This is a genomic window from Variovorax sucrosi (assembly GCF_051216635.1).
Taxonomy (GTDB): domain Bacteria; phylum Pseudomonadota; class Gammaproteobacteria; order Burkholderiales; family Burkholderiaceae_C; genus Variovorax.
Window position 1 is genome coordinate 110,999 of the sequence record NZ_JBPJZU010000003.1, and the last position, 54,411, is coordinate 165,409.

A 54,411-nucleotide genomic window follows, 5' to 3' on the forward strand; every position below is an offset into this window, starting at 1 on the left:
CACACGCGGGTGGCGTGCGCGCCACGTCACCGAAGCGTCACGCCGTCGCCACGGTGCCGACACGCGCGTCGACGACGCTGCCTTCCCATGCAACGCGACGACGCCTTTCTTCGCGCATGGCGCGACACCACGGCCCTGTCACACGACACGGGCGACGATGAAGTGACGCGTCCGCCGCTGCGCTACCGCACGCTGTGGATCTCGGACCTGCACCTGGGCACGCCCGGCTGCCAGGCCGCCGCGCTGCTCGACTTCTTGAAGCACACCGAGTGCGAGACGCTCTACCTGGTCGGCGACATCATCGACGGCTGGCAGTTGCGGCGGCAGTGGTACTGGCCGCAGGCGCACAACGACGTGATCCAGAAGCTGCTGCGCAAGGCGCGCAAGGGCACCCGCGTGATCTTCGTGCCGGGCAACCACGACGAGTTCGCGCGAAAGTACGTCAACCACGACTTCGGCGGCATCGAGGTGGTGGAAGACTGGGTGCACGAGACCGCCGACGGCCGCAAGCTGTGGGTGATGCATGGCGACCTGTTCGACGGCGTCATCCAGTGCGCCAAGTGGCTGGCCCACGTGGGCGATTCGCTCTACGAATTCACACTGCGGCTCAATCGCCACCTCAACTCGATGCGCGCCCGCATGGGCTTGCCGTATTGGTCGCTGTCGAAGTACCTCAAGCTCAAGGTGAAGCGCGCCGTCAGCTACGTCGGCGACTTCGAGACCGCCGTGGCGCGCGAGGCGCGCAAGCGCGGCGTGCAGGGCGTCGTGTGCGGCCATATCCACCACGCCGAGATGCGCGACATCGACGGCATCCTGTACTGCAACGACGGCGACTGGGTCGAAAGCCTCACCGCGCTCGGCGAGAGCGCCGACGGCACGCTCGAGATCGTCCGCTGGGCCGAGCACATGCCCGTGGCCACGCGCGTGCGACGCGGCGACCGCAAGCGTGCGGTGCCCGCATGAGCGGCGCACGTACGGTCGACCTCGTCTACTTCGACGCTGGCGGCGGCCACCGCGCATCGGCCATCGCACTGAAAGCCGCCATCGCGCGCGCAGGCCTGCCGTGGACCGTGCGGCTCGTCAACCTGCGCGAAGTGCTCGACCCCGCGCAGCGCTTTCGCCGCATGACGGGCATGGAGCCCGAGGACTACTACAACAAGCGCATCGCCCGCGGCTGGACGGTCGGCCTCGCGCAGGAACTGAAGCTGCTGCAGGCCATGATCCGCTGGTGGCACGGGCCCACCGTGCGCCTCCTGCAGCAGCATTGGCTGGCCACCGAGCCCGACCTCGTCGTCTCGATGATCCCCAACTTCAACCGCGGCCTGCGCGAGTCGCTGGCCAGCGCGCTGCCCGGCGTGCCCTTTGTCACCGTGCTGACCGACCTGGCCGACCACCCGCCGCGCTTCTGGATCGAGAAGGGCATCGACCAGCACGTCGTCTGCGGCTCGGCCCACGCGGTGCAGCAAGCGCACGACGCCGGCCTGCCTGCGACGCACATCCATGCCAGCTCCGGCATGCTGCTGCGCGACGACTTCTACGCGCCGCCCCCGGCCGACCGCGCCGCCGACCGCCGCCGCCTGGGCCTCGACCCCGACCGCCCGACCGGCATCGTGCTGTTCGGCGGGCAGGGCTCCAAGGCCATGCTCGGTATCGCCAAGCGCCTGCCCGATACGCAACTCATCCTGGCCTGCGGCCACAACACCGCGCTGGCCGACGCGCTGCGCACCTTGCCCGCACGCGCGCCGCGGCTGGTGCTGGGCTTCACACCCGACGTCGCGCGCACCATGCACCTGGCCGACTTCTTCATCGGCAAGCCGGGCCCCGGCAGCCTGAGCGAAGCGGTGCAGATGCACCTGCCCGTGATCGTCGTGCGCAACCGCTGGACGCTGCCGCAGGAGCGCTACAACGCGCAGTGGGTGCAGGAAAACGGCGTGGGCGTGGTGCTGCCGAGCTTCGCGAAGGTGGATCGCGCGGTGGCGGAGCTGGTGCGGGACTTGCCGCGCTATCGGGCGGCGACGGAGCGGATGCACAACCGGGCGGTGTTTGAGTTGCCGGGGATTCTGCGGGGCATCGTTGAGCAAGCGGATGCTTTGTCGTCAGACAATGCAGGTTTGCTGACGCGCGAGTGCGGCCTGGCTTAAAGCAAAACGCCCTGCAAGTCATGGACTTGCAGGGCGTTCCTGTCTGGTGGCTCTTCACGGATTCGAACCGCGGACCTGTGGATTATGATTCCAGCACATAGCACCTCACTAGACCTCATCGCTTTGCAAATCAAGCACTTGCGCGCGTTTGCGCCTCACTGACCCCCGTTAGACCGCTATGCCGTTGACGCTATGTTGACGCGCCTTCACTCGAAAATCGGCGCCAATTTGGCGAGTACCTCATCCATGAGCGAAGGCGGCACGCTTTCCAGTTTTCGACCATGGCGTGCGCCGATGTCCAAGGCACGCGGCTGATCACACCGGACCACGCCGGTTGTGTTCGTGCCTGCGCCCATGAGAGAGACTGCAAAGCCTGCGGTGCGAGCGAAATTGCCGCCGCCCGTGATGGGCAGAACCACCGGGGTTCGCGTGATCCGGTTGAAGGCGGACGGGGAGACGATCAGGACCGGTCGCGTGCCTTGTTGTTCACTCCCGGAAGTGGGGTCGAGTGACACTAGGTAGATATCGCCGCGGTCCATTTACAGCAACTCGCCACCAACGGGCTTTACATTGAGCCACTGCTGATCTTCGGTGGTCAGTTCGGCTGCAGCATCGCATTGGGCCAGCAGTTCGTCCAGGCTGTAGCGTGGACGTGGCTTTGCCTCAACCATGAGCCGACCACCGTCAATGGCGATGCCAACCGTGGCACCGGCTTGCAAATGGAGCAGATCGAGGAAGGCTGGGGGCACGGCCAACATGACCGATCCGCCCACTTTCCGGAGGTTTGTTGTGTACATGACGCACTCCATGAGAGTTATACAAAAAGATAACTTGCATTATGGCATGAAGTAGACATTTCGTGCTGCGAACAGAGCGTGAAGCTCACAGGGCGCGCACCGTTCCGGGCGTACTGGCCGCGGCTGTTGCACCTTCAGTTCAATACGAACTTGATGCTGGGGCGTTGGTCGACGCCGCCAATTTTCCAAGAGTAGGCCTTGCTCAGGAGACCAGGTGTGCCCGTAGCGTTCGTCTCAAGTACCTTCGCGTTCGCAGGCAAACGTACCTGAAGAGAGCCGTCAATCTTCACGCCGAGCGCCGCAAGATCACTCTTTTCCTTCGGCTTCAGCACCTGGCCCGCGATGACGACAGCGCCGTCTTTTTCCTTGGTCACCGAGAGAATTTTCAGAGACCCGATCTGCTGGCCGAGCTTGCGCTCTTCTTCGATTTGGACGTCGTATTTTCCGCGACCAAGATAGTCAAGCTTTTTGAAACCGTTCCCCGATCGAGTTGCTTTGTCCGCATCAGTCTTCAATTTCGCTTCGTCCTTGTCTGTCAGTTCCCCTGTTTTCGCAAGCTGCGCCATCACCAGCGCGTGAACAGCGGTACCGGTGTACTTGTAAACAAACGAGCCATCAGGTCGAACGTCGACGGCCGCTTCGAATTTCTCCGGCACCAAGCAACCGACCAGGCCGACAATCAGTATGGCTGCTGAAAAAGTCCGTGCGATGCACCAAACGTTGCGTTCAGGCGGCACCATGGTCATGCCGGATTCTGCGTATCTCATTTTTTCGCTCCCCTCATTTCGTGCGCCCAGGCGACGCACAACGTATGTTAGCGTAAGCCTATGTGAGGCTTCTGCTGCAGGATCGGGGGCGATTGAGAGTCAGGCGAGCCGTCATAGCCAGAACGAGTGCGCAGCGCAATAATGCCAGCTTCAAACAGCGGCCAACCCCAAAGAAAAGGGCCCCGGAGGGCCCGTCCTTGGCAACATAGCTGCATCCGCTGCGAGGCTCTGTTGCCCTTGCTGGCATGCAAGACCCAGAAAAGCACTGGGCAGTTGGCTCTCATCTCACCCGCTCTCGAACCGTCTTCACTCCATCCTATCAGCAAGAGCCTTCAGAGCAGTGTATTCAGCACGCACAAGTGCTTGCAATCCTTCCGTGTCAAGTGGATCGAAGTCCTCGTCAAAAAGGTAGTGACTGCGAAGGCGCGAGAAGGTCTCGGAGAGCACCGTGTAATCAAGCCAGGATGTGAACCCGTCCGGTGGTGGTGGAAGTTTTTTTGCCATCAAGCCTCAAAAAACGGGCTCTTCCTCTTCATGAGGATTTGCCATTGATAAAGTCATAGCCTCGTCTGCTGGATCATAGGGGGCCGCGGACGTCATTTGACTTGATATTTTTTATCTGAGCGAGTTTCAACCCAATCGCAAAGCCGCATCGACACACCGGTGAGGTTCGTGGACTCCACGTTTGGCATCAGCAGGCTGATCTGAACGTCCACACAGACAAATCGTCAGATGGTCGTTAACACGAATTTTCGTTCGTGTGCCACACCAACGTGGCGAAGCACATGCCGTGTCCAATGACCACCGATTCGGAAAGGTCGCGAGGATCCGCTTTCGCGGAGATCAGCAGCCCATTGACGGGCCACCTCGCTGAGCTGAATCTTTCACGTCGCTTTCGCGACGCTGCCAGTTCCGCGTTCCACAACCGTAGTTGTCGTGGACGAGATGGCAACTGACCTTAGTCTAACCAACATCGATCACCCCCGACGTGAGCAATAGTAGGCGCTCGCATACCTCTGACAAGCCACCATATTGCCGGCGCTCAAGCGCCGCGCCGTAGAAAAACGGATGCACGAAGCTCGCGAACTTGCGCGCTGTACAGCTTGTTGATTCTGGCCACGGCGGCGTCATCACGCACATGGAGCGCCTGTTGTTCCCGAACCAGTCTTGTCCTGGTCGAGCGGAGCGCATCGATACGTTCCTGGTCCGGGCGAACCGAGGTGCGCTCTTGTTCGATAAAGCCGGTGTAGATCGCGGCCAGCTCGTTGATGCACTCACGGGCGCATTCATAGGCGATGGCTTGGTCCTGGCTCCAGAGCGGACCTGTGCTCGTTTCGGTCATGTGTGTTCCCCAATTTCGCGCCCGCGAAACTTTCGTTCTAGTTCCCGCCAGCGAGTAGATAGCCATCATCGTCTCGTTGCTGAGTGACCGCGCTGCGTCCAGGCCACAGCGCAGACGGCCGCTCCCCAAGAGCCCGCGCAATCGCGAGTCTCGTGCTGCGCGCTCCAAGGCCCGCTACAGCACCGGAAAACGACATCGGCGGAACATCCTCTACGTCAAGACGGACTGCCATCTGAGGATACGTCAGGTTGCCCAACACCACATGCAGTCGCCGAAGGACGTTAGCGCCCCGACCACTTCCGGTAGCCTTCGCAGAAGGCACCAGCACAAAATGTCTCGCCGGCGCAGGGAGCTGGCGGCCAAGATTCACCGATTCAATGGCCACTCTGTGCATCGCACGCTCGCAGTTTTTTAACGCAGCAGCGTATGAAGGCCCGGACCCTCGGCAGCCGTCGAGCTCGGGCACCGATGCAACGTAGCGATCGCCGTCGAAGTAGAGGTAAATTTGGTACTGAAGCGGCATAGCAACTAAAGGGAAAATTTCGCGGGCGCGAAACTTAGGCCGGCCATACGTTGGTTACAAAGAGCACGCCAACCGTCACGACGCCTCCGATCGCGCATGCGATCCAAAACCCATGGACGATGAATTCGCGAATCATTGCTTCTCCCCGTGGTTAGAGGCGCTGCACCTGCAGCACCAGCAGAATTTCCGAGCGCTCGACGGTCGTGCCCTTGGTATGCAGAAACTTCGGCAGAAACGACAGCCCGTCGTGTGTCTCGGAGTCTTTGGTCTCCGACAGCCCGCCGAGCACAATTATTTCCTTGTCTTGCAGGCTCACTGAAGTCTTCAACTCGCGCTTTGTCAGCGTTGGCGAGTTGTTCACGCCGGTCGTCGTCGACACGAAGTTCGATAGCTGCTGCGAGACGTTGAGATCGATGACCGCATCCCGCACTGTCGGTCGGATATCGAAGATCACACCCGATGATTTGTACTCGACCGACTGCACAGCCTGGCCAGCCCCCTGCGGGAACGACAGGGCACCAAGAATCGGTACGTCCTGCCCGACCGAGAAAGTGCCGCGCGACCCCGACCGGATGCGCAACGACGGCGACGACAGCACCTTGAAGCGGCTATCGCTGGCTAGCGCGGAATAGATCGCATCGAGTGACGTCGACTTGAACTGGATGAAGCTGCCGAGGTTCGCCGTGCTGCCCACGCCGATCGAGAGCTTGCCGCCGAGGATGGAGGCGAGCAGCCCGAAGCCCGACCCGGTCTTGTCGCTGCTGGAGACTTCGTACACTACACCATCCACCCTGACATCGCCGGCCTGTTTGTCGACCTGCGGCAAGACACGTTCGAGCTGGTCGATCTCGGCCTGAATCCCGGTGAAAACCAACACGTCGGCATCCTGATCAATCAGTGCCGCGGCCGACCCGTCCGGCACCGGGCCTTCTGGCCGAGCCCCCTCGCTGGCCCGCACGCTGCGATTGACCGCGAACGAGCCCTTGAACAGCGGCGCCAACAATCGCGACAGGTACGCGACATCGCGGAACATCGGCTTGTAGACAAAGACCTCACGCTTCGCCTCTTCCTCGCGTTTCTTGGCAATGAAATCGACGCCGGCACGGCGATCGACGACGTAACCGAGGGAACTCAAGAACGCCCGCATAAAGCCATCGAGGTCGCCTTGTCGTGCGCCGTAGCGAAACGAGATGATCCGGTTGTCGGCAAGCACTTCCGGCTCCAGCATGTAGGGCGTCTTGATAACCTCGCCGTAGACGAGTTGAACCACTTGCGCGACCCGAATTTCACGCAGGTCAAAGCTGGCCGGTTCATTGTTCGGCGCCGCGTGGGCGATGCTGGCCGCGAGCGAAAGGGCAAGGCGCCATCGCTTCATTTGTGACTCCCGATCGGGGCAGCGGGCGGCGGCGCTGCGCCGGTCCAGGTCGTGACACGCTGGCCATCAACTTCACCCACCAGCAAAGCGCCCGAATTCTGGAAAGCCGAGGGGTGCTCGAATCGCAGCCGGCCCGAACTACCCATAAGAACGACCAGGTGCTGCGTGCCGGCCTGGACGGTGCCGACCGCGCGCCATGCATCCGACAAAGCGGGCGTGCTGGGCTGGCGCGCGAGCGCTGGACCCGTTGCGGTTGCCGTACCAGGTGAACCAGGTTGCGAGCGATGGTCGGCCTGCGCGGCGCTTTGAGGATCTGCCTTCAGGCGCTTGCCGCTGAAGAAGCCGAGTATCGAATACAGGCTGAAGCCACCCATCAGCAGTACACCGGCCGCGAGTATCCAAAGCTTCTTGCTGTGAAGCACGTTCTGCCGGCTGTCGACCTGCAGCTCTTTGCCGGTGCCACCCGTGTACGACGAGTACAGCGGGAAGATTTCGTCGTCGTAGCGCTTGTTCTCGACGCTCACGCGACCCTTGACGGTGAGCTTGTAGCCTTCCCACATTTCGACGCGATAGGTCTTGTTCCACCCGAGCGTCTTGATCTTCGTGGTGCGAAAGCTAACTTCGACGACAACCTTCAGGATGCGGTGGAGGTCCGAGATGTCCTGCACCATCAGCACCAAGTCGCAGGAGACCTTGGTGTCTGGGTGCACGAAGTGGCGGTGCTCCCGGAAGAACACCTTGTGCTCATTAAGCAGCTTGTTGTCAGTGCCCCAGAAGCGCCATGCCTCATCGATGCAGACAATGTCGCCGGGCTGGCAGAACGTTTGAACATCGGTGCCGTGCGGCAGGAAGCTGGCCTTACTCACATCGTCATTGCTGCAATGAACGACTTCACCGAGGAGGTCGAATGCGATGCCATGCTTCTCGTGGCAGTAGGCGCGGATCGCCTCGCTGTCGATGCCGTCGACGTTGGTAACGACACGGCGACCTGACTTAACGGCCGGCACTATGACCGAGGAGACGCACTCGTAACTCTTGCCCGAGCCCATCAGGCCGGTGTAAACGTTGATCGGCATCCGCTATCCGATCACCGGGATGCGCCGGATGATGAAACGTGTCGCGTAGGCCGCCACGAGCGCGGCGAGCCCTTGCGGCACCATGAAAACATCGAGGAAGTACCAGGTACTGGCCGCGATGCCCGACAGTGCGCTGTTGACCGCACTGCCATCCGGCAATAACGCGGAAACGAACGAGACCAACTCGCTGGTGATGAAGTACAGCGCGAAGAAGAGCACGAACTTGACCAGCAGCGAGCGCACGACCCACGCGAGGACCACATTGAGGGCGGAGAGGACGATTCCGAACATGGGTGCCTCAAGCAGAAAGAATGACAAACAGCGCCAGCGCGGCCCATGCGAAGGCCATGGCAGCTTGCATGATCGGCTTGTTCGCGTCGATCAAGGTGCAGTGCGCTTCGAGAGTGAGTGTGCGACCTACGAGATCGAACGTCGGGCGCGGGCAAGTGCCGGTATGGCTTGTCGGCTGGAAGTGGCGCAGGCCCGGTGCGAGGTCGAGGATGGGCTGCATGATTTGCTGCGCGGTCGGCGTAGGCTCCAGTGTTGGCGCGCCGATGCCAGGATCAGGGCCGAGGTTCTCTTGCGGGTTTTGGGATGCCGGATTTGTGGTGTTGGCGTTCGGCGTGGTGGCCGGACTGGTGACCGTTGCCGTCGGGTTCTGCGGCAGCGCCCAAGGCTGCGGCCGTGCGGTGGTGGTTGGGTTCGGAGATACGAAGTCGCCCACCGTCGGCGCATAGGTCGGGTTTGCATTCGCCCATGTGGCCGCTTCGGGCGCTGTGATTGGATTCGACTGGGGATAAGGCAACCCGTCATAGCCAGGCTGGGATGCTGCTTGCTGCCACGCTTGATTCGCCATTGCCGCGACGATGGCTGGATTGAGCGGCTTGTTCAGATCGGCGGCCGGAATGTCGTTGACGGCTTGCTGCAAGGGCAGGCTGGTCTTTGAGGGGATTGCCGCGGGGGATGCGAATGTATAGGGGCCGCAGACCCCATTCTTGAACATCGAACCAGCTGGACAAGATGCCGGCGCCCCTGATGACTGCTTGTTTGCGTAAATGATCCCGCATACAGCTTGTGTAGCCGATGCAGAGCAGTTGGGCGCGGTCTGGGTGTTTTGGCCTGTCTGGCTCAGGTATTCGTAGTGGCCTTGACGCGCGAGAGCTTCCCCATCGCCTCCGGCAAGGTCGATATTGACGCCCACAGAGTGGAAGGACACCTTCCAATATGCGTCGCCTGCGGTCATCGCGGTTGATGTCGGTACGGTCAGCGGCGCTCCCGACTCATCAATTTTTCCGTCAGATCGAAAGAGCCAGTTGACCAAGCCGTTCAGAGCCAAGTTGACGGCGTACGTGATGACGGCTCCGACGACCAACCCAATGGCAACGGTCGCCCACGCCGGGGCAGTGACTGCACCCACAGTGATGGCACCAGCGGTTCCGCCCGCAACGGCTGCCAGTTGAGGCGTGGCTCGTACGAGGGTATTGCCAAAACGCGGATCGTTGGCCGCGAAGCCGCGTGATCGCATGCCGTCCTGCAGCGTGCCGGAGATTGCTCGACCAACACGGTCGGGCTGTGTAGCTGGCAACGCCTGCGGCCAAGCCTGGAGCGGCAGCACCATGAGCAGGCAGAGCTTGATGACGAGCCAGCGTTTAAAGAGAGTCATTCCAAGCCCTTGATGAGTGCCCACGCGCAGGCGATGCCCCACGCGAAGATGAAGAGGTACCAAAGTTGTGTGGCGTTCATGGCGAGCGGAAAAGAGAAACGGCGAGGTGATCAGGCTCGCCGTGTTCAGGTTGCGATCAAGCGATCAACCGCCGCGAATCCAGCGCAGCGCCATCTTTGCGGCGGTCATGGTTGCGTAGATCGCGGCCAGCACACCGGCCACAGCCATCACGGCGGTGATCACGTCCGCGGAAGTGAAAGCGCCGGTGATTGCGGTCAGATCAATCGCCGCATGCGCCGAGTTGGCACCTGCGATGAGCAGCGCCGCTGGCGAGCCGTACTTGATCATTTGCTTGAAGAGCTTCATAAACTTCCCTTTTGAAAACGACGGGGTCCGCCCGTCACGGTTTGGCTTATCCACGGCGGATAAGACTCAACACGGAGCCGACCCCCCTCCCAATGAGGAAGAAGAGCACGACGATGGAGAAAGCGAGCCCGAAGACGGTTGCCACGTCAGCGGGGTCGAGGTTGGGGAGCGCTGCGCCCGGCGCTTGCTGCAAGGCCGCCAACGCAGGAAGCTCGACGGCTATCAAGCTCAGGTTGTAAGGATTCGCGCAGTACTGCTCCGCCCCGCCCCAGTCGGCGACGTTGGCGGGCGGATTGCAGTAGGGGAGCTGAACGGTGGCCATGAATTTCGCGGGCGAGAAATTAATGGCGATCAGGGTGCACAACACCCTCCACCGCGCCCGACGTGTCTCGAGAAGTGCCGAGACTGTCCAAGTCAACGATGACCGGCTGATCATCAAGATCGGCCCAGTCATGCACCAACTGCACAGCACGTTCCGCGTCATCGACGATTCCGCCGCCAGCCTCAGCAAGGTTGCGCACCCATTCCGGCTGGCCATCGGTCAGGTTCGGGCAGAGGAAGCGCCCCGTTGCGAGGCTTTGGACAATGAGCCGCATGGCCGTTACGCCGTGGCCTTTTGGGCGCGTTCGACAGGGCGAATTTCGACCAGGGTCAGGCGTGCGCCGTCTTCCTTGGTGGCTTCCATTTCGAACACGGCGTTGGCCTTGATCGGAAGCGACTGGCCCAGGTGCGCCCACTTGTCGAATTCCTTGGCGTCGCCGAGCTTGAAGGGGCGCGTAACGCGGCCGATGGAGCGGCCAGCACCGTTTTCCTTCAGGTCGACTTCGCAATGGAAGGTGCACGAACTGAATGCGCGGCCTTGATACTCGCCCGCCGATTCCTTGACGGCGTGGACGATGACTTCACTGTTGAACTTCATGACGGTTTCCTTCGAGCCCTACGGGTTAATGCCAGGCCGCAGCTGGGCCAGCCTGCGAGGCAATGAATTCGGCTTGTTGTGATGCGAAGAGCGCAGCGAAGCCGCTGGCTATCTCTGCATCGGAGAACTTGTCGAGGCGACCGGGCTTTTTTTTCGTGTCGACGACGCAAATAAATGCGTCATCTGGGGCATGCTTGAACAAGGTGGCGTAATGCGCCCCTGCGGTGCTGTTGATCCACTTCCAGGCACGGCGGCACTCGGCCTCGACGGTCATCAATGGAAGACGGGGCGTGCAGGTGACGGCCTCGGGAACAGCAACGGCACCGGCTTCGCGCAAGATGGCTGCATGCCACTCGCTGGCACCTGCGAAGAAGTCATCGGGACGACGCAGGAGGTCGCTGGACAGGACGCGAAGCTTGTTGCCGTAGCGCAGTTCGAAGCGGAGCCAGTCGCTACCAGCGTCATCGCCGAAGAGCTGATCGCCCTTCTCGTAGATGTTGGTTTCTTTGCCAGCCTCTTTGCTGCCCAGGTAGAGCGACCGTGAGGAGCCTTTGAGCCAATTGATGTCGCGGAGCTTCAAGCGCTTGCCGCCTACGTCGCAGAGGCCGGCTTGGTAGTCCTGCCAGACGCGTTCGATGCCGCCTGAGAAGCCGTCGAAGAAGTCGAGGGCGAGGTCACAGCGGGTGATGTCCGCATCAAGGTCATCGATGATGTTGGCGACACGGTCCCGCCAGCCTTCGAGCCCGAAGGTGCAGGCCGAGCCGGTAAGGTTGACGTGGATGGTTTCGCGTTGCGCCTTCTGGCGGGGACTATCGCTGCTGGCGAGGAAGCCGACCCAGCCGCATTCGACGCCGTTGCGCAGGATGGGCCAACGGTGCTTGTAGAAGTCATGGCCCTTAGCGAGCATGGGGGCACGTTCGTATTCCATGCCGAGGGCCGTTGCGACCCTGTCCGCGAGCTGCGATGCTTGGCCGCAAGGGTCGCGTTCGCAGTCGGGCAGATCGTTGATCATCTTGAACAGTTCGGGGAGGCGAAAGCCCTCGTCCCAAATACTCGTAGTGGTCGGGCTCTTGGCCGTGATGAACGGGGGAGCGTTACGCAGGCGTGCGGTGAAGCGCAGCCAGTCAACGTGAACCATGTTCCCGCTACGAAGGCGTTCCGCTTCGAGCCGAACCTTGATTGTGTTGCCGTCGAGGACAAGAGAGGACTTAGCGGCTCGGGTCATTTGGTGTCGTACCGATGGGTAGATTCGTTATCCCCGTGATTACCATGGGGGCGGCTTCGGCGCTCGCCCTGCCGCGTTGCCGCCGTCCTCGCTTCGCTGCGGGCGGCGCCGGCGCGCCGGCCGGTCGCCTCTTCAAGCCGTGTCGTCACGGTGCAGCCCGCGCAGGGGCGGTCACAGCGAGCTTCAAGGTAGAGGCAGACGCGGTCGCAGAAGGTTTCGCATTCATGCGCGGCTACGGGTGCGCCTATGGCGCTAACCGCAGCGGAAGTGCGGCCACGGCTGCACGCCGTGGGACTGCCGTTGTCCAAGGTGTCAGGACGGCCGACTGACGGGATGAAGCCGGCGCCGCTTTGGAGAATGCGCCGAGTCATTGGGAGGAAGCCTGCATCGCTTCAAGGCGGGCGACGGCAAAGCGAGCGCGGGCCAGTCCTGCGCCGGTGCGCGCAAACGCCGCGCAGTAAGCGGAGTCGGCCTTGTATTGCGTAATCGCTGACAGGTTGCCTTGGAGGACTTGCGCAGGGACGGGAGCGCCGATGACTTTTTTGCAGCGGGCGCGGAGGTCGAGACGGTCCGTGCTGGGCATCAGCTGAACTCCTTCGCCGCACACTGCGACCGGAGCACCTCAAGATTCACAAAGACGCGGCGTCCAAAATGGACGGTTGGAAGATAGCCGCGGTCGCACATGCTGAAGACAGTCGACGCGGTGAGGCCTGTCAGTTCTGCAAACCGCTCTCGGCTCAGTACAGGAACAGCGACAGAAGCCGTCGAACTAAAGGGGCCGGAGGTGGTATCTGAAGTCATCCCTGTCGATCGGCTAAAGTTAACAAGAAAAAGCGTTAGCTTTCGTTTTTCGAATCATGGGTTTAACTTCGTATGAAATCAAGTGAAGTGTCGTATGTCGGCGACGAGGGGGCGCGCGCCCTAACTTCGGCAGAGGTAGCCGAGTTAAGAGTCAACACGCTCTCAACCCGCATGAAGCTAGTCATCTACTCGGAGATCGGCGAAAAAAGGCGGTTTCCCCAACTCGAAAACCTGACTGGTGTTCCTCTCAACACTTGGCGTTCGTGGTGGCGCAATGGCACGAACCCAAGTGGCGCGTTGGCGGAGGCTGTTGCAAAGCAGTGGCCGCAGTACGCCTTCTGGTTGGCGACCGGGTTGACGGACATCGCTTGCGGCCATCGGCGGCCGCCCCTCCATCCAGCTGCTCAGGGCTATATCCGCAGCTGGCCTGAAGAAGGCTCTGTCGCGGAGAAGACAATAACGACGACCTATTCGCGAGAGTACTTTGCCGTTGCGACGCGTCTTCATAACGACGATCGGAGTGACGGTGCAGGGACGGCAGACGTGCTGGCGCACTCACTCAAATACGTGAGGCAAAAAAGGCTGGAAGAAATAAACAGGAACTGGAAGTTCGAGCCCATAGCCACTCAAACTGACTTGATATGACTATCAAGAGCGTAGAGAGCGGATGGCAGGTTGACATTCAACCTGGCGGGCGTGGCGCCAAGAGGTTGAGAAAAACTTTTAAGACCAAGGCTGAGGCACTCGCATGGGAGCGGCACGTTCAGGCGAAGGTTCAGGTCACACCCGAATGGACGCCGCCCAAGAAAGACGCCAGGCTGCTCGCCGATCTAGTAGAAATCTGGTTTCGCCAGCATGGGTCTGGACTTCGCGACGGCGCGAACACGCAAAAGCGTCTTCTCAGGATCTGCGAGGCAGTAGGCAACCCGCGCGCCGACCAATTCACGGCGGACATGTTCGCCGAGTACCGGTCAAGGCGCATCGCAGATGGAATCACGGCGAACAACATGAACCGCGAGCAGGCCTACGTGCGCGCCATGTTCAACGAGCTGATTCGGCTTGGCCACTGGAAGAAGGAGAACCCTCTCAAGCAGCTGAGAGCCTTCAAGATTCAAGAGCGCGAACTGTCCTATCTGACGCTTGACCAGGTTCGCCAGCTCTTGGAAGGCTTCACAGGCGCCCGAAACAAGCACGCGATGCTGATCGCCAAGGTCTGCCTGGCAACCGGGTCGCGTTGGGGCGAAGCGGAGGCACTGCGCCACACGCAAGTTCGCGATGGTCAGATCCAGTTCGTGCAGACCAAGTCGAGCAAAGCCAGATCGGTGCCGATCGCGGATGAGCTTTATGCGGAGTTGGTTCAACATGGCCAGGCGCATGGGGAGGGCGACCGGCTTTTCTCCCCAGCATGGGCCGCTTTCAGGGAGGCCGTCGAACGCGCGAGCCTGGTGCTTCCTGAGGGTCAGATGACCCACGTGCTAAGGCACACGTTTGCCAGCCATTTCATGATGAACGGCGGAAACATCATCGCGCTGCAGAAGGCGCTCGGGCATCACAGCCTCGCGATGACGATGCGCTATGCCCACCTGTCGCCCGAGCATTTGCAGGAAACCCGGCACCTCAACCCGCTGTCTCGCCTCAATCTTGGTTGACGCACCGTTGACACCGGGCAAAACAAAAGGGGTTACGTTTGCACGTAACCCCTTGATTTTCTTGGTGGCTCTTCACGGATTCGAACCGCGGACCTGTGGATTATGATTCCATCGCTCTAACCGACTGAGCTAAAGAGCCGAGCCCGAGATTATAGCCCGGCCTATGGCGGGGCCGTCAACCGCCTTTCGGCAACTGGGCCAACTCCTCGGTCACCAGCCGCACGATGAGCCGGTCCAGCGTCTGCACCGAGTAGTTGCTCACGTCGTGCACCGTCTCGCGGCCGGGGCCGCTCGAAGGGCGTTCGGCGTCCTTGTAGGTGAGGAAGACGAAGCGCCCGCCGGTGTACTGCGCCATCTGCCGCTGTACCACCTCGCCCTGCTTGTCGAGCCCGCTCGCCCCCACACTGAAGATCTTGATGCCCTTGCCGAGCGCGGCGAGCATGTCGTCGTCGTACTGCGGGCCGCCGTAGTCCAGGTGCGGCGGCGCGTCGGCCAGCAGCACGACCATGCGGGTGGCGCCGTTGCCGCGCCAGCTCAGGCGGTGCACGGTGTCGTGCAGGGCCTCGTTCATCGCTTCGGGGTAGTCGCCGCCACCGTTGGCCTGCAGTGCGTTCAGCACGCCCTGGAAGGCGCCGAGGTCGTTGGTGAAGTCGTGGCTGCGCAGCAGAAACTCGTCGCCCTTGTCGCGGTAGGCCACCAGCCCGAAGCAGGTGTCGGGGCGGCTGGGCAGTTGCGCCACCTCGTTGGCGATGCTGCGCAGCGTGGTCTTCAGGCGGCCGATCTCGTCGGCCATGGAACCGGTGGCGTCCACGAGGAAGACGAGGTCCAGCCGCGCCCGCGCCGGCGTGGCGCTGTCGGCCAGCACCACGTCGACGGCGCTCTTCTGGCCGCGGCGCAGGAAGGCGCTGGACTGGCGGCCGTCCTTGCGCACCGCGACTTCGTAGACCGCGCTGCGCGTGGTGTCGACGGCGTCGGGGTGCAGCCAGGCGCGGCCGCCGGCGTCGGTGCGGGCCCACAGCGTGGCGCCGCTGGGGGCGGTCACGGCGACTTCGGCGTCGGGCACGACGGTGCCGCGCGCATTGCGCACCTGCAGAAGGTAGCGCTCGCGCACGTCGCGGGCTCGGTGGGCGACCTGGGTGCGTTCGCGAAAGCGCAGGTACTCGCCGAAGTCGGCGTTGTCGTCGACCATGCCGGCGGTCACGGGCAACGCCTGGGCGGGCGCGGGGCGCTGGCGTGGCGGCATAGGCAGGATCGACGCGGGCTCGGCGTGGCGCGCGATGGGCGATGCGGCCACGGGGGCGGGGGGCGGCATGGGCATGGCGTCCGCAGCGGCGCCGGTGTCGGCACGCTTGCTGTGTGCTTCGCGCAGCCGTTCCATGCGGCTCTCGGCGAGATGGCCGCGCATCGGATTCGACGCCGGCTGCTGTGGATCCATGCCGGGCACTTCACGCGTCTGGATCGGCCGCGCGCAATGCGTGGCCGACGGCGCCTGGAAGTTCGGCGCGGTGCGCACCACGGCATTCGTGGGCCACTGCGGCACTGTGCGCACGGGCTCGGGCGGCTGCGCCATCGGCTCGGGCCAGATGGCGCCGGCGGGCGCGACACCCGTGGCGTGGCAGGCGCTGAGCAGCAACTGCGCACACAGCACGGCGATCAGCGCGCGCGGGCGGCGCACGGTGCGTGCGCGTGGTGAAGAGGCGGGGGCAGGGGCGAGGGTCATCGACGACTCCGTGGTGAGGGATGCCGGTTGATACGGCCGGCATCGGGCCACGGGGTTCGTCGATGAAAAAGAAAAGCGAGGGTCGCTAACCCCGATCCCGATCGGTGGCCGTACAAGCTGAGGTGAGAATCTGCCCATGCTTTCCCCCGTGCCTGTCGACGCCGTCGAGCCCGCCGAAGTCCCCGACGCCATGCCCGACGACCAACTGATGCTGGCCTATGCCGGCGGCGACACCGGTGCCTTCGATGTGCTCTATGCGCGCCACGAGGGCGCGCTGTTCCGCTTCGTGCGGCGGCTGCTGGGCCTGCGCCTGGCGGCCGAGGTCGACGAGGTGTTCCAGGAAACCTGGGTGCGCATCATCACGGCGCGCGATTCGTTTTCGCCGCAGGGCGCCGCCTGGCGCACCTGGGCCTTCACCATCGCCCACAACCTGGCCATGGACCGGCTGCGCGCCAGCGGCCGGCAGTTCGTCGTGCATGTGCACGACGATGACGACGAGGGGCTCGACACCATGCAGCGCCTCGGTGGCCGGCTGCTCGATGGCCAGGGCCATGCGGTCGACGCTGCGCACCCGTCGGCCGAGGACGTGGCCTTCTGGCGCTCGGCCGGCCGGCGGCTGCTGGCCTGTCTGAACGAGCTGCCCGACGAGCAGCGCGCCGCCTTCCTGCTGCACCACGAAGACGGCTTCACCGTCGAGGCGATGGCCGCGGCGCTCGACGTCGGCTTCGAAACCGTCCGCAGCCGCCTGCGCTACGGGCTCAAGAAGTTGCGTGGCTGCATGGAGCGCTATCTGTCGGTGCTGGGGGAGGGCGCATGAGCGCCGCGCCGGGCCGCCCCAAGCAAGCTCGCACCGCAGCCCGTAGGGCGGAGGTCATCCAATGAGCGATCGGAACCTACCCGGAGACGACTGGGACGACAACCTGGGCGACGCCGACGACGGCGCGCTGCACGACCCGTTGCTTCGGCGCGCACTCGCGCATGCGCCGGATCACGCGGCAACGCCCGATGTCGCGCTGCGCCAGTCCATCCGTGTGCTCGCGCACGAGGCGGTGGCGCCCTCGCTGCCGGCCGGCCCGGTCGGTGCGGAACGGCCCTGGTGGCAGCGGCTGCTCGGCATCGGTGGCGGTGCCGGCTCGCGCATGCCGTGGAACGCTGCCTTCGCGACGGTGCTGGTCGGTGTGCTGGTCACGGTGATGTGGCAGCGCCAGCCGGTGCCCGGTGCCGAGCCGGATGCACCGCTTCAGGAGCGCCACGCCGCACCCGTCCCGGCGCAGCGGCCCACGCCCGTCGCGCCGGAGACTGCACCGGCACCGGCATCCCCCCCGCCTGCGGGCACAGCGCCGTCCGCGCAAGCGCCGGCACCGTCCAGCGTGCTCGACGCCGCCTTGGCCGAAGCGCGCGCCAACACCGAGGCCGCCAAACGGGCGCTCGACGCGCGCGACCGCGAACGCGAGCGCCATGCCCGCGAAGCCGCGGTGGATCGGGCCGCCTCCCTGGCGGCGGAGAAAGCCGTCGAACGCGCCCAGCAGGCGCTGGCCCGCGAACAGGCCAAGCGACAGGCCGAGCAGCAGTTGCCGCCGCCCACGCAGTGGCCGCCGGCCATGCCGGCCGCACCATCGGCACCGGCTCCCAACGCCGGTGGAGCGGCCGGGGCATTGCGCGCCGCACCGCCAGCCGCGGCGGCTGCACCCGTGCCGCCGGCGCCGGCCGCCGCGGCAACGGGCCCCGCGGCCGATGCGACGCCGACCTTCAATGCGCTGTCGCAGTGGACGCAGTTGCGCGTCACCCGCGGTGGCGACAGCCGCGTCGTGCCGCGTGCAGAGGCGCCGGAACTGGGGGCGTTGGTGGGTTCGGCCGCCCTGGCGGGCGTCGGGCCACAGCCGCTGACGGGCGCGGTCGACTGGCGCATCGCGCTGGAGCGCAACGGCGAGGTGCTGGGGGTGCTCGAACTGGCCGGCGGCCAGGTGCGCTGGCGCGAGAAAGGCTTGCCCGCCGGCACCGGCGCGCCGGGTGCCGGTGCGCTGTCGTCCTTGCGCCAGGCGCTCGAAGCCACGCGCTGACCCGGCCGGCGCGTGCACCGGGTCAGCGCGCGCGGCGTCAGCTGTGGGTGAAGGCCGGCTTGCGCTTGGCGATGAAGGCGTCCATGCCTTCCTTCTGGTCGTTGCTCGCGAACAGCGCGTGGAACAGGCGGCGCTCGAACATGACGCCATCGGAGAGGCCGCTCTCGAAGGCGCGGTTGACCGATTCCTTGGCCGCCATCACGGCGACCTGCGAGAAGTCGGCGATGACCAGTGCAGCGCCCAGTGCTTCGTCGGCCAGCTTCTCGAAGGGCACCACGCGGCTCACCAGTCCGGCGCGCTCGGCCTCGGTCGCGTCCATCATGCGGCCGGTGAGGGCCATGTCCATCGCCTTGCTCTTGCCCACCGCGCGCGGCAGCCGCTGCGTGCCGCCAGCGCCGGGGATCACGCCCAGCTTGATCTCGGGCTGGCCGAACTTGGCGTTGTCGGCAGCGATGATGAAGTCGCACATCATCGCCAGCTCGCAGCCGCCGCCCAGCGCGAAGCCGCTCACCGCGGCGATCACCGGCTTGCGGATGCTGCGGACGGTTTCCCAGTTGCGGGTGATGTAGTCGCCCTTGTAGACGTCGACGAAGCTGTACTTGGCCATGGCACCGATGTCGGCGCCGGCGGCAAAGGCGCGCTCGCTGCCGGTGACGATCATGCAGCCGATGGCGGGGTCGGCGTCGAAGGCCTTGAGCGCTTCGCCCAACTCGGTCATCAGCGCGTCGTTCAGCGCGTTCAGGGCCTTCGGCCGGTTGAGGGTGACGATGCCGACCTTGCCGGCCTCGGTGCGCACTTCGATGTTCTCGTAGCTCATGCTGTCTCCGTGAGGGGTGGATGGAAGCGGGGTATGCAGGGGATGCGGGCCACTATACCCAGCACGGCAGAAGGTGGATGGCTTGGTTGTTGAGAATAATTCGCATCTAGAATGGCCGCTCGATATGGAGTCGCCCATGGAAGAAACCACCGTCCTGCTGCGTGCCTATGCAGGGGCACAGGCGCGCTGTTCGCGCCTGCTGGCCGAGCAGGCGGCGCAGATCGTTCGTCTGCGCGCGGCGCTGATCGTGCGCGATTCGGCGCTGGCGATGGTGCGCGAGGAACTGGTGGCGCGTGCGACCACCGGCGCGGCCCTGCCGCAGCGGGTGCACGCGCTGCTTGCGCCATCGCGCCGTCGGTCGCGAGGCGCCGCGCCGGCCGCCGACCTGCGCGAGAAATCGGTGCTGTGCGTCGGCCGGGCGGAAGAGGCATCAGCGGTGGCAAAGCAACTGGTGGAGATCGCCGGCGGCCGCTACCTGCACCACGATGGCCAGGACGACGCCGATGCCGCCGCGCTCGAAGCCAGCCTGCGCGCCGCCGATCTGGTGATCTGCCAGACCGGCTGCATGAGCCACGACGCCTACTGGCGCGTGCAGGACCACTGCCGGCGTACCGGCAAGCCCTGCGTGATGGTGGGGCAGGAAGAGGCGCGGCCGATCCGCATCGTGCGGCGCGGCGAGGCGATCGATTCCTAGGCCAGCCAGGCGGAGAGCTTGGCGGCGTCCTGCGCGAACAGGCGCCAGGTGGTCACGCCGGTCGGCAGCGTGAGCGGCAGGCGCTGCAGACGCTTGTCGCGTGCGATCAGCGCGGTGATCTTCTTGTGCTCGCCGAGGTACAGCGCCAGATCGTCCAGCTTCGACAGCCGCCAGCCCTGCACCGGATGGCCCCTGCCGGCGGGCAGCTCGATGCCGATCCATTCGTCGTTGGCCGAGAAGCCGGCCTTCTCGGCGGCACCACCGCGCAGCACCATCTTGACCTGCACGCTGCCATTGGCTTCGGCCACGCGCAGGCCGAGTTCCTGCGCGCGCTGGGCCGGATCGTCCAGCGCGGCGACGCCGTGCGCACGCAGCAGGTCCGACAGCGGCAACTCTTCGGCGGCATGCACCCAGTGCGCGAACTCGGTGGCGTAAGACCGGCCGCCCACCGTTTCGAGCGCGGCGGCGATGTCGTCTTCGTCGATCGGCCCGCCGTCGCTCTGCGTCCACAGCAGGCGCATCACGTCGTCGAGCGAGCCCTTGCCCTCGCGCCGCAGCGTGAGGTCCAGGCACATCGCGACCAGCGCGCCCTTGGTGTAGTAGCTGATGGTCTGGTTGGGCGTCTGCTCGTCCTGGCGGTAGTACTTGACCCAGGCGTCGAAGCTGGCCTCGGCCACCGACTGCACCAGCCGGCCCGGCGCCTGCTGCACCTGGTTGATGGTCTTGTTGACCAGCCGCAGGTAGGTGGCGTCGTCGATGCGACCGGCGCGGCGCAGCAGCAGGTCGTCGTAGTAGCTGGTGAAGCCCTCGAAGAACCACAGCAGGCGCGTGTAGTTCTCCTGGGTGTAGTCGTAGCGCGCGAACTCCGCCGGCCGCAGCCGCTTCACGTTCCAGGTGTGGAAGTACTCGTGGCTGATCAGGCCCATCAGCGTGGTGTAGCCCTCGGGCTGCTTCTTCGCGTGGCGCTGCGGCAGGTCGCTGCGGGTGCAGATCAGCGCGGTCGAATGGCGATGTTCGAGCCCACCGTAGCCGTCGTCGACCGCGTTGAGCATGAAGACATAGCGGTCGTGCGGCGGCTTGGCACCACCGCGCTTGCCTACCTTGTCGCCATGCCAGAAGCGCATCTGCGTCTCGCAGATCGCCTGCGTGTCGGCAATCAACCGCTCGCCGTCGAAGGAGGGCGGCGCGCCCGCCACCACGAAGCGGTGCGGCACGCCGCCGGCCTCGAAACTGGCGCTCCAGAAGGCGCCCAGCTCGACCGGGCTGTCGGCGAGCTCGTCGTAGCCGGAAGCGAGGTAGTGGCCGAAGCCGTGGGCGTCGACCTTCACCGGCGGCAGCGCCGTGGCGCAGTGCCAGCGTGCCTGCCCGGCCACCGGCTTGGGTGCGACGATCTCCATGGCGTGCGGCGCGTCGGCATGGCCGTCGACCTGCAGGCACAGGCTGGTGCCGTTGAAGAAGCCGCGGTCGGCGTCGAGCCAGGCGGTGCGCACCGAATGGTCGTACGCGCAGACCTCGTAGCGCAGCACCAGCGGCTTGTCGGGTGCGCAGCCGGTCTGCCAGCTGTGCTTGTCGAGCTGCGTCACCGGTACCTTGCGCCGGCCCTGCGTGGCCTGCAGGTTCTGCAGGTTCTTCGCGAACTCGCGCACCAGGTAGCTGCCGGGAATCCAGACCGGCAACGCCACGCGCTGCAGGGCCGAGGGGGATGCGATGGTCAGCGTGACGGCGAAGAGGTGGGCATGCCGGTCGGCACATTCCACCCGGTAGTGGATCGTCGCGGTGCCCGTCATCAGTTGGCGGCGGCGAGTTGCTTCTCGACCTGTGCGGCGGGAATGGCGCCCGGCGCGCGGGTGCCGTCGGCAAAAATCAGGGTCGGCGTACCGGTGATGTTGTACTTGCGGCCGAACGCGACGTTGCGCTGCAGCGCCGCGGCGTCGCAGTTGCCGGTCTCGGGTTTCGTGCCGGCCGTCATCCAGTCGTTCCAGGTCTTCGCCTTGTCCTTGCTGCACCAGATGTCGCGCGACTTGACGTTCGAATCGGGGCCGAGCACCGGGTACAGGAACAGGTAGACGGTGACGTTGTCGATGCTCTTGAGCTCGCGCTCGAACTGTTTGCAGTAGCCGCAGTTCGGGTCCTCGAACACGGCCAGCTTGCGCTTGCCGTTGCCGCGGACGATCTTGAAGGCGTCTTGTATCGGCAGCTTGTCGAAGCTGACGGCGGTGAGCTTCTCGATGCGCTCTTCGGTCAGATTGCGGCGGGCCTGCACGTCGATCAGGTTGCCCTGCAGCAGGTAGTTGCCCTGCTCGTCGGTGTAGTAGATCTCGAAGCCGTTGATCCGCACCTCATACAGCCCTGGCACCGGTGCCTTGCGCACCTCGTCGATGTTGGCGAACTGCGGAATGCGCGAGGCCAGGTTCTTGCGGATCTCGGCTTCGCCGGCGGCGGCCGCGAGACTGCTGCCCAGCGCGAGCGTGGCGAAGAGGATGCGAAGGAGTTTCATGGTCATGGATTCAGTTCAGGCCCATGGCCTGGCGGACAACGAAGTGCTTGAGGAAGCGGGTGCGGTCGAAGCCGCGCATGCCCCAGTTGCGCAGCGCGGGCAGGGGGTCGGTGCCATGCGAAAACAGTTGCTGGAGGCCGTCGGTCGCCAGGCTCATCGACAGCACGTCGGCGCGGCGGGCGCGCTCGTAGCGTCGCAGCAGCCGTGGGTCGCCCACGCTGCGCCAGTACTCGCGGGTCTTCAGCACGTCGGCCAAGGCACTCGCATCGGCCAGGCCGAGGTTCAGCCCCTGGCCGGCCAGCGGATGCACCGTGTGCGCGGCATCGCCGGCCAGAGCCCACGACTTGCCGTCGGCGAAGTGGCCGGTCCAGCGGTCGGCGATGGCCCGCTGCAACGGCCACGAGGCGCGATCGCTGGCCAGCGTGAGGGCGCCGAACGCGTCGTGGCTGGCGTCGCGCACGGCGGCGGCGAAGTCTTCGGTGCTCTGGGCCAGGAGCTCGGGTGCGCGGAACTGGTCGACCGACCACACCAGGGCCAGCGAATGGCCGCCGGGGCCGCCCAGCGGCAACAGCGCCAGGATCTCGCCCTTGTCGTTGAACCACTGGCGCGCCGTGCCGTCGTGCGGGCGCTCGGCCTCGAGCCGGGCGGCGATGGCGTGTTGCGGATAGCGGGTCACGGCGTAGCTCACGCCGAGCGCGTCGCGGGTGGCGCTGGCCTTGCCCTCGCACACCACGGTCAGCGCGGCGGACACCGGGGCCTCGACCACCTCGATCTGCGGCTGGAAGCGCACCGCGTCGGCCAACTGTCTTTCGAGCGCGGGCACGTCGACGATCCAGGCCAGTGCCTCGACCTTCTGCACCGCAGCGCTGAAGCAGACGCGGCCGCCTTCGTCGCCGCTCACGCGCATTTCGCGCACCGGCGTGGCGTGCGCCGCCTCGGGCCAGGCCCGCAGGCCCTGGAGCAGGGCGCGCGACGCCGCGTTGAGCGCGTAGGCGCGCACGTCTTCGTGCGCGGCGGGGGCCGCGGGCGCGACCAGGGCGACACGGACGCGCTCGCGGGCGAGCAGCAGTGCCAGCGTGCGGCCGACGATGCCGGCGCCGCGAATGCAAACCTCGGGGGAAAGGGCCATCGGGGCATTGTAGGAGCGCCCTCCGGGCCGGGAGCGGACCGAGGACAATCGCCGCTTCGCCTCCGAGGACCCGACCGTGACAGATGCCGCCACCGCCTTCGATCTCAACGCCACCATTGCCCGCCTGTTCGTCTACCCCATCAAGTCCTGCGCCGGTGTGGAGCTGCCGGAGGTGCTGCTGACCGAGACCGGGCTGGAGTTCGACCGCGCCTGGATGGTGGTCGATGCCGAAGGCGAATTCGTCACCCAGCGCGAACTGCCGCGCATGGCGCTGATCAAGCCGCAGATGAAGCACCTGGAGATGGTGCTGCGCGCGCCCGGCATGCTGGCCCTGCACATCGCCTTCGACCGGGTCGAACAACCGGTGCGGGTGAAGGTCTGGCGCGACGAGGTCGCAGCCTACGACATGGGCGACGTCGCCGCCCAGTGGTTCAGCGACTTTCTATCCGAGCCGGGCAAGCCGCAGACGCTGCGGCTGGTGCGCTTCGATCCGGAACACCAGCGCCTGTCGAACAAGAAATGGACCGGCGAGGTGGACGCGCCCAACCAGTTCTCCGACGGCTTCCCGCTGCTGGTCATCGGCGCAGGCTCGATGGCGGAATTCAACCAGCGGCTCGCTGCCGGCGGCCATGCGGCGGTGGGCATCGATCGCTTCCGGCCGAACATCGTGCTGGCCGGCATCGAGTCGCACGACGAAGACCGGGTCGAGACGCTCCACATCGCCACCGCCGAGGGCGAAGCGCAGTTGCGGCCGGCCAAGCCCTGCCCGCGCTGCCCGATACCGGACATCGACCCCGCGACCGCGACCCGCAGCCCCGAAGTGGGCGACACCCTGCGCAGTTACCGGGCCGATCCGCGGCTGGACGGTGCCATCACCTTCGGCATGAACGCCATCGTGCTGCAAGGCGTCGACCATCTGCTCAAGGTCGGGCAGACGGTCGGTGCCAACTACCGCTTCGACTGAAGACAAACACCTCCGGCCTAAAATCGCCGGTTGATTCCAGAGGACCTCCATGAGTTTGCAATGCGGCATCGTCGGCCTGCCCAACGTCGGTAAATCCACCCTTTTCAACGCGTTGACCAAGGCCGGCATCGCGGCGGAAAACTATCCGTTCTGCACCATCGAGCCGAACACCGGCGTGGTCGAGGTGCCCGACCCGCGGCTTGGCGCATTGAGCGAGATCGTCCAGCCCGAGCGCATCGTCCCGGCCATCGTCGAGTTCGTCGACATCGCCGGTCTGGTGGCCGGCGCCAGCACCGGCGAAGGCCTGGGCAACAAGTTTCTCGCGCACATCCGCGAAACCGATGCCACGGTGAACGTGGTGCGCTGCTTCGACGACGACAACGTCATTCACGTGGCCGGCAAGGTCGACCCCATCTCCGACATCGAGGTGATCCAGACCGAGCTGTGCCTGGCCGACCTGGCCACGGTCGAGAAGGCGCTGCACCGCCACACCAAGGTGGCGCGCTCGGGCGACAAGGACGCGCAGAAGCTGGTCGGCCTGCTCGAGCGCTGCCAGAAGGCGCTCAACGAGAACATCCCGGTGCGTGCGCTGGAGTTCACCAAGGAAGAGCAGCCGCTGGTGAAGTCCTTCACCCTCATCACCGCCAAGCCGGCAATGTTCGTCGGCAACGTGTCGGAAGACGGCTTCGAGAACAACCCCTACCTCGACCGCCTGCGCGAGTACGCCGCCAAGCAGGGCGCGCCGGTGGTCGCCATCTGCGCCAAGATCGAAGCCGAGCTCGCCGAGATGGACGACGAGGACAAGAAGATGTTCCTCGCCGAAATCGGCCAGGACGAGCCGGGCCTGAACCGCCTGATCCGCGCCGCCTACAAGCTGCTGGGACTGCAGACCTACTTCACCGCCGGGGTGAAGGAAGTGCGCGCCTGGACCATCCACATCGGCGACACCGGTCCGCAGGCAGCCGGCGTGATCCATGGCGACTTCGAGAAGGGCTACATCCGCGCCCAGACGATCGCCTTCGACGACTTCATCGCCTTCAAGGGCGAGCAGGGCGCCAAGGACGCGGGCAAGATGCGCGCCGAAGGCAAGGACTACGTCGTCAAGGACGGCGACGTGATGAATTTCCTGTTCAGTTCCTGACCGACCGGCTGCGCATGCTCACCGTCCACCACCTCAACAACTCGCGCTCGCAGCGCGTGCTCTGGCTGCTCGAAGAGCTCGGGCTGCCGTACGAGATCGTCCGCTACCAGCGCGATCCCAAGACGATGCTGGCGCCGCCCGAGTTGCGCCAGGTGCATCCATTGGGCAAGTCGCCGGTGGTGACGACCGACGGTGGCGAGGTGCTGGCCGAATCGGGCGCGATCATCGAGACGCTGATCGAGCGCCACGGCCAGGGCCGCCTCGCGCCGGCGGCCGGCAGCCCCGAGGCGCTGCGCTACCGCTACTGGCTGCATTTCGCCGAAGGCTCGGCGATGCCGCCGCTGCTGCTCAAGCTGATCTTCGACAAGATCGCGACGGCGAAGGTGCCCTTCTTCATCCGGCCGATCGCCAAGGGCATCGCCGGCAAGGCCAAGGCCGGCTTCGTGACGCCCAACATCCGGGCGCAGCTCGACTTCATGGAGGGCGAACTGGGCAAGAGCGAGTGGTTCGCCGGGGACGAGTTCACGGGCGCGGACATCCAGATGAGCTTTCCGGTCGAAGCGGCGCGTGCGCGCGGCGGACTGGATGAAAGTCGTCCGCGGTTGATGGCCTGGCTCATGCGCATCCATGCGCGCCCGGCCTACCAGCAGGCGCTGGCGCGCGGCGGCCCGTACGGCTTGCTGAGCTGACGCGCCGCGAGCGTCGGCTCCGTCAGGCCGGCCAGATGTACAGCAGCGCCACCGTCATCGTGAGGTAGCGCGCGAACTTCCCGATCGCCATGTAGACCAGACACGGCCAGAAGGGCAGCTTGAGCCAGCCGGCGACGGCGCACAGCGGATCGCCCACCAACGGCAGCCAGCTCAGCAAGCAGGCCTTGGGGCCGAGCCGTTCGAGCCAGGCCAGCACCCGCACGTGGTGTTTCGAGTGCGCGTACTTGTCCGCCACCTTGTGGGCGCCGTAGCCCATCCACCAGTCGACCGCACCGCCCAGGGTGTTGCCCAGGGTCGCCACGCCGATGGCCGGCCAGAACATCTCGGGGTTGAGCTTCAGCAGCCCGAACAGGATCGGCTCTGAGCCGACCGGCAGCAGCGTGGCCGAGACGAAAGCGGCGATGAAGACGGTGGACAGCCCGTATTGCGGGAGCGCCAGGAGCGCCAGGAGGGAGTCGAGCCAGGCTTGCATGTGGCGCGGAGTATAGAAAAACACACGGCAGGCCCGCGTGGGAGAGGGCGCCGTGGCCGGGCGCGCAAGAGGGGAAGCCTGTACGCAAATCGTTTCAGTGCCTGAAATCGGCCGCGGCTACAATCGTGCCTCATTTTTCAGCAGCCCCGCGCTCGCTCTTCCTCCCTCCCTCACCATGCAGATCGGCCCCGTCGCGCTGGAAAACCGGCTGTTCGTCGCGCCCATGGCCGGCGTGACCGACCGGCCGTTCCGCATGCTGTGCCGCTCGCTCGGCGCCGGCTATGCGGTGAGCGAAATGGTGACCTCGCGCAAGGAGCTCTGGAACACGCTCAAGACGTCCCGTCGCGCGGACCATGCCGGGGAGCCGGGCCCCATTGCGGTGCAGATCGCCGGCACCGATGCGGCCATGATGGCGGAGGCCGCGCACTACAACATCGACCGCGGCGCGCAGATCATCGACATCAACATGGGCTGCCCGGCCAAGAAGGTGTGCAACAAATGGGCGGGCTCGGCGCTGATGCGCGACGAACCGCTGGCGCTGGAGATCGTGCAGGCGGTGGTCGCTGCGGCCGCGCCGCACGGCGTGCCGGTCACGCTCAAGATGCGCACCGGCTGGAGCGCCGACCACCGCAACGCGGTGAAGCTGGCGCGCGACTTCGAATCGGCCGGCGTGCAGATGCTGACGGTGCACGGCCGCACGCGCGAGCAGGGCTACAAGGGCGCGGCCGAATACGACACCATCGCCGCGGTCAAGGCCGCGGTGCGGGTGCCGGTGGTCGCCAACGGCGACATCACCAGCCCGGAGAAGGCGCGCGACGTGCTCGCCGCCACCGGCGCCGATGCGGTGATGGTGGGCCGCGCAGCGCAGGGCCGGCCGTGGATCTTCCGCGAGATCGCGCATTTCCTCGCCACGGGCACACACCTTGCACCGCCGCTGGTGGCAGAAGTGCGGCGCTTGCTGCTCGACCATCTTCAGGAGCACTACGGGCTCTACGGCGAGTACAGCGGCGTGCGCACCGCACGCAAGCACATCGGCTGGTACGTGCGTGCACTGCCGGAGGGCGAAGACTTCCGCGGCCGCATGAATGCCATCGAGGACTGCGCGCAGCAGCTGCGCGCGGTGTCCGACTATTTCGAGGGGCTGGCCGAGGGGATGGAACGCATTCCCGTGCACCGCGACACTGCCGAAGAGCAGGACGGGTGGAGCGCCAGCGAGGACGAGAAAGCGGCTGCGGCCGTGCATTCATAACAAGAGAGCGCCATGAGCAAGAAGAACATCGAGGACTGTGTTCGCAACAGTCTGGAGAGCTATTTCCGCGACCTCCGCGGCACCGAGCCGGACGGCATGTACGAGATGCTGGTGCGGGTCGTCGAGAAGCCGCTGCTCGACGTCGTCATGGCGCGCGCCGAGGGCAACCAGTCGAAGGCGGCGCAGTGGCTCGGCCTGAACCGCAACACGCTGCGCAAGAAGCTGCTCGAGCACAAGATTTTGAAATGACGAAGAACCCCATGGCACGCACTGCACTCCTTTCCGTTTCCGACAAGACCGGCATCCTCGAATTCGCGCAGGCGCTGCATGCGCTGGGCATCAAGCTGCTGTCGACCGGCGGCACCGCCAAGCTGCTGGCCGATGCCGGCCTGCCGGTGACCGAGGTGGCCGACCACACCGGCTTTCCCGAGATGCTCGACGGCCGCGTGAAGACGCTGCACCCGAAGATCCACGGCGGCCTGCTGGCGCGCCGCGACCTGCCCGCGCACGTGGCGGCGATCAAGGAACACGGCATCGACACCATCGACCTGCTGGTGGTCAACCTCTACCCCTTCGAGTCCACCGTCGCCAAGCCTAGCTGCACGCTCGAAGACGCGATCGAGAACATCGACATCGGCGGCCCGGCCATGGTCCGCAGCGCGGCCAAGAACTGGAAGGACGTCGGCGTGCTGACCGACGCGTCGCAGTACCCGCTGGCGCTGGCCGAGCTCAAGGCCGACGGCAAGCTGAGCGACAAGACCAAGTTCGCGTTCTCGGTAGCCGCCTTCAACCGCATCGCCGATTACGACGGCGCGATCAGCGACTACCTCTCGGCCATTGACTTCGACGCCAGCATCGGTCAGCCCGCACCGAAGCGCACGCTGTTCCCGGCGCAGAGCAACGGCCGCTTCGTGAAGATCCAGGACCTGCGCTACGGCGAGAATCCGCACCAGCAGGCCGCGTTCTACCGCGACCTGTATCCGGCACCGGGCTCGCTGGTGTCGGCCAAGCAGCTGCAGGGCAAGGAACTGAGCTACAACAACATCGCCGACGCCGACGCCGCGTGGGAATGCGTGAAGAGCTTCGACGTGCCCGCGTGCGTGATCGTCAAGCACGCCAATCCCTGCGGCGTGGCCGTCGGCAAGGACGCGGCCGAGGCTTACTCGAAAGCCTTCAAGACCGACCCGACCTCGGCCTTCGGCGGCATCATCGCGTTCAACCGCCCGGTCGATGCCGACACCGCGCAGGCCATCGCCAAGCAGTTCGTCGAAGTGCTCATGGCGCCGGGCTATACGCCCGAGGCGCTCGAAGTCTTCCAGGCCACCAAGGCCAAGCTCAATGTGCGCGTGCTGGAGATCGCCTTGCCTGCTGGCGGCGCGACCGACTGGGACAACGGCCGCAACGCCATGGACGTCAAGCGTGTCGGCTCCGGTCTGCTGATCCAGACCGCCGACAACCACGAGCTCGCCGCCACCGACCTCAAGGTGGTCAGCAAGAAGCAGCCGACGCCGCAGCAGCTGGATGACCTGCTGTTCGCCTGGAAGGTCGCGAAATATGTGAAGAGCAATGCCATCGTGTTCTGCGCGAACGGCATGACGATGGGCGTGGGCGCCGGCCAGATGAGCCGCCTCGACTCCGCGCGCATCGCCAGCATCAAGGCCGAGCACGCCGGCCTGTCACTGAAGGACACGGCGGTCGCGAGCGATGCCTTCTTCCCGTTCCGCGACGGCCTCGACGTGGTGGTGGACGCCGGTGCGAGCTGCGTGATCCAGCCGGGCGGCTCGATGCGCGATCAGGAAGTCATCGACGCGGCGGACGAGCGCGGCGTGGTGATGGTGCTCTCAGGCGTGCGTCACTTCCGGCACTGACCGCCGCCTTCGCGTGGCGGGGCTTACAGGGTCTTGAAGATCTGCCGGGCCGCGTCGATGGTCGCGGCGATATCGGCATCGCTGTGCGCGGCGCTCACGAAGCCCGCCTCGTACAGCGCCGGCGCAATGTAGACGCCGCGGTCCAGCAGGCCGTGGAAAAGCTTGTTGAACTTTGCGTTGTCCGTGGTCATGACTTTGGCGTAGTTCTGTGGCAGTTCGTTGAAAAGGAAGAAGCCGAACATGCCGCCTTCGCTGTCGACGCTGAAGGGTACGCCTTCTGCCGCCGCGGCAGCCTTCAGCCCGCTGACCAGCGCGCGGGTCTTGGCCGACAGCGCTTCGTAGAAGCCGGGTTTGGCGATTTCCTTGAGCGTGGCCAGGCCGCAGGCCGTCGCCACCGGATTGCCCGACAGCGTGCCGGCCTGGTAGACCGGGCCCAGCGGTGCGAGCTGCTCCATGATCGCGCGAGGCCCGCCGAAGGCCGCCAGCGGCATGCCGCCGCCGATGACCTTGCCGAGCACCGTGAGGTCGGGTTCGATGCCGAGCACGCCCTGTGCGCCGTGCAGGCCGACGCGGAAGCCGGTCATCACCTCGTCGAACACCAGCAGCGCACCGTGCTGCGTGCAGAGCTCGCGGCAGCGGCGGGCGAATTCGGGCGTGGCGCGCACGAAGTTCATGTTGCCGGCGATCGCCTCGATCATCAGGCAGGCCATGTCCTTGCCATGCAGCGCGAAGGCTTCTTCCAGCTGCGCGATGTTGTTGTATTCGAGCACCAAAGTGTGCTGCACCGCCTCGGGCGGCACGCCGCCCGAGGTCGGGTGGCCGAAGGTCGCGAGGCCCGAGCCTGCCTTGACCAGCAGCGCGTCGGCATGGCCGTGGTAGCAGCCTTCGAACTTGATGATGTGCTTGCGGCCGGTGGCACCGCGGGCCAGGCGCAGCGCGCTCATCGCGGCCTCGGTGCCCGAGCTGACCAGGCGCACCATCTCCATCGACGGCACCAGCGCGAGGATGGCCTCGGCCAGTTCGATCTCCCGTTCGGTCGGCGCGCCGTACGAGAAGCCTTCGAGCACCGCCTTCTGCACCGCCTCGACCACGGCAGGATGCCCGTGGCCCAGGATCATCGGCCCCCAGGAGCCGATGTAGTCGATGTAGCGCTTGTCGTCGGCGTCCCAGAAATAGGCGCCTTGCGCGCGGGTGATGAAGCGGGGCGTGCCGCCCACGGCCTTGAAGGCGCGCACGGGCGAGTTGACGCCGCCGGGGATGACGGCGCGGGCGCGTTCGAAGAGGCGTTGGTTGTTGTCGATGGTCATGAAGTCAATGGCGGGTGTCGTGGGGTGGCAAGGCGAAGTCGGGCGGCACGTCGGCGCCATCGTCTTCGTCGTCGTCCTCGGGCTGGGCCCAGAACAGGCGGTCCGGCAGCACGTGGCCCATGCCGGGCCGGAAGCCGGCGTCGAGGCAGCGGTCCATGTAGCTCAGCGCCTCGGAGGTGGCGGCGACCAGGTCGGTGCCGCTGGCGAGCAGGGCGGCCAGCGCGGCCGACAGCGTGTCGCCGGCGCCGGCGAACACCGCGTCGAGCCGCTCGTACTTCTCGCTGGCCAGCACGGCCTGCGGCGAGGCCAGCACGTTGTCGATGAACTGGTCGGGCAACATGATCCCCGTCACCAGCGTGTAGGGCGTGCCCTGTTCCCCCGCGGCACGGGCGATGTCGCGCGCGGTCGGTGGCTTGTCGCCGCTCCAGTCGGGCAGCAGCCAGCGCCACAGCGTGCTGTGGTTGCCGACCAGCACCGTGGTCTGCGGCAGCACCAGTTCGCGGAAGGCGTCGAGATAGGCCTCGATCTGGTTCTCGTCCCACCACGAAAGGTTGGGCATGTACGCCACGACCGGCACGTCGGGGTAGTCGGTGGCGGTCTCGGCGACGGTGCTGAGGGTCTCCGGCGAGCCGACGAATCCCACCTTGATGAGCTGCACCTCGACGTCTTCGAGGATGGCACGGGTCTGCTCGGCCACCGCCTCTTCGTCGAAGGCAAAGTGGTCGAAGATCTCGGCCGTATCGCGCGCGTAGGCGCCGGTCACGACCGCGAGCATGTGAGCGCCGACTGACGCCATGGCCAGCGCGTCGCCGGCCAGACCGCCGGCGCCGCTCGGATCGCTGGCGTTGAAGACCAGCACGCAAGGTGGATTCAGCTCGCTCTCGGCGATGCTTTCCTCGCTGATCGGTTCGTTAAGATCAGCCATGCTGCAGGCGCCTTCCGTGGGTAGTAGATAAGTTGTCAAACGCCATTCGAAGCCAGTGCCATGGTGGCAGATGTGAGACGGTCGTTGCGGAATTTCGTGATACGTCTAGATACAATCGTTGCATTCTATGAACAGGGACTTTAAGCTGCGATGAATACGAAAACCTGGATGTGCCTGATTTGCGGGTGGATCTACGACGAGGCGGCTGGAGTGCCGGAAGATGGTATTGCGCCGAACACGGGCTGGGCCGATGTTCCGATGAACTGGACTTGTCCCGAGTGCGGTGCGCGCAAGGAAGACTTCGAAATGGTCGAGATCTGAAGCATGGCATAGGGTGACACCCGCTGCACGGTGCAATGTGCGGTGGTCGAAGGAAGTCTCTTACGAGGAGCGTGTGCCAATGAGCACGAATGGGTCCGGTTACAAGGTGCTCGTCATCGACGACAGCAACACCATTCGGCGCAGCGCCGAAATCTTCCTCAAACAAGGCGGCCACGAGGTGCTGTTGGCCGAGGACGGGTTCGATGCGCTCTCGAAGGTCAACGACCATCGGCCGCATCTCATCTTCTGCGACATCCTGATGCCGCGCCTCGATGGCTACCAGACCTGCGCGATCATCAAGCGCAACATCGATTTCTCCAACGTGCCGGTCGTGATGCTCTCCTCGAAGGACGGCGTGTTCGACAAGGCACGCGGCCGCATGGTCGGGTCGCAGGACTATCTGACCAAGCCGTTCACCAAAGACCAACTGCTGCAGGCCGTGCAGCAGTTCGGCATCGTTCAGCAGAAAGAAGTGCAGTAATGCCCATCCACAAAGTACTCGTGGTCGACGACTCGAAGACCGAACTGGTGTTCCTGACCGACCTGCTCCAGAAAAACGGCTTTTCGGTCAAGACCGCAGAGAACGCCGACGACGCAATGCGCCGCCTGGAGGAAGAGCAGCCCGACCTGATCCTGATGGACGTGGTGATGCCCGGCCAGAACGGCTTCCAGCTGACGCGCGCCATCGCCCGCCACCCGCAGTACGCGAACGTGCCGATCATCCTGTGCACCAGCAAGAACCAGGAGACCGACCGCGTCTGGGGCATGCGACAGGGCGCGCGCGACTACATCGTGAAGCCGGTGAACGCGGCTGAACTGATGGCGAAGATCAACGCGCTCGCCTGAGCGGCACCCGCCACCCATGGCCAACCGCGACGCTCTCCGCGCTTTCCAGTCCCGGCTCGCCTCCCGTCTGCAAGCGGCGCGCACCTCCGACGTGTCGGCCTCCTGGCTGGCTGTCGAGGCTGGCGATGGCAAGTACCTGTTCCCGCTGGGCCACGCCGGGGAGATCTTTCCCTGGACGCCGCCGCAGCCCGTGCCCTACACCGAGCCCTGGTTCCTGGGCGTGGCCAACCTGCGTGGCGGCCTGTACGGCGTCGTGCAGCTGTCGACTTTCGCCACCGGCCGGTCGCAGGGCGCCGCCCCGGCGGTCGAGGGCGTCCGCGCGCAGTCGCGGCTGGTGGCGCTCAACGACCTGCTCGAAGTGAACTGCGCCCTGCTGATCGACCGCCTGGTCGGCCTGCGCGGCGTCGAAGCCTTCGTGGATTCCCGCGCCCCGGAAGCCGGCGCGCCGGCGTGGCTCGGACATGCCTACATCGACGCAGCGGGGGAACCATGGCAGGAGATCAACCTGCAATCCCTCTCGCAGCAATCCCGTTTTCTGAGCATCGGCGCCTGAGTGGCTTGCCGGGCGTTGACATCAACGTGAAGGACCGACCCGTGAGTTCGATCGCCGACAAGTTTAAGAAGTACCTGCCTGCCAATGACGGCAGCGCCGATTTGCGCGTGCACGGCGATTCCACCTTGTCGCTGGACAATGCGGAAACCATGCAGCCTCTGGAGGAGCGCCCCGTGCAGATTCCCCGTACCGAAACCGATCCGTTCCCGACCGGCGCCGCCCTGGATGCCCCCGCCATGAACGAAGCCATCGCGCCCGCGCCCGAAGCGCCTGCCGTTGCCGGCGACGCGGGCGGCGTGGGCACCTTCTCGCGCTTCAACCCGGCGCGGCAGCAGCGTCTCTTCGCCATCGCGCTGGCGGTGGTGGTGCTGCTGCTGCTGCTGGTGGCGGGTTCCGCCATTCTGCGCGCCGACCGTCTGGCGCAGCAGGTGGCCTCCACCGGCCAGTCGCTGATGCAGTCGCAGCGTCTGGCCAAGTCGGTCTCGCAGGCCCTGGTGGGCAACGCGGCCGCCTTCGCCGAAGTGCGCGACAGTTCCGACGACCTGGCCCGCCGGGTGCAGGGCCTGGCCAACGGCGACGACGCGCTCAACCTGGAGCGCGTGGGCGGCCAGTACGACGCCGACCTGGCCAAGATCACGCCGCTGGTCGAGCGTGCCGACAAGAGCGCCAAGGCGGTGCTGGCGCAGCAGCAGATCCTCACGCAGGTGGGCGCCGCGCTGCGCGACATCAACCGCCAGTCCTCCGACCTGCTCGAGATGGCCGAGACGGTCGCCTCCATCAAGATGCAGCAGAACGCCACCATCCCCGAGATCGCCGCCGCCGGCCAGCTCGTGATGCTGACGCAGCGCATCGGCAAGTCGGCCAACGAATTCCTGACGGTCGAAGGCGTGAGCCCCGACGCCGTGTTCCTGCTCGGCAAGGACCTGAACACCTTCCAGGAAGTGGCGCGCGGCCTGCTCGACGGCAATTCGCAGCAGCGCCTGCCGGGCACCCGCGACGCGCAGGCCCGCCAGCAGCTCGACGCCATCCTCAAGACCTACGAGCAGACCCGCACGCAGGCCGGCGCGATTCTGGGCAACCTGCAAGGCCTGGTGACCGCGCGCGAAGGCCAGGCGACCATCCTGGCCGACAGCGAACCGCTGCGCCTCGCCCTGGGCGAACTGCAGGTCAAGCTGTCCGACCGCACCGGTCTGGGCGTCGGCACCATCGCCACGCTGTTCATCCTGTCGCTGGCCGCACTGGCTCTGGCCGGCGGCATCGGTTTCGTGCAGGTGCGCGAAGGCCGCGAACGCGCCCTGGCCGCCGAGCAGGAGCGTGTCGAGGCCGAGCGCCTGAGCGAAGAAGTCAGCCGCGTGAACAGCGCCAACCAGGCCGCCATTCTCCGGCTGATGAACGAACTGCAGACGGTCGCCGAAGGCGACCTGACGCAGGAAGCCACGGTGACCGAAGACATCACCGGCGCCATTGCCGACTCGGTGAACTACACGGTGGAAGAACTTCGCCTGCTGGTGGGCAACGTGCAGAACACGGCGACGCGCGTGGCGCACACCACCTCGCAGGTGGAAAACACCTCGACCGAACTGCTGGCCGCCTCCACCGAACAGCTGCGCGAGATTCGCGAAACCGGCCAGTCGGTGCTGACCATGGCCGAGCGCATCAACGGCGTGTCCTCCCAGGCGCAGGAATCGGCCACGGTGGCGCGCCAGTCGCTGATGGCCGCCTCGTCGGGCCTGCAGGCGGTGCAGAACGCGATCGGCGGCATGAACGCCATCCGCGACCAGATCCAGGAAACTTCCAAGCGCATCAAGCGCCTGGGCGAATCGTCGCAGGAGATCGGTGAAATCACCGAGCTGATTTCCGACATTACCGAGCAGACCAACGTGCTGGCGCTGAACGCTGCCATCCAGGCCGCGTCGGCGGGTGAAGCCGGTCGCGGCTTCTCGGTGGTGGCCGAAGAAGTGCAGCGCCTGGCCGAACGCTCCGCCGACGCCACGCGCCAGATCTCGGCGCTGGTGAAGGCGATTCAGACCGACACGCAGGACGCGGTCGGCGCCATGGAGCGCTCCACGCAGGGCGTGGTCGAAGGGGCCAAGCTGTCCGACACCGCGGGCACCGCGCTGTCCGAGATCGACCGCGTGTCGCGTCGGCTGGCCGAGCTGATCGAGCAGATTTCGCAGTCCGCGTCCCGCGAGGCCGATTCGGCCAACGTGGTGGCGGCCAACATCCAGCACATCTTCGCGGTGACCGAGCAGACCGGCGAAGGCACGCGGACCACCGCCCAGCAGGTGCGCGAGTTGTCGCACATGGCCGAGGAGCTGCGCCAGTCGGTCGCACGCTTCAAGATCGCCTGACGCCGAGCGCCGACGTGCCGATGCCCGTGCCTGCCAACGCTCCGCCACCCGGCCACACGCCGGCCACCAGCCAGGATCTCGGGCCATTGGCCTGGGTCATCGACGAAATCCAGAAGACGCTCGACGGCGCCGGCAAGGCACTGCGGCGCTTCGCGCGCGAAGGCCAGGCGGAACCTGACACCGGCCCGCTGCGCCTGGCACGCCAGCAGCTGCACCAGGCCGTCGGCGCACTCACCATGGTCGGCCAGAAGGCGCCGGCGCTGGTGGTGGGCGCGATGGAATTCGCCGTCCAGCGCTTCGTCGACGAGCCGTCGGCCTGCAGCGAAGCCGCGGTCCAGAAAATCGACCGTGCCGGTTTTGCGGTGGCCGACTATCTGCACGCGCTGCTCGGCGGCAAGCAGGTGTCCTCGGTCGGGCTCTTCCCGCAGTACCGCGACGTGCTCGAGATGGCCAGCAGCGACCGGGTGCACCCCGCGGACCTCTGGACCCACGCCTGGCGCTGGGTCGAGATCAAGCCCTCGCCCACGCAGACCGCGCTGGTGTACGACCCGGCGGTGCGCTCCAAGCTCGACCGCGAGGTGCTCAAGATCGTCAAGAGCGGCGACGACCACGCCGCGGCCCGGCTGCACGAGCTCTGCCTCGGCCTGGCCCGCGGTTCCTCGGTGCCGCGCGTGGTCAGCTTCTGGACGCTCGCGGCCGGTTTCTTCGAGGCGCTGGGCGCCGCGCTGCTGCCGGTCGACGTCTATGTGAAGCGCGCCTCTTCGCGAGTGCTGCTGCAGTACGCCACGCTGGCTCGCGGCGACACGGCCGTGTCCGAACGGCTCGGCCAGGACCTGCTGTTTTTCTGCGCCCAGGCCGCGCCCGGTGCGCGCGACGCGGTCGCGACGCTGCGCCAGGTGCGCAAGGCATGGGGCATCGCCGACGACGAGCCGGTGGTCGACTACACCGTCGAGCAGTTCGGCCGATTCGATCCGCTGGTGCTGGCGCAGGCGCGCAAGCGCATCGAGGCCGCCAAGGAAATGTGGTCGGCGCTGTCGGCCGGTGATGTCTCGCGCACCCGCCAGGTGGCCGACACCATGGTGCAACTCGGCGAGTCGCTGCAGAAGCTGCATCCGCCGAGCCTGCCGCTGGCGCAGGCCCTCAACAATGCGGTCGACGCGTCGCTGCGCTCGGGCTTGCCGCCCAGCACCGAGCTCGGGCTCGAGGTCGCCACCGCGGTGCTCTACCTCGAAGCAGCCTTCGAGGACCTCGACCCGCAGGACCGCCAGCTCACCGCACGCACGGTGCAGCTGGCCGGCCGCGTCGAACGCGTGCGCGACGGCGGCCAGGCCGAGCCGCTCGAGCCGTGGATGGAGGAGTTGTACCGGCGCGTGAGCGACCGGCAGTCCATGGGCACCGTGGTCGACGAGCTGCGCGCGCACCTCGGCGAGCTCGAAAAGTCGCTCGACCAGTTCTTCCGCCGTCCGCACGATCGCGCACCGCTGCGCACCGTGCCCAGCCAGTTGCTGCAGATGCGCGGCGTGTTTTCCGTGCTCGGCCTCGAACAGGCGGCGCAGACGGTGCAGCGCATGCGCGAGAACGTCGACCACCTGCTCGAGACCGCGTCGCCGACCGACGAGGCCCGCGACTTCGATTCGCTCGGCAACAACCTCGGTGCACTGGGCTTCCTGATCGACATGCTGGGCTACCAGCCGGCCCTCGCCAAGCGCCTGTTCGTGTTCGACGCCGAGCTCGGCGAACTCAAGCCGCTGATGGGCCGCAGTGCCGAAGCCGCCGTGGCCGCGGCCGGCACGCCGGAAGCCACCGCCGCCACGCCGGCTGCCGAGCCGGTGCTCAGCGTCGAAGAGGTGGACGCGCAGATCGCCGCCAAGCTGGCCGCCCTGGCGGCACCCAGCCGCAAGGCGGCCACGCCCATCGAGGAATTCAGCCGCGCGGCCGACAGCTGGACGGCGAAGATCGTCGGCCCGACGACCTTGCCCGACACCGAGGTCAACGAACTCGACGAAGACGACCTCCAGAACATCTTCCTGGACGAGGCCCGCGAGGTGCTGGAGAACGGCGACGCGGCCGTCTCCCTGCTGCAGGAAGACCCGACCGACGTCAGCGAGCTCACCGTGCTGCGGCGTGCGTTCCACACCCTCAAAGGCAGCTCGCGCATGGTCGGCCTCACCGCCTTCGGCGACGCGGCCTGGTCGTTCGAGCAGGTGCTCAACATCTGGCTGGCCGACCAGCGGCCCGCCACGCCGGAGCTGCTGTCGGCCACCGAGCGCGCCCTGAAGGACTTCTCCGCCTGGGTCGGTGCCATTGCCGCCGGCCAGCCGCACGACTGGGAGCCGAGCGCCTTCAGCCGTGTCGCCGAGGCGCTGCGCAGCGGCGACCCGCTGCCGCCGCCACCGGCCATCGCGCCCGATGCGCTGGCCGTCGCGGCCCGCCACATCGCGGCCGAGCCGCCGCCCGCGCCGCCACCGGCACCCGAGCCGCCGCCCGCACCCGCACCGATCGCCGAGCCCGTGCTCGCCCCGGCACCAGCGACCGAGCCGGCTGTTGCGGCCCGCGGCGTCAGCGAGATGGACGACGATTTCGCGTCCACCGACTTCCTCGATTTCGAGGTCCGGTCCGAAGCGCCCGCCGCCGAGGCAAGCCCGCCGATCAGCGAGGACATCGACTTCCTCGAGACCGCGCACGCCGCCATCGGCGAGTTCAGCAGCCCCGTGCTGACGCTGGATTTCGACCTCAGCGAGGCCGCACCCCTGGAGTCGCCGCGCGCGCCGGCCCCGTCGGCGCCCGCCGGCTGGCCGCCGCTGCCCGACCTGTCGCTCGGCACCCCGGCGACGCCCGACACGGACCAGGAAGAGCTCGACGCCCTCGCCCGCCTGCTGGCCGCGCCGCCCGAACCGACCCGGCGCCTGGACGACACGCCGGCGCCGGACCCGGTCGACGCATCGGCGGTCGAGGTGTCGGACGAAGCGGTGGAGCTCACCGACGCGGAAGCGGCCGCCTTCATGGCCGCAGAGGCGCCATTGCAGCCCGAACCCGCACCCCAAGCGCAATCCGAGCCTGAGCCCGAACCCGAGCCCGCGGTGCCCAGCGCCGACGACCCGATCAAGGCGATCGGCCCGCTGCGCATCGGCATCGCGCTGTACAACGTCTACCTCAACGAAGCGGACGAATGGTCGCGCCAGTTGGTGACCGACGTCGGCGAGTGGGCGCTCGAGCCGCACCTGCGCATCGGCGACGCCACCGTCGCGCTCGCGCATTCGCTGGCCGGCAGCTCCGCCACCGTGGGCTTCCAGGGCCTGTCGGGCATGGCACGGCTGTTCGAGACTGCGCTGCAGCATCTGCATCGGCAAGGCCGCGGAACACCGGAGCAGGGCCGCATCCTCGTCGCCGCGGCTGAAGAAGTGCGGCATCTGCTGCACCAGTTCGCCGCCGGTTTCCTGCGCGAGCCGTCCGACGCGACGCTGCAGGCCTTGCGCGAAGTGGCGGCATCGCAAATGCCTCCCGATGCGCCCGACAGCAACCATGGGCCTTTGGGCTTTGCGGCCTCGGCGACTGCCGACGTGTCGCTGGACGATTCGGACGACGCCCTGGACATCGCGGACACGCTCGACGTCGACCTGTTCCCGATCTTCGAGGAGGAGGCGGCGGAACTGCTGCCGAAGCTGGGCGGTGCGCTGCGCGAATGGCTGCACAACCCGGCCGCCGACGCGCCGCGTGCCTCGGTGCTGCGCACGCTCCACACGCTCAAGGGCAGCGCCCGGCTCGCCGGTGCGATGCGCCTGGGCGAGCGTGCGCACCGCATGGAATCCGAGATCGAGGCGATCGGCGCCCACGGCGCCGACCATGCCGCCATCGAGGCGCTGTTGGCGCGCTTCGATGCGCTGCAGTCGACCTTCGACCTGCTGCGCGGCATCGACGACGGCGGCGTGATGTCGTTCGCAGAGGTGCCGATGCGGCCCGAGCCGACGGCCGTCAGCGCGCCGACGCCGGAGCCGAGCGTGCCGACCTCGACAGCGGCACCGGAGGCGCTTGCCACGGCCGACGCAGCGGAACCCGCGGCCGAGGCGCCGGCAGTGCGCACCGGCAAGGTCGTCGTGCCCCAGCCCTCGATGCTGGCGCCGCTGCGCAGCAGCGCTTCGCAGCAGGCGGTGCGCATCCGCACGCAGCTGCTCGACCGCCTAGTGGCTCAGGCCGGCGAGGTGATCATCACGCGCTCGCGCCTGGAGGCCGAGCTCAACCAGTTGCGCGGCTCGCTCGGCGATCTCACCGGCAACCTCGACCGCCTGCGCCAGCAGTTGCGCGACATCGAGGTGCAGGCCGAAAGCCAGATGCAGTCCCGCCTGGCGCAGGCCAAGGACTCGCAGCAAGGCTTCGACCCGCTCGAGTTCGACCGCTTCACCCGCGTGCAGGAACTCACCCGCATGATGGCCGAGTCGGTCAACGACGTGGCCACCGTGCAGCGCACGCTGCAGAAGACGGTGCAGGCGACGGAAGACGACCTGTCGGCCCAGGCGCGCCAGACGCGCGAGCTGCAGCGCGGCCTGCTGCGCACCCGCATGGTGGAGTTCGAAGGCATTTCCGAGCGCCTTTACCGCGTGGTGCGCCAGGCCTCGAAAGACACCGGCAAGCAGGTGCGCCTGGACATCGTCGGCGGTTCCATCGAAATGGACCGCGGCGTGCTCGAACGCATGACGCCGTCCTTCGAGCACCTGCTGCGCAACAGCGTGGCCCACGGCATCGAGAACGCTGCGACCCGCGAGCAGGCCGGCAAGGAGCCGAGCGGCATGATCGCCATCGAGCTGCACCAGGAAGGCAACGACGTCTCGGTCAGCTTCCGCGACGACGGCGGCGGGCTGGACTTCGAGCGCATCGCGCACCGCGCGCGGGCGCTGGGCCTGGTGGCCGAGGGCGAGTTGCTGTCGCCCGAAGCGGCGGCCGAGATGATCTTCAAGCCCGGCTTCTCGACCGCCGAGCAGGTGTCCGAACTGGCCGGTCGCGGCATCGGCATGGACGTGGTGCGCGCCGATGTGGCCGCACTCGGCGGCCGCATCGAGACGCATAGCACGCCGGGGCAGGGCACCCGCTTCAAGCTGGTGCTGCCGCTGACCACCGCCGTGACGCACGTGGTGATGCTGCGCGCCGGCGGCACGGCGATCGGCGTGCCCTCCAACCTGGTCGAGCTGGTGCAGCGCGTGAGCTTGGCCGAGCTCGACCTGGCCTACGCGAACCAGCATTACCTCTTTGCCGGCGAGCCGGTGCCTTTCTACTGGGCCGGTGCGCTGCTCCAGTCGTCCGCGCGCAGCGATGCACCGGGCAGCAAGACGCACGCCATCGTGGTGGTGCGAAGCGCGGCGCAGCGTGTGGCGATGCACGTGGACGAAGTGCTGGGCAACCAGGAAGTCGTGGTCAAGAACCTCGGCCCGCAGCTGTCGCGGCTGCCGGGCATGGCGGGCATTTCGGTGCTGGCCTCGGGCGCCGTGGCGCTCATCTACAACCCGGTGGCGCTCGCCGCGGTGCATGGCGACCAGGCCCGCGCGCTGCAGAACGCCGGCAGGGCGGCGGCAGCAGTAGCCGGTCAGGGCGGCGGGGAGGCCGCAGCGGCCCTGCCGGTCGAGTACGAGGCACCCCTGGTGCTGGTGGTCGACGACTCGATCACGGTGCGGCGCGTCACCCAGCGCATGCTGCAGCGCGAGGGCTACCGCGTCTCGCTGGCGGCCGACGGCCTGCAGGCGCTCGAGCGCCTGCAGACGGAGCGCCCGGCGGTGGTGCTGTCGGACATCGAGATGCCGCGCATGGATGGCTTCGACCTCGCGCGCAACATCCGCGCCGACCCCGCGCTGGCGCATCTGCCGATCATCATGATCACCTCGCGCATCGCCGAGAAGCACCGCGAGCACGCGGCGCAGCTGGGTGTCAACCACTACCTGGGCAAGCCCTATTCCGAAGAGGAACTCATCCGCCTGGTGCGCACCTACGCCCAGGTCGAGGCACCGGTCGGCGCGTAGGGTTCGGTGCCGCCTTCAGCGGGCGGCACCGGGCGCACCGCCAGCCCGGGCGGGACTGCCCGCTCAGGGCACGCTCATGCCGGCGCGGACCAGGTCCACCTGCCGGGCGCAGCCCATCTTTTCCTTGATCATCGCGATCTGCTTGCGCACGGTGTGGATCGAGACGCCGCGCGATTGCGCATGCGCGGCGGGCGACTCGCCCGCGATGAGGGCGCCCAGCACCCGCTGTTCCGCGCTGGTCAGGCCATAGGCCGGACCGAGCGTCTTCAGCCGGGCATCGATCGGGTCGGGGGCATGCCGGATGCGCAGCAACAGCAGCGGCTCGTTGCCGAGCCGGGCGAAGTGATCGGCCGGCGCCAGGTCCAGCTGGCAACCCGCGGCCTCTCCCGGCCCCGGCAGCGTCAGGGCCACGCGGCGCCCGCGCTCGGCGGCCGTGCCGAGCGCCTCGTGCAGCGCCGTGCGCATCGCCGGCAGGGCATGCCACAGCAGCCCATGGCGGACGCGCAGCGACGCATTGCGCGCGAACCAGGCCTGGGCGCGGGGCGACTGCCGCAGTACGGCGCCCTTCCTGCTGACCAGGCAGAGCGCCTCCTCGAAACCGTCGAAGGCGGACTCGGCGGCGGCGAACCAATGTTCCGTCGCCACCCGGCGCCGCTGCACGGCACTGCCGATGGCGGCCGCCAGCGCCGCGCCCGCGCCCTGTCCGAGCTGCCGCCGCCCGGTTTCGCGCGGCTCGGCACGCTGCACTGTCAGGCCACCGTGGCGGGTCGGCGTCTGCTCCACGAGCAGCGTGAGCATCTGCCGCATCCGGTGGCGGCACATGAAGTCGACGTAGTAAGCGTTGCGCGAGAGCGAACTCGGGCTGAACAGCTCTGCCGTGTCGAACCAGGTGCCTTCCGGCGCGCCGCTGGTCGTGGGCGTCACGATGTCATAGGCGTGGAAGTGGTCGACGTAGGCCTGCTCGGCGGCGGCCGAGATGCCGCGCTGCTGGCAGTCGAGCAACTCGCCGGTGCGGCTGAAGAGGACGAAGCTGGCGCTGTCGCCGCCGATCAACTGGCGGGCACCTTCGAGCACCTCCCCCCAGGGCGGCGTTGCATCGCTCAGGTGGTGCGCGGCTTCCAGCGTTCGATGAAGCACGGGGTCTTGGGTCACGGTTACCTCCGCGGGCTGTCCTCGATCAGTCGCCTCCCTGCACGGACCCTACGCGCCTGCGGTGCGCCGTCAATCCCTCGAACAGGGGATGCAGGAGTCGACCCGCACGGGAAATCAGTGCGATCCCACCGAACTGACACCCGATGCCGATCGATCGGCATGCAGCCGGAATACCGTGCTGCGCAGCCATTCGTTCGCCGGATCCTTGTGGTATTTCGCGTGCCAGAACATGTTGATGGCGATCTCCGGCAGCGTGGCCGGATGTTTGACGTAGGTCAGGCCGAACGGGCCCACCAGTGCCTGCGCCAGCCGTTCGGGCACCGTCGCCACCATGTCGCTGTGCTGCAGGATGTGGCCGACGGCCACGAAGTGCGGCACGGTGAGCACCACTTGGCGCGCCACGCCGCCACGCTCCAGCAGTTCATCCACCTTGCCGTGGCCGGTGCCCTCGGACACCACGACCACGTGCTGGGCCGACGAGAACTCGGACAGCGACACCTTGCGCTTGTCGAGTGCATGGCCCTTGCGGAACATGCCGACGTAGCGTTGCCTGAACAGACGGCGCTGGAAGAAGCCGGCCTTGAGCTGCGGCAGCAGTCCGATCGCCAGGTCGATGCGGCCCGCCTCCATCTCGTCGCGCAGGTTGACCGAGGTATTGCGCACGGTGCGCAAGGTGATGCCCGGCGCGCTCCGCGCCAGTTCCTCCATCAGCTTCGGCAGGAAGTAGACCTCGCCGATGTCGGTCATGCAGACCGTGAACGCACGCCTGGCCGTCGCGGGCTCGAAGGACGCACGGTGATTGACCGCGCCGTGGATCAGCCCGAGCGCCTGGGCAATCGGCTCCGCCAGTTGCAGGGCGAAGGGCGTCGGCTCCATGCCTTTGGTCGTGCGCAGGAACAGCGCGTCGCCGGTCAGCTTGCGCAGCCGCGCGAGCGCGTTGCTGGCCGCGGGCTGCGACAGGCCCAGGTGCTCGGCGACCTTCGACACGCTGCGTTCGACCAGCAACTGATTGAAGACCACCAGCAGGTTGAGATCGATGTCTTTGAGATCCATGCAGTCGACATTCACCAAATCTATGCGATGTATTCATCGGATTCTATTGGCTGATGGGGTGCGCGGCCCGATGATTCGGGCCACCAACCGCCTATCGAGCGGAGACCCCACCGGAGACAGCACGAATGGACACCGAATCCACCGTATTCCCGCAGAAGATCCATTGGGACACCGACGGCACCAGCCGCGTTCCCTTCATGGCCTACACCGAGGCCGACCAGCACCGCAAGGAACTCGAGCGCTTGTTCTATCGCAAGCACTGGTGCTACGTCGGCCTCGAGGCCGAGATTCCGAACCCCGGCGATTTCACCCGCACCGTGATCGGCGAACGATCGGTCATCCTGGTGCGAGACAACGACGGCTGCATCCACGTGGTCGAGAACGTCTGCGCGCATCGGGGCATGCAGTTCTGCCGCGAGCGCCACGGCAACCGGAAGGACACCGGTCTCACCTGCCCCTACCACCAGTGGAACTACACGCTGCAGGGCGATCTCCAGGGCGTTCCGTTCCGCCGCGGCGTCAAGCAGGACGGCAAGGTCAACGGCGGCATGCCGGCCGACTTCAAGCCCGCCGAGCACGGCCTCAACAAGCTGAAGGTCGCGACGCGCGGCGGCGTGGTGTTCGCGTCCTTCGATCCGGACGTCGAGTCGCTCGAGGACTTCATGGGGCCGGCCATCCTCGGCTACTTCGACCGCCTCTTCAACGGCCGGAAGCTGACGATCCTCGGCTACAACCGCCAGCGCATTCCGGGCAACTGGAAGCTGATGCAGGAGAACATCAAGGACCCGTATCACCCGGGCCTGCTGCACACCTGGTTCGTGACCTTCGGCCTCTGGCGGGCCGACAACAAGTCGGAACTGCGCATGGACGCGCACCATCGCCACGCCGCGATGATCTCCACGCGCGGCGCCAGCGGCAAGGCCGACCAGGTGACGCAGGTGTCGAGCTTCAAGGAGGGCATGCAGCTGCACGACCCGCGCTTTCTCGACATCGTGCCGGAGCCGTGGTGGGGCGGTCCGACCGCCGTGATGATGACGCTGTTCCCGAGCGTGATCTTCCAGCAGCAGGTCAACAGCGTCTCGACGCGCCACATCCAGCCGAGCGGCCCCGGCGCCTTCGACTTCGTGTGGACCCATTTCGGCTTCGAGGACGACACGGAAGAGATGACGCAGCGCCGCCTGCGCCAGGCCAACCTGTTCGGCCCGGGCGGCTTCGTGTCGGCGGACGACGGCGAGGTCATCGAGCTTTCGCAGAAGGGCTTCGAGCAGAAGCCGTTCCACCGCACGCTCGCCGAACTGGGCGGCCGCGAGGTCGGCGACACGGACCACATGGTCACCGAGACGCTGATCCGCGGCATGTACGAATACTGGCGCAAGCAGATGGAGGCCTGAGCATGGACGCGCAGCACTACTTCGAGCTGACGCAGCTCTACGCCAGCTACGCGAGCGCCGTGAGTTCCGGCGAATGGGAACTGTGGCCGGATTTCTTCACCGAGGCTTGCAGCTACCGGTTGCAGCCGCGCGAGAACTTCGATCGAGGCTTTCCGCTCGCGACCTTGTCGTTCGAGAGCAAGGGCATGCTGAAGGACCGCGTCTACGGCATCCGCGAGACGCTGTTCCACGACCCCTATTACCAGCGTGTCGTGGTCGGCATGCCGGTCGTGCGCAAGGTCGACGGCGATCGCTTCGAGTGCGAAGCCAACTATGCGGTGTTCCGCACCAAGCTGTCGGAGCTGTCGTCGGTGTTCAACGTCGGGCGCTACATCGACGTGGTCGTGCGCACGCCGCAGGGCCTGAAATTCGAATCGCGCCAGGTCGTGTACGACAGCGAAATGATCCCGAACTCCATCATCTATCCGATCTGAGACCAGCGCCATGCCAGAAAAAGAACCAGAGACACACGGCGCGCCGCTGCGCCGATTCACCGACCCGGCCTACGTGCCGCTGTGCGCCAACCTCGCCGAGGTGCGCGAGAACATCGACCGGCTCGACCGCCAGATCGTCGCGCTGCTGGCCGAGCGGGGTCGCTACGTGAAGGACGCGGCGCGCTTCAAGCGCGATGCCTTCCAGGTCTCGGCGCCACAGCGCCAGCAGGAAGTGATCGACAAGGTGAAGGCGCTGGCCGAGGGCCAGGGCGCTTACCCCGAGGTGGTCGAGGCGGCCTACCGCGCACTCATCGCAGGCTTCATCGCGCGTGAGCAGCAGGACCACTTGGGCATGGTCGCCGTGGAGGGAAAGCCATGAGCTTCGCTCGCCTCGGTATCTCCATCACCGCCGTTGCAATGGCTGCCGCCGCGCATGCGCAGGACTGGCCGCAGCGCCCGATCCGCATCGTCGTGCCGTTCGCGGCCGGCTCGTCGCCCGACATCCTGGCGCGCATCGTCAACGACAAACTCGCCGCGCGCATCGGCCAACCGCTGATCGTCGACAACAAGCCTGGCGCGGGCGGCAACACTGGCACCGACCAGGTCTCGAAGGCACCGCCCGACGGCTACACCTTTTTGCTGTCGGTGAACGCGCCGCTGGTCTACAACACCATCCTCTACAAGAACCTGCCGTACGACCCCTTCAAGGACCTGGTGCCGGTGTCGCTCGCGGCCACCACGCCCAACGTGTGCGCGGTGTCGAATTCGATGAACGTCGATTCGGTCAAGGGCTGGCTCGACGCCATGAAGCGCAACCCCGGCAAGTTCAATTTCGCCTCGACCGGCAACGGCTCGATCTCGCACCTGGGTGTGGAGCTCGTCAAGCTCAAGACGAATTCGTTCGCGGTGCACATCCCGTACGCTTCGTCGGGCCAGGCGGTCACGGCCATCATCCAGGGCGACGTGCAATACGCCTGCCTGCCGCCGGTCACCGTGATGCCGCAGGCCAAGGCGGGGCGGCTGAAGGCGCTGGCCGTCACTTCGGCCGGGCGTTCGGCGCTGCTGCCCGACTTGCCGACGCTGCGCGAATCGGGCTTGCCCGACATCCAGGCCGTGCCGTGGTTCGCCTACATGGCGCCCAAGGGCACGCCGCCCGAGATCGTGCAGCGCATGAGCCGCGAGATTGCTGCGGCGCTGAAGGAGCCGGAGACGCTCAAGCGCCTGCAGACCGCGTACTTCGACCCCGTGGGCAGCACGCCCGAGGCGCTGAACAGGTTCATGGTCGAGGAATTGCACCGCTGGAAGCCCGTGATCGAGCGCACCGGCATCAAGCCCGACAACTGATTCCTACGCCACAAGGACAAGACGACGATGAGCACGATGACCTGGGTCGACGCCGCGGCGGTCGACGACGTTCCCGCCGACGACGTGGTCGGCGTCACGGTGGCAGGGCGCGATCTGGCGCTCTACAACGCCGGGGGCGAGATATTCGCGACCGACAACCTCTGCACGCACGGACACGCACGGCTGTGCGACGGCTTCCTCGACGGGCATGAGATCGAGTGCCCGTTGCACCAGGGCAAGTTTGACGTCCGCACCGGACAGCCGACCTGCGCGCCGGTGACCGAGGCCCTCCGAAGCTACCCCGTGAAGATCGAAGGCCATCGCGTTTTTCTCGCGATCGGCTGACACCAAGAAAACCATTCCAGGCACGCGTTCGCGCGTGCAACGCCCGGCGTTTGCGCCGAGGCGTGGGTTCGTCACACCTGTCTGAAAGCGAGGGCCACATCATGTCCACGGACACCATCGTCATCGTAGGCGCCGGACAAGCCGGCGGCTGGGTGGCGCAGACGCTTCGCAAGGAAGGCCATGCCGGGAAGATCGTTCTGATCGGCGACGAGCCGCACATCCCGTACGAGCGTCCGCCGCTGTCGAAAGCCGTTCTCTCCGGCGAGGCGCCGGCCGAAAGCACCTATCTCATCCAGCGCGAGGCGTTCGACCGGTTGGCGATCGACTGGCGACCGGGCATCCGCGCGGCTGCGATCGATCGTGCGGCCAGGCAGTTGCATCTGTCGGAGGGCGGTCCCCTGGCGTACGACAAGCTGATTCTCTGCAGCGGCGGGCGCGCGCGGGCGCTGCAGGTCCCGGGTGCGGACCTCGCGGGCGTCCTCACCCTGCGGAGCCTGGAAGACGCGCGCACCCTGGGTCGGACGCTCATCCCAGGCAAGCGGCTGGTCGTGGTGGGCGGCGGATGGATCGGGCTCGAGGTGGCCGCGACCGCGCGCAAGAAGGGCATGGCGGTCACGGTCGTCGAGGCCATGAGCCGCCTGTGCGAACGAACCGTTCCGCCCGAGATCTCCGACTACCTCGCCCGGCTACACGCCACGCATGGGACGGAAGTGCTCTTGCGTGCGGGCGTCGAGAAGCTGTCGCGCGGCGAAGACGGTGCGCTGGTGGCGATGTTGAGCGATGGTCGCGAATGCCATGGCGACACCGTCCTCGTCGGCATCGGGCTGGTTCCCAACGACGAACTGGCGCGCGAGGCGGGCCTCGTTTGCGACGGTGGCATCGTCGTCGATGCGCAATGTCGCACTTCCGATCCCGACATCCTCGCGGCGGGTGACGTGGCCTGCTGGCACTGTGGGTGGGCGGGCCGGCGCATGCGGCTCGAATCGTGGCAGAACGCGCAGGAGCAGGGCATTGCCGCGGCGCGATCGGCGCTCGGCCTGGCCGTCGATCACCAGCCCCTGCCGTGGTTCTGGTCGGACCAGTACGACACCAACCTGCAGATCTACGGCATGCCGACGGCGTCGCATCGGGTGGTCGAGCGCCGGGCGCCGGGTTCCGACAGCTTCATCCTCTTCTACCTCGACGGCGATGTCGTCAGCGCGGCCGTCGGACCGAACGCGGCGCGCGACCTTCGCTTCGCGCGGCGCCTGATCGAGCAGCGCAAGGCGGTCGACCCGGCCCGACTGGCCGATGTGCAGGTACCGATGGCGAAGCTCTGACTTCGCTCGCTCATCCAACAACACCAGGAGACAAAAATCATGCGTCAGATCGACGTCCACCAACTTGCCGACGGGGCACGTTTCAACCGCTTTCACGGGCTCGTGCTGTTCTGGTGCGCGCTGATCATCATCTTCGACGGTTATGACCTGGCGGTCGTCGGCATCGCGCTGCCGTCGATCATGAAGGACCTCGGCGTCGATCCGACGCAGGCCGGCTTCATGGTCAGCTCGGCGCTGTTCGGCATGGTGTTCGGCGCCATTTTCCTCGGCACCATCGCAGACAAGATCGGCCGCCGCAAGGCGATGGCCATCTGCATTGCGCTGTTCAGCATCTTCACTGCGGCGGCGGGCCTGGCGCGGGACCCGGTGACGTTCAGCATCGTGCGCTTTCTCGCCGGCCTCGGCATCGGTGGCGTGATGCCCAACGTCGTTGCCCACATGACCGAGTACGCGCCGAAGAAGATCCGCGCGACCCTGGTCACGCTGATGTTCAGCGGGTATGCCGTCGGCGGCATCGTGGCGGCCATCCTCGGCAAGGGCCTGATCGAGACCTACGGTTGGCCATCGGTGTTCTTCGCGGCTGGCCTGCCGGTGCTGCTCATTCCGCTCGTTCTCAGGTCGCTGCCGGAGTCGATGCCGTTTCTGCTGGCCAAGGGGCGGCACGATGAACTGAAGGCCATCGCCGCCAAGCTCGACCCGCGCTACACGCCGATGGCGAGCGACCGCTTCACCGTGCCGGCCGAAGACAAGGCCGACAACGCACCGATCAGGCATCTCTTCAAGGACGGCCGCGGGTTCAGCACCGTGATGTTCTGGCTCGCCTTCTTCATGTGCCTCTTCATGGTCTACGCGCTCAGCGCGTGGCTCACGAAGTTGATGGCGGGCGCGGGCTACAGCCTGGGTTCGGCGCTCACCTTCGTGCTGGTGCTGAATGTCGGCGCCGTCGTCGGAGCGGTGGGCGGCGGCTGGCTGGCCGACAGGTTCCACATCAAGTACGTGCTCGCGGCGATGTACGCATTGGCAGCCGTCTCGATCACATTGCTCGGCTACCCGATGCCGACTGCGGCGCTGTTCGTCGTCGTCGGTCTGGCGGGTGCATCGACGATCGGCACCCAGATCGTCGCCAATGCCTACACCGGCCAGTTCTATCCGATGGCGGTTCGTTCGACCGGCCTGGGCTGGGCGCTCGGCATCGGCCGCACCGGCGCCATCCTCGCACCGATCGTCATCGGCACCCTGGTCGGCATGAAGCTGCCGCTGCAGCAGAACTTCATGGCGATCTCGATCCCGGCCGTGCTCGGAATGATCGCGGTGCTGCTCATCGATCACCGCCGGTCGGCGTCGACCCACCGCCACGGCGCGAGTGCCGAGCTGGCCGAGGTGCCGGACCGCGTGTCCGCCACCCAGCGCGCCTGAATTCATCCACCACGTCTCCATGGAGCCAACATGACCGCCACCACCTACCTGTGGAATCCGCCCCCCATCCTGTCGCTGCCGGTGCGCGGCCGCAGCGAGCGCTATCCGATCCACCGCCTGTTCTTCGTCGGCCGCAACTACCATGCGCATGCGCTCGAGATGGGGCGGCCGGTCGACAAGTCGGTCGAGGTGCCCTTCTATTTCACGAAGGCGCCTTCGACCCTCGTCGAGTCCGGTGCCACCGTGGCCTACCCGCCGGGCACCGAGAACTTCCATCACGAGATGGAGCTGGTGCTTGCGATCGGCGCGCCCGGCTTCCGTGTCAGCGAGGCCCAGGCGCCCGCGCTGATCTACGGCTACGCGTGCGGCCTGGACATGACCCGGCGCGACCTGCAGCTGATCGCCCGCGAAAAGGGTCGCCCGTGGGACCTGGGCAAGGACGTCGAAGAATCGTCCGTGGTCTCCGAGATCGTTCCGATGCCCCAGACCGTGCTCGACCAGGGCGCGCTGGCCCTGAGCGTCAACGGTGTGCCGCGCCAGACGTCGGACCTGTCGAAGCTGATTTGGAACATCCCGGAACTGATCGCCGACCTCTCCAGGTTCTATCACCTGCAGCCGGGTGACCTGATCTTCACCGGCACGCCCGAAGGCGTCGGCCCGGTGCAGCCAGGCGACCGCATCGAAGGACGCATCGAAGGTGTCGGCACGATCGCGCTCGCCATCGGCGCCGCCGAGTGAGGCGCGGGGACATGACCGCCGATGTCACGCTCTCGCCGGTGCGGCTGAAGGCCATTGCCGCGCCGGGACAACCCGATCCGTCGCCGGCACTGGAGCAGCTCTATCGCGGCTTCGAGCAGGAACTGCTGGTCCCGCTGTGGACCGAGATCGGCGATCTGATGCCGATGCATCCGCAGTCGAAGGCCGCGGCCCACCTGTGGCGCTGGGAGCGGCTGAAGGAACTGGCCGCGCAGGCCGGCCGCATCGTGCCGGTCGGCCGCGGCGGCGAGCGGCGTGCGATCGCGCTGGCCAACCCGGCGCTGGGCGGCAAGCCCTACGCGACGCCAACGCTGTGGGCCGCCATCCAGTACCTGATGCCCGGCGAGAACGCACCGGAGCATCGCCACACGCAGCACGCGTTCCGCTTCGTCGTCGAAGGCGAAGGCGTCTGGACGGTGGTCAACGGCGACGCGGTCCGCATGTCGCGCGGCGACTTCCTTCCCCAGGCGGGATGGAACTGGCATGCGCACCACAACGCCGCCACCGAGCCGATGGCCTGGATCGATGGCCTGGACATTCCGTTCTCGTACTACACCGAGAGCCAGTTCTTCGAGGTGGGCCGCGAGCGCATCGGCGCTACCGAAATGACCACGCCGGATCGCTCGCGTTCGGAACGCCTGTGGGGCCACCCGGGGTTGCGCCCGGTGTCGCAGACCGGCGCGCTTCCCGCGACGCCGCTGCTCGCCTATCGCTGGGTCGACACCGACCGCGCGCTGGCCGAGCAGCTCGAACTCGAGGACGAGGGCGAGCCCTGCACGCTCAGCCCCGGCCACGCGGCGGTGCGCTTCACGAACCCGACCAACGGTGGTGACGTGCTGCCGACGATGCGCACCGAGATGCACCGCGTGCGTGCCGGCGCGGAGACGGTGACGCGGCGCGAGACCGGGTCGTCCGTCTACCAGGTCTTCGACGGCATCGGCCTGGTGACCGTGGGCGACAAGCAGTGGCACGTGGCACGCGGCGACATGTTCGTCGTGCCGTCGTGGGTGCCGTTCTCGGCGAAAGCCTCGCCGACGACGCCACTCGACCTTTTCCGGTTCGGCGATGCGCCGATCTTCGAGGCGCTGCACGTCCACCGCGTGCAACTCGGCAACTGAAGCACCATCGCCCATGAAGCTCTACAACTTCTTTCGCAGCGGCACGTCGCATCGCCTGCGCATCGCCTTGAACCTGAAGGGGCTGTCCTCCGAGTATGTGGCGGTCGACCTGCGCAGCGAGCAGCACCTCGGCCCCGACTACAAGACCCTCCAGCCGCAGGGCCTGGTGCCGGCACTGGTCGACGGCGACCGGGTGCTGATCCAGTCGCCGGCCATCATCGAATGGCTGGAGGAGCGCTACCCGACGCCCGCCTTGCTGCCTTCGGGCCTGGACGACCGCGCCCGCGTGCGCGCCCTGGCGGCGATCGTCGGCTGCGACGTGCACCCCGTGAACAACCGGCGCATTCTCGAGGCGCTGCGCCACGACTTCGGCGCCGATGAAGCGGCCATTCAGCGCTGGTGCGCGACCTGGATCGGCGCCGGATTCGACGCGCTCGAGGCGCTGCTGGCGACCGATACGCAGCGCGGCGACTTCTGCTTTGGCGGTGCGCCGACGCTGGCCGACATGTACCTCGTGCCCCAGGTCGAGAGCGCGCGCCGCTTCAAGCTCGACATCGCGCTCTGGCCGCGCGTGCGCGCGATCGATGAGGCCTGCAGCCGCATCGAGGCGTTTCGCCGGGCAGCGCCCGCCATGCAGCCCGACGCATCGTGAGGGTTCAGTGCGGTGCCGCCACCTTGCGCACCACCCCGTAGCGCTGCAGCGTGCGGTCCCGTGCCTCGGCGTGGTCGACCACCGGCTTCGGGTAGGTCTCGCCGAGGACGAGTCCGGCCGCTTCGAGTTCGACCGGTGAGGCGGTCCACGGCGCATGGATGACCTTGTCCGACAGCTGGGCGAGCTGCGGCAGGTAGCGCCGAATGAATTTGCCCTCGGGGTCGAAACGCTCGCTCTGCGTCACCGGATTGAAGATGCGGAAGTAGGGCTGGGCGTCGCAGCCGCTGGAACTGGCCCACTGCCACCCGCCGTTGTTCGACGCCAGCTCGTAGTCGTTCAGGTGCAGCGCGAAGTAGGCCTCGCCGCGCCGCCAATCCAGCCCCAGGTCCTTGCACAGGAAGCTCGCCACCACCATGCGCAGCCGGTTGTGCATGTAGCCGCTCTGGTGGATCTGCAGCATGGCGGCGTCGATCAGCGGGTAGCCGGTGCGCCCCTGGCACCAGGCGTCGAACAGCGAATCGGCATGCTTGCCGTGGTGCCAGACGATCTTGTCGTACTCCTGCCGGAAGCTCTTGCCCTCGGCCAGCGGCGGGTTGTGCGCCAGGATCTGCGCATAGAAGTCGCGCCAGATCAGCTCGCTCAACCAGGTCGCCGCACCTGCACTGCCCTGCAGCGACAGTTGGTGCGCCACGCTGGCCAGCTGGCGGACCGACACCGTGCCGAAGCGAAGGTGCACGCTCAGGTAGCTGGGCCCGCGCACGGCCGGGAAGTTGCGCGCCGCGTCGTAGCGGTCGATGCGGTCGAAGAAATCCTCGAACAGCGCCGCGCCGCCCTGGGTGCCGGTCGGTATCTCCAGCGTCGACAGGTTGGTGGCCTCGAAGCCGATGTCGGCCAGCAAAGGCACCGGCGCGTCGTACCGGGCCGGCGGCGCGATCAGCGACTCCGCATACCCGCGCGAAGGGTAGGGCTTGAGAAAGAAGCTGTCGAGCTTGGCCAGCCAGGCGCGCTTGTAGGGCGTGAACACGGTGTAGGGCTGGCCGACCTTGGTCAGCACCTCGTCGCGCTCGAACACCACCTGGTCCTTGGCCGTGTGGAAGCTGATGCCGGCGTTGGCCAGCG

54 protein-coding genes and 1 tRNA gene (1 of these 55 running past the window's edge) are annotated in these 54,411 nt (G+C 66.6%); 29 read left to right on the forward strand and 26 right to left on the reverse strand.

Annotation, left to right across the window (positions count from 1 at the left end; genetic code table 11):
• The first annotated feature begins 87 nt into the window (after nt 1-87).
• Nucleotides 88-963, forward strand: a complete 876-nt coding sequence (locus ACSFBE_RS06480) for a UDP-2,3-diacylglucosamine diphosphatase (RefSeq protein ID WP_435489564.1) — start codon at nt 88-90, stop codon at nt 961-963.
• Nucleotides 960-2,141, forward strand: coding sequence for a glycosyltransferase (locus tag ACSFBE_RS06485; protein ID WP_435489565.1), 1,182 nt, complete (start codon nt 960-962; stop codon nt 2,139-2,141). The genes ACSFBE_RS06480 and ACSFBE_RS06485 overlap by 4 nt, the downstream gene beginning before the upstream one ends.
• 206 nt (nt 2,142-2,347) lie before the next feature.
• Here ACSFBE_RS06485 and ACSFBE_RS06490 read toward each other — a convergent pair whose 3' ends face one another.
• The 14 genes from ACSFBE_RS06490 to ACSFBE_RS06555 all read right to left on the reverse strand — a co-directional run bounded on the left by ACSFBE_RS06490 (nt 2,348) and on the right by ACSFBE_RS06555 (nt 12,777).
• The gene (locus ACSFBE_RS06490) at nt 2,348-2,680 is read right to left on the reverse strand and encodes a type II toxin-antitoxin system PemK/MazF family toxin (protein WP_435489566.1); all 333 of its coding nucleotides are present in this window, start codon (nt 2,678-2,680) and stop codon (nt 2,348-2,350) included.
• Entirely contained in the window at nt 2,681-2,938 is a 258-nt protein-coding gene (locus ACSFBE_RS06495) for an AbrB/MazE/SpoVT family DNA-binding domain-containing protein (protein ID WP_435489567.1), read from the reverse strand.
• A gap of 134 nt (nt 2,939-3,072) precedes the next feature.
• Nucleotides 3,073-3,684 carry a hypothetical protein gene (locus tag ACSFBE_RS06500; protein WP_435489568.1) on the reverse strand — a complete coding sequence of 204 codons (612 nt, stop codon included), beginning with the start codon at nt 3,682-3,684 and terminating at the stop codon, nt 3,073-3,075.
• A gap of 1,063 nt (nt 3,685-4,747) precedes the next feature.
• On the reverse strand, nt 4,748-5,047 hold the full coding sequence (locus ACSFBE_RS06505; RefSeq protein ID WP_435489569.1) for a hypothetical protein: 300 nt from the start codon (nt 5,045-5,047) through the stop codon (nt 4,748-4,750).
• Between the two features lie 674 nt (nt 5,048-5,721).
• Nucleotides 5,722-6,945 carry a type II secretion system protein GspD gene (locus ACSFBE_RS06510; RefSeq protein ID WP_435489570.1) on the reverse strand — a complete coding sequence of 408 codons (1,224 nt, stop codon included), beginning with the start codon at nt 6,943-6,945 and terminating at the stop codon, nt 5,722-5,724.
• Nucleotides 6,942-8,021: a zonular occludens toxin family protein gene (locus ACSFBE_RS06515; protein WP_435489571.1), complete on the reverse strand. Its 1,080-nt coding sequence runs from the start codon at nt 8,019-8,021 to the stop codon at nt 6,942-6,944. The genes ACSFBE_RS06510 and ACSFBE_RS06515 overlap by 4 nt, the downstream gene beginning before the upstream one ends.
• Before the next feature lie 3 nt (nt 8,022-8,024).
• Nucleotides 8,025-8,312: a DUF2523 family protein gene (locus ACSFBE_RS06520; protein WP_435489572.1), complete on the reverse strand. Its 288-nt coding sequence runs from the start codon at nt 8,310-8,312 to the stop codon at nt 8,025-8,027.
• Nucleotides 8,313-8,319: 7 nt separating this feature from the next.
• Complete coding sequence (locus ACSFBE_RS06525; protein WP_435489573.1) at nt 8,320-9,684, reverse strand: hypothetical protein; 1,365 nt, start codon at nt 9,682-9,684, stop codon at nt 8,320-8,322.
• A gap of 144 nt (nt 9,685-9,828) precedes the next feature.
• On the reverse strand, nt 9,829-10,050 hold the full coding sequence (locus tag ACSFBE_RS06530; RefSeq protein ID WP_435489574.1) for a hypothetical protein: 222 nt from the start codon (nt 10,048-10,050) through the stop codon (nt 9,829-9,831).
• Between the two features lie 46 nt (nt 10,051-10,096).
• On the reverse strand, nt 10,097-10,414 hold the full coding sequence (locus tag ACSFBE_RS06535; RefSeq protein ID WP_435489575.1) for a hypothetical protein: 318 nt from the start codon (nt 10,412-10,414) through the stop codon (nt 10,097-10,099).
• Nucleotides 10,392-10,646 carry a hypothetical protein gene (locus ACSFBE_RS06540; RefSeq protein ID WP_435489576.1) on the reverse strand — a complete coding sequence of 85 codons (255 nt, stop codon included), beginning with the start codon at nt 10,644-10,646 and terminating at the stop codon, nt 10,392-10,394. The genes ACSFBE_RS06535 and ACSFBE_RS06540 overlap by 23 nt, the downstream gene beginning before the upstream one ends.
• A gap of 5 nt (nt 10,647-10,651) precedes the next feature.
• Entirely contained in the window at nt 10,652-10,969 is a 318-nt protein-coding gene (locus ACSFBE_RS06545) for a hypothetical protein (protein ID WP_435489577.1), read from the reverse strand.
• Between the two features lie 25 nt (nt 10,970-10,994).
• Nucleotides 10,995-12,194, reverse strand: coding sequence for a replication initiation factor domain-containing protein (locus ACSFBE_RS06550; protein ID WP_435489578.1), 1,200 nt, complete (start codon nt 12,192-12,194; stop codon nt 10,995-10,997).
• A gap of 367 nt (nt 12,195-12,561) precedes the next feature.
• Complete coding sequence (locus ACSFBE_RS06555; protein WP_435489579.1) at nt 12,562-12,777, reverse strand: hypothetical protein; 216 nt, start codon at nt 12,775-12,777, stop codon at nt 12,562-12,564.
• 389 nt (nt 12,778-13,166) lie between these two features.
• Here ACSFBE_RS06555 and ACSFBE_RS06560 point away from each other — a divergent pair, with 389 nt between their 5' ends.
• A complete protein-coding gene (locus ACSFBE_RS06560; protein ID WP_435489580.1) occupies nt 13,167-13,640 on the forward strand; it encodes a hypothetical protein in 474 nt (157 codons plus the stop codon).
• Nucleotides 13,637-14,644, forward strand: a complete 1,008-nt coding sequence (locus ACSFBE_RS06565) for a phage integrase (RefSeq protein WP_435489581.1) — start codon at nt 13,637-13,639, stop codon at nt 14,642-14,644. Before ACSFBE_RS06560 ends, ACSFBE_RS06565 begins: the two co-directional genes overlap by 4 nt.
• 62 nt (nt 14,645-14,706) lie before the next feature.
• Here ACSFBE_RS06565 and ACSFBE_RS06570 read toward each other — a convergent pair.
• Nucleotides 14,707-14,783, reverse strand: a tRNA-Met gene (locus tag ACSFBE_RS06570).
• 36 nt (nt 14,784-14,819) lie between these two features.
• Complete coding sequence (locus ACSFBE_RS06575; RefSeq protein WP_435489582.1) at nt 14,820-16,364, reverse strand: vWA domain-containing protein; 1,545 nt, start codon at nt 16,362-16,364, stop codon at nt 14,820-14,822.
• A 136-nt stretch (nt 16,365-16,500) separates the two neighbouring features.
• Between ACSFBE_RS06575 and ACSFBE_RS06580 the strand changes: the two genes are divergently transcribed.
• Nucleotides 16,501-17,181 carry a sigma-70 family RNA polymerase sigma factor gene (locus tag ACSFBE_RS06580; protein ID WP_435489583.1) on the forward strand — a complete coding sequence of 227 codons (681 nt, stop codon included), beginning with the start codon at nt 16,501-16,503 and terminating at the stop codon, nt 17,179-17,181.
• A 61-nt stretch (nt 17,182-17,242) separates the two neighbouring features.
• Nucleotides 17,243-18,424, forward strand: coding sequence for a hypothetical protein (locus ACSFBE_RS06585; protein WP_435489584.1), 1,182 nt, complete (start codon nt 17,243-17,245; stop codon nt 18,422-18,424).
• Nucleotides 18,425-18,461: 37 nt separating this feature from the next.
• On the opposite strand, the gene ACSFBE_RS06590 is transcribed toward ACSFBE_RS06585, so the two are convergent.
• Nucleotides 18,462-19,241 carry an enoyl-CoA hydratase gene (locus tag ACSFBE_RS06590; RefSeq protein ID WP_435489585.1) on the reverse strand — a complete coding sequence of 260 codons (780 nt, stop codon included), beginning with the start codon at nt 19,239-19,241 and terminating at the stop codon, nt 18,462-18,464.
• A gap of 136 nt (nt 19,242-19,377) precedes the next feature.
• Here ACSFBE_RS06590 and ACSFBE_RS06595 point away from each other — a divergent pair, with 136 nt between their 5' ends.
• Entirely contained in the window at nt 19,378-19,935 is a 558-nt protein-coding gene (locus ACSFBE_RS06595; RefSeq protein ID WP_435489586.1) for a DUF2325 domain-containing protein, read from the forward strand.
• Here ACSFBE_RS06595 and ACSFBE_RS06600 read toward each other — a convergent pair.
• From ACSFBE_RS06600 to ACSFBE_RS06610, 3 genes are read right to left on the reverse strand one after another with little or no spacing between them, the layout of a single operon-like run.
• Nucleotides 19,932-21,722, reverse strand: a complete 1,791-nt coding sequence (locus ACSFBE_RS06600) for a M61 family metallopeptidase (RefSeq protein ID WP_435489587.1) — start codon at nt 21,720-21,722, stop codon at nt 19,932-19,934. The two genes, ACSFBE_RS06595 and ACSFBE_RS06600, sit on opposite strands and share 4 nt — an antisense overlap.
• On the reverse strand, nt 21,722-22,432 hold the full coding sequence (locus tag ACSFBE_RS06605) for a DsbC family protein (RefSeq protein ID WP_435489588.1): 711 nt from the start codon (nt 22,430-22,432) through the stop codon (nt 21,722-21,724). The genes ACSFBE_RS06600 and ACSFBE_RS06605 overlap by 1 nt, the downstream gene beginning before the upstream one ends.
• Before the next feature lie 10 nt (nt 22,433-22,442).
• Entirely contained in the window at nt 22,443-23,561 is a 1,119-nt protein-coding gene (locus ACSFBE_RS06610; protein ID WP_435489589.1) for an FAD-dependent monooxygenase, read from the reverse strand.
• 76 nt (nt 23,562-23,637) lie between these two features.
• On the opposite strand from ACSFBE_RS06610, the gene ACSFBE_RS06615 reads away from it, so the two are divergent.
• Genes ACSFBE_RS06615 through ACSFBE_RS06625 form a run of 3 tightly spaced genes read left to right on the forward strand, consistent with a single transcriptional unit; the run spans nt 23,638 to nt 26,355 of the window.
• On the forward strand, nt 23,638-24,525 hold the full coding sequence (locus ACSFBE_RS06615) for an MOSC domain-containing protein (protein ID WP_435489590.1): 888 nt from the start codon (nt 23,638-23,640) through the stop codon (nt 24,523-24,525).
• Nucleotides 24,526-24,574: 49 nt separating this feature from the next.
• Complete coding sequence (ychF, locus tag ACSFBE_RS06620; protein WP_435489591.1) at nt 24,575-25,666, forward strand: redox-regulated ATPase YchF; 1,092 nt, start codon at nt 24,575-24,577, stop codon at nt 25,664-25,666.
• 14 nt (nt 25,667-25,680) lie between these two features.
• Nucleotides 25,681-26,355: a glutathione S-transferase gene (locus tag ACSFBE_RS06625; RefSeq protein ID WP_435489592.1), complete on the forward strand. Its 675-nt coding sequence runs from the start codon at nt 25,681-25,683 to the stop codon at nt 26,353-26,355.
• 22 nt (nt 26,356-26,377) lie between these two features.
• Here the strand turns inward: ACSFBE_RS06625 and ACSFBE_RS06630 are convergent, their stop codons facing one another.
• Complete coding sequence (locus ACSFBE_RS06630) at nt 26,378-26,848, reverse strand: YqaA family protein (RefSeq protein WP_435489593.1); 471 nt, start codon at nt 26,846-26,848, stop codon at nt 26,378-26,380.
• Nucleotides 26,849-27,023: 175 nt separating this feature from the next.
• Between ACSFBE_RS06630 and dusB the strand changes: the two genes are divergently transcribed.
• Genes dusB through purH form a run of 3 tightly spaced genes read left to right on the forward strand, consistent with a single transcriptional unit; the run spans nt 27,024 to nt 29,965 of the window.
• Nucleotides 27,024-28,097, forward strand: a complete 1,074-nt coding sequence (gene dusB, locus ACSFBE_RS06635; protein WP_435489594.1) for a tRNA dihydrouridine synthase DusB — start codon at nt 27,024-27,026, stop codon at nt 28,095-28,097.
• Nucleotides 28,098-28,109: 12 nt separating this feature from the next.
• The gene (locus ACSFBE_RS06640; protein WP_435489595.1) at nt 28,110-28,346 is read left to right on the forward strand and encodes a Fis family transcriptional regulator; all 237 of its coding nucleotides are present in this window, start codon (nt 28,110-28,112) and stop codon (nt 28,344-28,346) included.
• 11 nt (nt 28,347-28,357) lie between these two features.
• A complete protein-coding gene (gene purH / locus ACSFBE_RS06645) occupies nt 28,358-29,965 on the forward strand; it encodes a bifunctional phosphoribosylaminoimidazolecarboxamide formyltransferase/IMP cyclohydrolase (protein WP_435489995.1) in 1,608 nt (535 codons plus the stop codon).
• A gap of 23 nt (nt 29,966-29,988) precedes the next feature.
• Here the strand turns inward: purH and hemL are convergent, their stop codons facing one another.
• Nucleotides 29,989-31,272, reverse strand: coding sequence for a glutamate-1-semialdehyde 2,1-aminomutase (hemL, locus tag ACSFBE_RS06650; protein ID WP_435489596.1), 1,284 nt, complete (start codon nt 31,270-31,272; stop codon nt 29,989-29,991).
• Between the two features lie 4 nt (nt 31,273-31,276).
• Complete coding sequence (thiD, locus tag ACSFBE_RS06655) at nt 31,277-32,197, reverse strand: bifunctional hydroxymethylpyrimidine kinase/phosphomethylpyrimidine kinase (RefSeq protein ID WP_435489597.1); 921 nt, start codon at nt 32,195-32,197, stop codon at nt 31,277-31,279.
• Nucleotides 32,198-32,347: 150 nt separating this feature from the next.
• Here thiD and ACSFBE_RS06660 point away from each other — a divergent pair, with 150 nt between their 5' ends.
• The 6 genes from ACSFBE_RS06660 (at nt 32,348) to ACSFBE_RS06685 (ending at nt 42,273) form a co-directional block, all read left to right on the forward strand.
• A complete protein-coding gene (locus ACSFBE_RS06660; RefSeq protein ID WP_435489598.1) occupies nt 32,348-32,518 on the forward strand; it encodes a rubredoxin in 171 nt (56 codons plus the stop codon).
• Nucleotides 32,519-32,597: 79 nt separating this feature from the next.
• Nucleotides 32,598-32,999 (forward strand): response regulator, encoded by a 402-nt coding sequence (locus tag ACSFBE_RS06665; RefSeq protein ID WP_435489599.1) that lies wholly within the window; start codon nt 32,598-32,600, stop codon nt 32,997-32,999.
• Nucleotides 32,999-33,364, forward strand: a complete 366-nt coding sequence (locus ACSFBE_RS06670; protein WP_435489600.1) for a response regulator transcription factor — start codon at nt 32,999-33,001, stop codon at nt 33,362-33,364. The genes ACSFBE_RS06665 and ACSFBE_RS06670 overlap by 1 nt, the downstream gene beginning before the upstream one ends.
• Before the next feature lie 16 nt (nt 33,365-33,380).
• Entirely contained in the window at nt 33,381-33,917 is a 537-nt protein-coding gene (locus ACSFBE_RS06675; RefSeq protein WP_435489601.1) for a chemotaxis protein CheW, read from the forward strand.
• Between the two features lie 41 nt (nt 33,918-33,958).
• Nucleotides 33,959-36,268: a methyl-accepting chemotaxis protein gene (locus ACSFBE_RS06680; RefSeq protein WP_435489602.1), complete on the forward strand. Its 2,310-nt coding sequence runs from the start codon at nt 33,959-33,961 to the stop codon at nt 36,266-36,268.
• Between the two features lie 20 nt (nt 36,269-36,288).
• Complete coding sequence (locus tag ACSFBE_RS06685) at nt 36,289-42,273, forward strand: hybrid sensor histidine kinase/response regulator (RefSeq protein WP_435489603.1); 5,985 nt, start codon at nt 36,289-36,291, stop codon at nt 42,271-42,273.
• Between the two features lie 63 nt (nt 42,274-42,336).
• Here the strand turns inward: ACSFBE_RS06685 and ACSFBE_RS06690 are convergent, their stop codons facing one another.
• The gene (locus ACSFBE_RS06690) at nt 42,337-43,425 is read right to left on the reverse strand and encodes a helix-turn-helix transcriptional regulator (RefSeq protein WP_435489604.1); all 1,089 of its coding nucleotides are present in this window, start codon (nt 43,423-43,425) and stop codon (nt 42,337-42,339) included.
• A gap of 114 nt (nt 43,426-43,539) precedes the next feature.
• Nucleotides 43,540-44,478 carry a LysR family transcriptional regulator gene (locus ACSFBE_RS06695; protein ID WP_435489605.1) on the reverse strand — a complete coding sequence of 313 codons (939 nt, stop codon included), beginning with the start codon at nt 44,476-44,478 and terminating at the stop codon, nt 43,540-43,542.
• Between the two features lie 125 nt (nt 44,479-44,603).
• On the opposite strand from ACSFBE_RS06695, the gene ACSFBE_RS06700 reads away from it, so the two are divergent.
• From ACSFBE_RS06700 to maiA, 10 genes are all read left to right on the forward strand, one after another.
• Nucleotides 44,604-45,869 (forward strand): aromatic ring-hydroxylating dioxygenase subunit alpha, encoded by a 1,266-nt coding sequence (locus tag ACSFBE_RS06700; RefSeq protein WP_435489606.1) that lies wholly within the window; start codon nt 44,604-44,606, stop codon nt 45,867-45,869.
• 2 nt (nt 45,870-45,871) lie between these two features.
• The gene (locus ACSFBE_RS06705) at nt 45,872-46,342 is read left to right on the forward strand and encodes an aromatic-ring-hydroxylating dioxygenase subunit beta (protein WP_435489607.1); all 471 of its coding nucleotides are present in this window, start codon (nt 45,872-45,874) and stop codon (nt 46,340-46,342) included.
• A gap of 10 nt (nt 46,343-46,352) precedes the next feature.
• Nucleotides 46,353-46,721: a chorismate mutase gene (locus ACSFBE_RS06710; RefSeq protein ID WP_435489608.1), complete on the forward strand. Its 369-nt coding sequence runs from the start codon at nt 46,353-46,355 to the stop codon at nt 46,719-46,721.
• Nucleotides 46,718-47,686, forward strand: coding sequence for a Bug family tripartite tricarboxylate transporter substrate binding protein (locus ACSFBE_RS06715; RefSeq protein ID WP_435489609.1), 969 nt, complete (start codon nt 46,718-46,720; stop codon nt 47,684-47,686). Before ACSFBE_RS06710 ends, ACSFBE_RS06715 begins: the two co-directional genes overlap by 4 nt.
• 27 nt (nt 47,687-47,713) lie before the next feature.
• Nucleotides 47,714-48,031 carry a non-heme iron oxygenase ferredoxin subunit gene (locus ACSFBE_RS06720; protein ID WP_435489610.1) on the forward strand — a complete coding sequence of 106 codons (318 nt, stop codon included), beginning with the start codon at nt 47,714-47,716 and terminating at the stop codon, nt 48,029-48,031.
• Nucleotides 48,032-48,132: 101 nt separating this feature from the next.
• Nucleotides 48,133-49,350 carry an NAD(P)/FAD-dependent oxidoreductase gene (locus ACSFBE_RS06725; protein ID WP_435489611.1) on the forward strand — a complete coding sequence of 406 codons (1,218 nt, stop codon included), beginning with the start codon at nt 48,133-48,135 and terminating at the stop codon, nt 49,348-49,350.
• Nucleotides 49,351-49,389: 39 nt separating this feature from the next.
• Nucleotides 49,390-50,766 (forward strand): MFS transporter, encoded by a 1,377-nt coding sequence (locus ACSFBE_RS06730; RefSeq protein WP_435489612.1) that lies wholly within the window; start codon nt 49,390-49,392, stop codon nt 50,764-50,766.
• A 30-nt stretch (nt 50,767-50,796) separates the two neighbouring features.
• Entirely contained in the window at nt 50,797-51,504 is a 708-nt protein-coding gene (locus ACSFBE_RS06735; protein WP_435489613.1) for a fumarylacetoacetate hydrolase family protein, read from the forward strand.
• 11 nt (nt 51,505-51,515) lie between these two features.
• A complete protein-coding gene (locus tag ACSFBE_RS06740; RefSeq protein WP_435489614.1) occupies nt 51,516-52,640 on the forward strand; it encodes a cupin domain-containing protein in 1,125 nt (374 codons plus the stop codon).
• Nucleotides 52,641-52,653: 13 nt separating this feature from the next.
• On the forward strand, nt 52,654-53,292 hold the full coding sequence (gene maiA / locus ACSFBE_RS06745; protein ID WP_435489615.1) for a maleylacetoacetate isomerase: 639 nt from the start codon (nt 52,654-52,656) through the stop codon (nt 53,290-53,292).
• Between the two features lie 4 nt (nt 53,293-53,296).
• Here maiA and ACSFBE_RS06750 read toward each other — a convergent pair whose 3' ends face one another.
• Nucleotides 53,297-54,411, reverse strand: the 3' portion of a protein-coding gene (locus ACSFBE_RS06750) for a cryptochrome/photolyase family protein (RefSeq protein ID WP_435489616.1). The gene runs 376 nt beyond the window's last position; the window shows 1,115 of its 1,491 coding nt (coding positions 377-1,491); its start codon lies off the right edge, out of view; the stop codon is at nt 53,297-53,299.

Excerpts from the sequence above, each read along its gene's own strand:
- ACSFBE_RS06575 (WP_435489582.1), bottom strand. The coding sequence starts at position 16,364 with ATGACCCTCGCCCCTGCCCCCGCCTCTTCACCACGCGCACGCACCGTG.
- ACSFBE_RS06675 (WP_435489601.1), top strand. The coding sequence starts at position 33,381 with ATGGCCAACCGCGACGCTCTCCGCGCTTTCCAGTCCCGGCTCGCCTCC.
- ACSFBE_RS06670 (WP_435489600.1), top strand. The coding sequence starts at position 32,999 with ATGCCCATCCACAAAGTACTCGTGGTCGACGACTCGAAGACCGAACTG.
- ACSFBE_RS06600 (WP_435489587.1), bottom strand. The coding sequence starts at position 21,722 with ATGACGGGCACCGCGACGATCCACTACCGGGTGGAATGTGCCGACCGG.
- ACSFBE_RS06525 (WP_435489573.1), bottom strand. The coding sequence starts at position 9,684 with ATGACTCTCTTTAAACGCTGGCTCGTCATCAAGCTCTGCCTGCTCATG.
- ACSFBE_RS06505 (WP_435489569.1), bottom strand. The coding sequence starts at position 5,047 with ATGACCGAAACGAGCACAGGTCCGCTCTGGAGCCAGGACCAAGCCATC.
- ACSFBE_RS06495 (WP_435489567.1), bottom strand. The coding sequence starts at position 2,938 with ATGTACACAACAAACCTCCGGAAAGTGGGCGGATCGGTCATGTTGGCC.
- thiD (WP_435489597.1), bottom strand. The coding sequence starts at position 32,197 with ATGGCTGATCTTAACGAACCGATCAGCGAGGAAAGCATCGCCGAGAGC.
- hemL (WP_435489596.1), bottom strand. The coding sequence starts at position 31,272 with ATGACCATCGACAACAACCAACGCCTCTTCGAACGCGCCCGCGCCGTC.
- ACSFBE_RS06510 (WP_435489570.1), bottom strand. The coding sequence starts at position 6,945 with ATGAAGCGATGGCGCCTTGCCCTTTCGCTCGCGGCCAGCATCGCCCAC.
- ACSFBE_RS06585 (WP_435489584.1), top strand. The coding sequence starts at position 17,243 with ATGAGCGATCGGAACCTACCCGGAGACGACTGGGACGACAACCTGGGC.
- ACSFBE_RS06720 (WP_435489610.1), top strand. The coding sequence starts at position 47,714 with ATGAGCACGATGACCTGGGTCGACGCCGCGGCGGTCGACGACGTTCCC.
- ACSFBE_RS06630 (WP_435489593.1), bottom strand. The coding sequence starts at position 26,848 with ATGCAAGCCTGGCTCGACTCCCTCCTGGCGCTCCTGGCGCTCCCGCAA.
- ACSFBE_RS06610 (WP_435489589.1), bottom strand. The coding sequence starts at position 23,561 with ATGGCCCTTTCCCCCGAGGTTTGCATTCGCGGCGCCGGCATCGTCGGC.
- ACSFBE_RS06700 (WP_435489606.1), top strand. The coding sequence starts at position 44,604 with ATGGACACCGAATCCACCGTATTCCCGCAGAAGATCCATTGGGACACC.
- ACSFBE_RS06565 (WP_435489581.1), top strand. The coding sequence starts at position 13,637 with ATGACTATCAAGAGCGTAGAGAGCGGATGGCAGGTTGACATTCAACCT.
- ACSFBE_RS06485 (WP_435489565.1), top strand. The coding sequence starts at position 960 with ATGAGCGGCGCACGTACGGTCGACCTCGTCTACTTCGACGCTGGCGGC.
- ACSFBE_RS06695 (WP_435489605.1), bottom strand. The coding sequence starts at position 44,478 with ATGGATCTCAAAGACATCGATCTCAACCTGCTGGTGGTCTTCAATCAG.
- ACSFBE_RS06665 (WP_435489599.1), top strand. The coding sequence starts at position 32,598 with ATGAGCACGAATGGGTCCGGTTACAAGGTGCTCGTCATCGACGACAGC.
- ACSFBE_RS06550 (WP_435489578.1), bottom strand. The coding sequence starts at position 12,194 with ATGACCCGAGCCGCTAAGTCCTCTCTTGTCCTCGACGGCAACACAATC.
- ACSFBE_RS06480 (WP_435489564.1), top strand. The coding sequence starts at position 88 with ATGCAACGCGACGACGCCTTTCTTCGCGCATGGCGCGACACCACGGCC.
- ACSFBE_RS06715 (WP_435489609.1), top strand. The coding sequence starts at position 46,718 with ATGAGCTTCGCTCGCCTCGGTATCTCCATCACCGCCGTTGCAATGGCT.
- ACSFBE_RS06595 (WP_435489586.1), top strand. The coding sequence starts at position 19,378 with ATGGAAGAAACCACCGTCCTGCTGCGTGCCTATGCAGGGGCACAGGCG.
- ACSFBE_RS06520 (WP_435489572.1), bottom strand. The coding sequence starts at position 8,312 with ATGTTCGGAATCGTCCTCTCCGCCCTCAATGTGGTCCTCGCGTGGGTC.
- ACSFBE_RS06580 (WP_435489583.1), top strand. The coding sequence starts at position 16,501 with ATGCTTTCCCCCGTGCCTGTCGACGCCGTCGAGCCCGCCGAAGTCCCC.
- dusB (WP_435489594.1), top strand. The coding sequence starts at position 27,024 with ATGCAGATCGGCCCCGTCGCGCTGGAAAACCGGCTGTTCGTCGCGCCC.
- ACSFBE_RS06500 (WP_435489568.1), bottom strand. The coding sequence starts at position 3,684 with ATGACCATGGTGCCGCCTGAACGCAACGTTTGGTGCATCGCACGGACT.
- ACSFBE_RS06530 (WP_435489574.1), bottom strand. The coding sequence starts at position 10,050 with ATGAAGCTCTTCAAGCAAATGATCAAGTACGGCTCGCCAGCGGCGCTG.
- ACSFBE_RS06605 (WP_435489588.1), bottom strand. The coding sequence starts at position 22,432 with ATGAAACTCCTTCGCATCCTCTTCGCCACGCTCGCGCTGGGCAGCAGT.
- ACSFBE_RS06685 (WP_435489603.1), top strand. The coding sequence starts at position 36,289 with ATGCCCGTGCCTGCCAACGCTCCGCCACCCGGCCACACGCCGGCCACC.
- ACSFBE_RS06625 (WP_435489592.1), top strand. The coding sequence starts at position 25,681 with ATGCTCACCGTCCACCACCTCAACAACTCGCGCTCGCAGCGCGTGCTC.
- ACSFBE_RS06735 (WP_435489613.1), top strand. The coding sequence starts at position 50,797 with ATGACCGCCACCACCTACCTGTGGAATCCGCCCCCCATCCTGTCGCTG.
- ACSFBE_RS06730 (WP_435489612.1), top strand. The coding sequence starts at position 49,390 with ATGCGTCAGATCGACGTCCACCAACTTGCCGACGGGGCACGTTTCAAC.
- maiA (WP_435489615.1), top strand. The coding sequence starts at position 52,654 with ATGAAGCTCTACAACTTCTTTCGCAGCGGCACGTCGCATCGCCTGCGC.
- purH (WP_435489995.1), top strand. The coding sequence starts at position 28,358 with ATGGCACGCACTGCACTCCTTTCCGTTTCCGACAAGACCGGCATCCTC.
- ACSFBE_RS06555 (WP_435489579.1), bottom strand. The coding sequence starts at position 12,777 with ATGCCCAGCACGGACCGTCTCGACCTCCGCGCCCGCTGCAAAAAAGTC.
- ACSFBE_RS06740 (WP_435489614.1), top strand. The coding sequence starts at position 51,516 with ATGACCGCCGATGTCACGCTCTCGCCGGTGCGGCTGAAGGCCATTGCC.
- ACSFBE_RS06725 (WP_435489611.1), top strand. The coding sequence starts at position 48,133 with ATGTCCACGGACACCATCGTCATCGTAGGCGCCGGACAAGCCGGCGGC.
- ACSFBE_RS06710 (WP_435489608.1), top strand. The coding sequence starts at position 46,353 with ATGCCAGAAAAAGAACCAGAGACACACGGCGCGCCGCTGCGCCGATTC.
- ACSFBE_RS06515 (WP_435489571.1), bottom strand. The coding sequence starts at position 8,021 with ATGCCGATCAACGTTTACACCGGCCTGATGGGCTCGGGCAAGAGTTAC.
- ACSFBE_RS06545 (WP_435489577.1), bottom strand. The coding sequence starts at position 10,969 with ATGAAGTTCAACAGTGAAGTCATCGTCCACGCCGTCAAGGAATCGGCG.
- ACSFBE_RS06590 (WP_435489585.1), bottom strand. The coding sequence starts at position 19,241 with ATGAGCTACGAGAACATCGAAGTGCGCACCGAGGCCGGCAAGGTCGGC.
- ACSFBE_RS06540 (WP_435489576.1), bottom strand. The coding sequence starts at position 10,646 with ATGCGGCTCATTGTCCAAAGCCTCGCAACGGGGCGCTTCCTCTGCCCG.
- ychF (WP_435489591.1), top strand. The coding sequence starts at position 24,575 with ATGAGTTTGCAATGCGGCATCGTCGGCCTGCCCAACGTCGGTAAATCC.
- ACSFBE_RS06560 (WP_435489580.1), top strand. The coding sequence starts at position 13,167 with ATGAAGCTAGTCATCTACTCGGAGATCGGCGAAAAAAGGCGGTTTCCC.
- ACSFBE_RS06660 (WP_435489598.1), top strand. The coding sequence starts at position 32,348 with ATGAATACGAAAACCTGGATGTGCCTGATTTGCGGGTGGATCTACGAC.
- ACSFBE_RS06490 (WP_435489566.1), bottom strand. The coding sequence starts at position 2,680 with ATGGACCGCGGCGATATCTACCTAGTGTCACTCGACCCCACTTCCGGG.
- ACSFBE_RS06640 (WP_435489595.1), top strand. The coding sequence starts at position 28,110 with ATGAGCAAGAAGAACATCGAGGACTGTGTTCGCAACAGTCTGGAGAGC.
- ACSFBE_RS06705 (WP_435489607.1), top strand. The coding sequence starts at position 45,872 with ATGGACGCGCAGCACTACTTCGAGCTGACGCAGCTCTACGCCAGCTAC.